This window comes from Pseudomonas fluorescens (genome assembly GCF_902498065.1).
In the GTDB taxonomy this organism is placed as follows: domain Bacteria; phylum Pseudomonadota; class Gammaproteobacteria; order Pseudomonadales; family Pseudomonadaceae; genus Aquipseudomonas; species Aquipseudomonas fluorescens_BJ.
The window spans coordinates 1,880,172-1,937,401 of sequence record NZ_CABVIR010000001.1 but is presented as its reverse complement, the minus strand read 5'-3'; the positions used below and the strand labels follow the sequence as shown (position 1 = coordinate 1,937,401).

Below are 57,230 nucleotides of genomic sequence, written 5' to 3'. Positions count from 1 at the left end.
CAAAGGCTTCGATACTTTTGGTCCGCTTGGCCCGTGGCTGGTAACCCGCGATGAAATCACCGATCCGCATTCGCTGGACCTGTGGCTCGATGTTGACGGACACCGCTACCAGCAAGGGAATACGCGGACGCTGATCTTTAACGTGCCGCAACTGATTGCTTACCTGAGTCGTTGCATGAGCCTGCAACCTGGCGATGTCATTTCAACCGGGACACCCCCTGGCGTGGGGTTGGGTATCAAGCCCCATCCGGTCTTCCTGCGCCCGGGCCAGACCATTCGCCTGGGAATCGCGGGCCTGGGTGAACAGCATCAGGTCACGGTGCAGGCAGACTGATCTGGTTATCATTGGCGTGCTACGGCCTGTGACTGGCTTGTATTTCTTGCCAGCGAGAGCCGCGTTCTGTCATTACCCATAGGGCTGACCTGATGGGCCGGATAGGAGTCTCGTTCCTCGCTCCAGATAACAAAAACGCCACTTTCTGAGTGGCGTTTTTGTTTGTGCATGATGGGTCGCATCGGTATGGCTACCATGGTCACCAGCAGTCACCGATAGATAACAGGCTCTTTGTCAGCTGATGAGGGATCTGGCGCAGAGCAAGTCAATCACATCCTGAAAGCATGGCGATGGTTTGGACTGGCATTCTTGTCGTTGTTTCGCCAAGTGCGATGCTTCTTTCTTAAAGTCTCTGACTCGCATCGTCTGAATCAGGCAAAGCAAAAATGTACTTTTTTCTGCCAAATAATCTGTTGCTGCAGCGATCCGCCCCTGCTTGTATCCTTGTTCAAGACGATGACGAGCGGCAACAGGGATTGAGTTGGCCCATTAGTCGCTGGAACGGAAAACCGGACTTTCCATAAGGTAGTAACGTGAAGCGTGATACCCGCCTTGTTGTGCTTTTGTTGTTGGTTATCAGTTGTTCCCTGGCGTCTCTGACGGTGTGGAAAGTGTTGGCTTCTCGAGATCGGGCACTGGAGGAGGTAGACGTTCACGGCTTGAACCTTACCCAGGCGCTTGCAACTTACTCTGAGGGTATCGTCCGCCAGAGTTCACTGCTTTTGCTCGGGCTCGTCGAACGCCTGGAAATCGAAGGGAGTGGCCCCGCACAGATTCAACGCCTGAGTGCGCTGATCAACCGCCAGGAACCGCTGATGCCACAGCTCAGTGGCATCGCTATCTACGATAATCAGGGTCGTTGGTTGATGTCTTCCAATCGGCCAATTCCAGCCGGGGCGAACAGCAGCGATCGTACCTATTTCATTCATCATCGTGACGATCCATCCCGTGAGACGTTTATTGGCCCGCCCATCCAGAGCCGCTCCAATCAGGAGTGGGTGATTACTGTCAGCCGACGTTTCAATGATGCTCGCGGCGAGTTTGCCGGCGTGGTGGCGGTCACCTTGGGTGTCGAAAACTTCCTGCGGCTGTTCGGGACGATCGACGTAGGACAGGAGGGTGCAATCGGCTTGTCCTATACCGATGGTACGTTGCTGGTTCGCTATCCGTTCCGCGAGCAGGACATGGGGCGCAACTTTTCCAAATCGCCGATCTATGCAAAGTATCTTGTCGATCGATCAGTTGGCACCGCGTCGTTTACCTCCAGTCTGGATGGTGTGGAGCGGCTCTACGCCTTCCGCAAGAGTGATCGGCTGCCCCTGATAACCACCGTCGCACTCGGTAAGCGCGAGGCCCTGGCGGCGTGGCGAATGGAGGCGCTGCTGTCGGCTGTGGTGGTGATGGGGTTGCTGGGGCTTACCGGCCTCATCGGCTGGTTCCTGATCCTGGATATCCGTCGGCGTACCAGGGCAGAAGATCAGTTGCGGGAAACCCAGCAGCAGTTGCTCACATCGAATCGGCAGCTTGAGCTGCTTGCGATGAAGGACGCTCTGACCGGTTTGGCAAATCGGCGCTGCTTTGATGAGAGTCTGGCCATGGAAGCACGGCGCGCACAACGTAACGGCACGACGTTGGCATTGCTGATGATTGATATCGACTACTTCAAGCGGTTCAACGACTCACTCGGACATGTAGCCGGAGATGCTTGCCTGCAGACAGTTGGCAGGATCCTGGAGGATTGTGTGCGGCGACCGTCGGACCTGTTGGCACGCTATGGGGGAGAAGAGTTGGGTGTAATCATGCCTGACACCGACAGTGACGGTGCCGCGGTGGTCGCGCAACTTATTCTCGACCGTTTGAAGCGAGAGAACATCCCGCACACATCCAGCCCGTTCGGACGGGTCAGTGTCAGCATCGGGATTGCTACGGCCAGGGGAACGGAACTGGGGAATTTGCAAAGATTGATCGAGGTGGCAGATCAAGCGCTGTATAACGCCAAGGCGTTGGGGCGTAACCAGTTTGTGAGAGGGTGACCGCGCTGAAGAGGGGCTTCACCGCCTCATCCTGCGGCATTCTAAAACAATCGATTATTCAACAGCGTCGGCCGGATTTTACCTGCCGCGAAGGGCTGTATCCGACCCGAAACGGACCACTTTAAGCTCCGTTGTTGATTAAGGATCGAGCCTGCTAGCATTGAGTGCAAGTGAGCCTATAAGAGCCCTGACGATGCAGATGATTAAAGTAGAAGCGAGCGGTTTGGATCAGCTCCGTGATTCGTTGAGTCAAGCCGGATTGCCCTTCGATGATGTGAGCGCGCCAGGGCGGCAGTTCTACCACTTCGACATAGACGGGAAACTGGTTGCTTATGGCGGGCTGGAGGGTACCGGTCACGATCTCCTGCTTCGCTCTCTGGTCGTTTGCGAGGAGCATCGTGGAGCGGGACTTGGTAAAACGGTATTGTCGAAACTGGAACAGTACGCGGTCTCCCAAGGCGCGGTCCGACTGCATTTGTTGACCCAAAGTGCTGTTGATTTCTTCGTGGCCAACGGGTACGAACTGCTTGATAGGGATAAGGCGCCTGTCGCAATTACCCACACAGCTCAGTTCAAGCATTTGTGCCCCTCATCAGCGAGCTACTTACGGAAAACGTTAAGTGCTCCCCTCTGTGCCGAGCGCCCCGTCGAAACGTGCTGAACACCTAATCGTTCATTTGTTCATCATGTTGCGATGATGTGCGTCGCTTTCCATCGATCTCCAGTAGAGACAGGGCGTCGAGCCGACACTGGCTCGTCAATCCAACAGGTGCTTTAGCGCAGCGACGCCAACAGGCGGCTCAGCTGTCCAGGGCACCACAATGACAGCATGGCGGGTTTGATCGGCTACTCGCGTCATCTGTTTTTGCTCGCTATCCAGGCGCGCTCGCAGCAGCGGGTCGGTGGTGTCTGTGGCCAATAGCGACTTATTGACCACCCATGCAAATGGTTCGATGCTGGCCCTGCGCAAGTCATCTTGCAGCGCTGCCGCCTGAGACACCGGTGTGGCTTCGGGCAGCGTCACGAGGAGGATTTTGGTGTAGTCAGCATCTTGCAGGCGCATTAATGGCGTGACGATGTGGTCCGAGGCTTGGCCTTTGAATTCCCTGACCATCTGACGGTGATAGGCGCCTGTGGCATCCATCAAAAGCAGCGAATGACCCGTGGGAGCGGTGTCCAGCACCACGAACGAGGTCCTGGCTTGAGAAACCACGCGTGAGAAAGCATGGAAGACGGCGACCTCTTCGGTGCAGGGCGAGCGCAGATCCTCAACGAGCAAGGCTATTTCATCTTCCGTCAGGGTCGAAGCGCGGGACGCTACGATCTTGTCGACGTATTTTTGGGTTTCGACCTTCGGGTCGATGCGGCCGACGCTGAGCCCTTGAACATCGGCGTTGAGGGTCATCGTCAGATGCGCCGCAGGATCCGTCGTGCTCAGATGAACGGACTTGCCGTGCTGCACCAGGCCAAGCGCGATAGCGGCGGCAATGGTTGTTTTGCCAACCCCCCCTTTGCCCATGACCAGGATCAACCCGCGTTCGTCATTCGCAAGCTCGGCAACCAGTTCCGAGAGTTTGTGATGTTCGAGGCGTGAGGGCTCGTGGGTGAAAGTGTTTGTTGGCCGAGTAAATTCCGGGGCAAGCAGCCCGCGTAGTGCCGGTAAGCCAACGGAATCCACAGCCTTGAGCGGAATGTAGTCGACTGCAAGCTGGCGCAGCGAAGCTGGCATCTCGTCAAGCGCCTGCTGGCCGATGGCTTCGATGGCTGCTGCGATCGGGTCATTCAAGTTGCTGCGTTTGAATACAGCGTTCACCACCAGACGTTGGTTTTCCAGACCCAATTCACGAAGCTCGTCAGAGGATCGCGCGGCCTCACCGAGCGCGCCTTTGTCCGGTCGAGCCACTAGCACGACGGTGGTCAGGGCTGGATTATTGAGCGCGGTCAACGCCTGATTGAAAAGCTGCTCCTGCATTTTCAAACCCGAGTGCGGCCCCAGACATGACGCACCACGATCGTTGCCTTTCAGAAACCCGCTCCACGCTTTTGGCAGGCTCAACAGCCTGAGCGTGTGTCCCGTGGGAGCGGTATCGAACACGACGTGGTCATAGTCCGCGCCGCCTTGAGACAGGAGATGGGAGAACTCATCGAAGGTTGCGATTTCGGTCGTGCATGCCCCCGAGAGTTGCTCGCGTACCAGAGCAATATCTTGATCGCTGGCCTGGGGGCCCATTTGCTCGACCACTCGGGATCGGTAGTCGATGGCTGCGGTCCCGGGGTCGATGTTGAGCACGAACATTCCAGGCACGTCCGGCACCGCTACAGGCTGATTGCTCAGCTCGACACCGAGCATCTCATCAAGGTTCGAGGCGGCGTCTGTGCTAACCAGCAGCACTTTCTTGCCTGCATCAGCCAAGGCGATTGATACCGCTGTGGAGACCGACGTTTTGCCAACCCCGCCCTTGCCAGTGAAGAACAAATATTTGGTGGGCTGATCGAGCAGTTTGATGGTGGACTGCATGGGACGCTAACCTCCTCGTGGAGCACAACTGAGGTTCAGAGTTTAGACCGATGTGCAGCACCCCCGACTTTATCTTATGAATCAAGCGGAAACTTTTAGCCATCGAGTGACCGACCTTGGCCGTTTGCAGTACCTCCCGAAAGGCCCAACTGCAAAACTCCTTTTTAGATATGCAGTTGCCGCCGGTGCCACAGCGTTGGTCGTCGCGGGTCAGTCTTCCGGCAGGTTATTGAATATTTTTTCCAGCGTTCCGTTCAGTTTGGTGATCTGGGCTTCAGTCAGACCTTTGAAACTGGTGCGGAAGATATCGCTGGTAGCGTGCTGGATTTCTTCAATGGTGTGGCGGCCGACATCGGTGAGTGAGACCTGAGTCACGCGTCCGTCGCTGGCGCTGGTGTTGGTTTCTACCAGGCCGTCGGCTTTCATGCGATAGACAATTTTGGTGATGGTCGAGAGCTTCGCGATCGCGTGGATGGAGATTTCCGAAATGCTCGACTCGCCATTTTCCTTGAGGATGAACAGAATCCGCCAGCGCGGTATGTCCATATCGATTTTTTTCAGCGCTTTCTCCATGGCCATGGAGTAGCGTCCGTGCAGGCGAGCCAGCCAGTAGAAGGGAAACTCTTCCTTCTTGAAGTCTTCGCTGGCGGGGTTGTATCGGCTCAGGCGCTTTTTCGGGGTGGTCATAAAGGTTGGCGTAGTCTTTCAGGTGAGCGGGTTTGATAGCGGGCGTCATTGTCGCGCCACCCGCGGCAAAAAACCAGCAGACACGCCGTAGCGTGCCTCCGGTAAGGACGTCAGGCCAGGCCTTCGTGTTTGAGGCTCTCACGGAAGTGACGGCACCCCTTGATCAGCAAGAGCAGGGTGAGCACGACGGCGAAGGCATTGAGCAGGGAAATCGATGAGCCGACCATGGCCGGATTGTGGAATAACCGGTCGGTGAGCAGCGCGACCAGCGTGGTACCAAGACCCAGGCCGATCAGATTGGAAATCAGCAGGAACAGCGCGCTGATCTGCGCTCGCATCTGATTCGGCGGCAGGATTTGCATGGCCGCGGTCGAGGCCGGCATTGGGAACGAAGCGAAGAACATCGCCGGTGCCAGCAACGCCACGGACATCCACAGTTCGCTGACCTGGGTGAACGCGATGGCGGGCACGGCCATGCCGATTGCCCCGATGACTCCCGCACGGATCGGCGCATCGCTGTAGCCTTTTTTCGCCAGCCAGTCGATCAGCCAACCGCCACAAAACACGCCACTGGTATTGGCCAGCAGCACCACGATCCCGAGCATGTAGCCGGTATCGCTGGGGGCGAGGCCGAATTTGCGCATATAGAAGGCCGGGGTCCAGCTAAGCATGCAGAACAGCGTCATCGCGTAGAACGAAAACCCCAGGTAGTGGCAGAAAAAGGTCTTGCGGTGCTCTGCCAGGAACTTGAATGCCTGCTTCATGCTGGGCGCATGGACCTTTCCCTCCGCATCCAGCTTCAAGCCCTTGCGAGCCGGGTCGCGAATGGTCAGGGCAATCAGCAGGGCAACGAGAATGCCCGGCAGTCCCACCAGAAAAAACGTCACTTGCCATGGCCGCATTTCGCCTAGCAGGGGTACAGCGACACTGTCGAGGTTCTTCAGCAAGTCGATGACGTAGCCGCCAATCAGAAAGGCCACGCCGCCACCGATGAATGAGCCGATCGAGTAGATCGCCACGGCGCGCCCAAGTTTTTCCCGGGGGAACATATCGCTGAGCATCGAATAGGTGGCCGGCGACAGCGCCGCTTCACCAATCCCGACGCCGATGCGCGCCATAAACATCTGCAGGAAGTTTTTGCTCACCCCGCACAGGGCTGTCGCCAGGCTCCAGAACGCAATGCCGATGGCGATGATTTTCGGGCGGGAAAATTTGTCCGCCAGCAGCGCGATGGGCATGCCCATGAAGGCATAGAACAGGGAAAAAGCCAGGCCGTGCAGCAGGCTGAACTGGGTGTCGGATAACTGCATGTCGTGTTTGATCGGTTCGATCATCAACGCCAGGATTTGACGATCAATGAACGAAAAAATATAGGCCAGCATGCAAACGGCAACGACATACCATTCGTAGGCATAGCTTTTACGGGTGACCTCGGTCGGTGTTTTGCTGGTCATGCTGTTTGGCCCCTTCAGGGTTGGCAATCAGTCAGTCGGCGGCAGCGGTTTGCAGTTGGGTGTATTGGTGACGCCGTCGTTACCCGAGCGCCTTGCCCTGGTGCGTTTATTGGTTTTGTTGTGCGGTTCCAGGTTGCCAATGGCTTGGCATGTGTGTGTTGCAGGACCTTTTTAAGCCCTTGTTTGCCTTGACTCTATGCACCATGCGCAGAGGCTGTTCCGGGCGCGCAGAAAGCGTTTGCGTGGCGTGAAAATTGCTTTCCATTTCCACTAAATTATCGATGTGCCTGCGGGCAACGGTGTCATTTTCTGGAGGTGCTTCAGCATGTTCGATCAACACTCTTCGCTCCGTCATCATTGCCTTCTGAGTTCCGGCGGGTTTGGCGAGGTCAAGGATCGGGTCAGCCACTATCTGTGGCCCCACCAGATGAAAATGCAGCAGGGCGGGGCCCTTCAATCGCAGCTGTACGGCGTGTTTTTCGGCAGCTCGGCGTTGTTCGATCTGCACTACGGTGCACCGGTGGAAATCGACGCTGGCGATATCAGTGACTACTACCTGATTCGGGTCACTCTGGAAGGCAGCGGTATGGTCAGCCTGGGCAAGCAGAGCGCAATTTTGCGCAAGGGCGGGCTGACCATTTCTTCGCCTTCCGAGCGCAGTTCCATCCGTATCGACAAGGACTGCCGCAACCTGATTTTGCGCGTCGATCGCCTAGCCCTCGAGCGTCAGCTGCAAGTGTTGCTCAACCGGCGTTTACGTCAGCCGTTGGTGTTCGACATTCAGGTCGACGCCGAGCATCAGGGCATGGCGACGGTAAGGACCACCCTGGATTACATCTGCCAGCTCTATGGCGACACCCGCCAGGCGCTGCTGATCTCGACCATGGGTGTGAGCCTGTCGGACTATCTGCTGTCGGTGCTGCTGACCCAGTTGCCGCACAATTATTCGGTCGATCTGTTGCAAGACCAGCGCCAACCAATGCCCCACCACGTCAAGAAGGCCCGTGACTACATCGAACAGCACCTGGCCGAACCGATTGCGCTGGCGAGCCTGGCGCAGTTCTGCGACGTGTCGATCCGCACCTTGCAAAATGGCTTCACGCGCTTTCTTCAGCAAACCCCAAGCGACTATGTCCGCACACGTCGGCTGGCGTTGGTTCACGTAGCCCTGCAGCAGGCCGGACCGACCGACAGCGTGACGGATATCCTCTTGCGTCACGGGGTTGCCAGTTTCGGTCATTTCGCCATGCAGTACCGCAAACAGTACGGCTGTCTGCCTTCCGAGACCCTGCGACGTCAGGCCTGATGCGGAGGATGAGTCGCTCAGCCCTGTAGAAAGCGCTGGGCCAGGTCGAGCTGGGAGTTGGCCAGTTGATGCAGCTCCTCGCCGATCTGGGTGCTGCGTCGGGACTGATCGCTGCTGGTTTGCGCCAGGTTCACGATCTGGGAAATCTGCCCATTGATCTCTTGCGCGACTTGACCTTGCTGTTCGATGGCCGAGGCCATTTGCAAACTCATGCCGGAGATCTGTCCGACTTCCTCGCAGATGCGCCGCAATGCGGTTTGGACTTGCGATACGTCTTCGCGTGATTCCCGCGCGGCCGATTCGCCGCGTTGCGCGGTGGCGAGGGCGAGGGCGCTGCCGTCACGCAACTGCTCGATCGAGCGCTGGATTTGCTCAGTGGATTCGCGGGTGCGGGTCGCGAGGCTGCGTACCTCATCGGCGACCACTGCGAAACCGCGTCCGGTCTCGCCGGCGCGGGCGGCTTCGATGGCCGCGTTCAGCGCCAGCAAATTGGTTTGCTCCGCGATGCTGCGAATCACATGCGCAACGCCGCTGATGGATTCGATCGATTCCGCGAGGCGGCTGACGGCCAGGCCAATTTCCTCGACCGAGGTGCACAGGCCGGTCATCGAACGCTGGCTTTGCCCGGACATCCGGTCACCATCGTGAGCCAGTCGGTCGACGGCTTGGGTGGCTTCGGCTGCGTGCTGCAGGTTGCGCGACAGTTCCTGGATCGTGGCACTCATTTGATGGACGGCCGCGGCGGACTGCTCGGCTTCTTCAAGTTGCCGTTGCAGGTGCCCGGATTGGGTCTGTACCAGTGTCGACGATTCCTGCGCGCGTTGACGCACGGTCTCGCCGTTGATCCGGATACGCGCCATGACCGTGCGCATCCGTGTGTTCTGGCTATTGAGGGCCATGTCAAAACGGCTGGCGAGGCTGGCGCTGCCCTCCTGAAGCGGGGCGAGCAAGGCGTCGCTGTAGACCTGATCGTGCCGGGCCATGATCCGGCGGACGTCCGCCTGTTGTCTGGCTCGCCATTGCCAGCTCGCGGCGAGGACTCCGCCGAGCACCAGCAGGCCCGGTGCCAGGTCGATCTGTCCAACAGCCATTGCGCCCGTGACGCCAAGTCCCACTAACCAGGCGATACCCTGGCTGCTGGCGTGTTCCTGCATGCGGCGGGCAAAAGTCAGCGGGCCGTGACCGTCATTCAAGCGTCGATAGAGTTTTTCCGCTCGCAGGCTTTGGGCGGTGTCCATCGGGTGATATGCCGTGCCCAGCGCATTCAGCTGACCGCCCTCCAGCAGTGGTACCACATAGAGATTGCACCAGAACGTCGTGCCCTGTTTATCGCGACCCATCATGGGCGCTGTCCAGGGCACACCACTGCGCAAGGTCTCCCACATACGATCAATGACTCGCTTGGGCATCAGCGGATGATTGATCAGTTCGTGCGGCTGGTTCAGCAGCTCCTCTCGGGCGTAACCGCTGAGCGCCACATAGGCATCGTTGCAGGCCATCAGATGGCCGCGAGTATCCAGGCGCGAGATCGGTATTTCCGGCTGCGCCGCCACGATGGCCGGCGGCGTGTATTCCTTTGACTTAGCCACTGAACGCTCCCGCGATTACCAGCATTGGCCGCGCTCGGCGCGCATTTTGCGAACCATGGCGTCGAAAAATTTCACAGCGAAGCCGCTGTCCCGAATGAGCATGGCCGTGAGTTCGGCACACTTCTGGCTGATCGCTTCAGGCAGCGGATTGTCCTCACCGCCGAGAGCGCCGGCCTGGCACTGGATTTCGGCGGCGCGCTGCACGGTCCACAGCAGGAAGAACGCCTTGGCAATGCTGCTTTCGCCGACGGCAATGCCGTGATTGCGCAGCACCAGGATGTGCTTGTCGCCAAGGCTGTCGATCATCCGTGCTTTTTCGTCATCGAACAGCGTGATGCCTTCGAAGGTGTGGTAACCGATCCGTCCGTAGAGTTGTGCGCCGTAAAAGTCGTTATGGGCAAAACCGGCCTTCTTCATGACGATGGCCGAAATCGGCGTGGTGTGCGTATGGATCAGGCACTGAATGTCCGAACGGGCGCCGTGCACCGCGCTGTGCAGGGCGAAACCGGCAGGGTTGCCGTCATAGGGCGAGTCCTCGAGCTTTTTGCCGTGCAGGTCGACCTTGAGCAGGTTTTGCGGTGTCACTTCGGTGTAATTGAGGCCGAACGGGTTGACCAGATAATGGTGCGCCGGGCCGGGCAGGCGTGCGGAAATATGGTTGAAGATCGTCTCGGTCCAGCCGAAGAAATCCACCAGGTGGTAGCAGTGCGCAAGTTGCACGCGCAGTGCCCATTCTTCGTCGCTGTACGCCTGCGGTTTTGTCATTGGGGTGTGGTCCATGTCGGAGTCCTTGTCGTAGTGATTCAGTGACGGGCCTGTTCGCCGCGAAAGCGTGCCAGGGCAATGAGGTGTCGAGTAACGGGCATCGGGATCGCCATGCCATCGGCCAACTCCAGCACGGCGTCGCCGATGGCGGCCAACTCCAGAGGGCGACCTTTCTCATAGTCCTGCAGCATCGACGTGCGCACGGCACCCATGCCGGTGCCGAGTTCGAGAAAGGTCCGTGGATCGATGCTCACGCGCGCGCCGTACGCGGCGGCCGTCAGCAAGGCTTCGTGCAGGCAACTGCTGACCAGGTCGCGTAACTCCGGCAGGCTGTAAAGCTGATCAAGCGTCGCACCGGTAATCACCGAGAGGGGGTTGGAGGTGAGGTTGGCGATGATCTTGGTCCACAGATTGTCGCGGATGCGGTCGGTGGCTCGTGCTTCGATACCGACACTTTCGATCAATGCGCGCACACGCTCCAGGCGGGGACTGAGGCGGTTGTCAGGCTCACCGAAAATCATCAGGTGCGGGGTGTTCGATTCAGCCACGGCATTTGCCGGGCAGTGCGCGGTGATGAACACCACGCAGCCGATCACGTGGCGCAGGTCCAAGGCTTGGTTGAGCGTCGACTGCGGATCAACCGCGTTCACCCGTTGCCCGTCGTAGCGTCCACCTTCACCGTGGAAGTACCACCACGGCACGCCGTTGATCACCGGGATCACCACCGTCTCGGCGCCGATCATCGGTTGCAGTTGCGGCAGCAGGCTGGCCAGCGCTTGTGCCTTGGTGCAGAGGAATATCAGGTCTTGCTCGCCAAGGCTCGCAGCGTCGTCGCTGGCCTCGACTTGCACATGATGATGACCGTCCAGATCGGACAAGTGGATGCCGTCACGGCGGATGGCGGTCAGGGTTTCACCTCGGGCCAGTACGTTGACCGTATGGCCGTTACCCGCGAGACGGGCTGCGAGGGTGCAGCCGATGGCACCGGCGCCGGCGATGCCGATGCGCAAGGGGGAAGCGTTCATCGTGACTCCGGATGTTCAGAAGAGCCTGGGAAGGCCGGCCCCGGTGCCGTTACGGACGTCGGGGCAGGGCGGTGGTCAGTTGGCGAGCATTTCCTGATGCTTGCTGGCCAGCCCGAGATAGGCTTCGATAACGCGGGGGTCATCAGCCAGTTGCTGCGCCGGGCCCTGCATGGCGATCTGGCCGGTTTCCAGCACATAGGCGTAATCGGCCACCCGCAGGGCGGCGCGCGCGTTTTGCTCGACCAGCAGGATCGATACCCCTTGCTCCCGCAGCGCCGTAATGATGCGGAAGATCTCCCGGGTAATCAGCGGCGCCAGGCCCAGGCTTGGCTCGTCGAGCATCAGCAGCTTGGGCTTGGCCATCAGCGCCCGGCCCACGGCGAGCATCTGCCGTTCACCGCCGGACAACGTCGCCGCCAATTGCTCGCGGCGTTCCCACAGGCGCGGGAACAGTTCGTAGATTTCGCCAAGCGTTTCGCTGTAGCGACGGTCGCCCCGGCGATGGCGTTGAAAAGCGCCGAGCAGTAAGTTGTCGGCCACGCTCATGCTGGTGAACAATTCGCGTTTTTCCGGCACCAGGCCCAGGCCCCGCGAGACCATCACTTCCACTTCCGGCAAGGTTTCCAGGCTGCCGTCGAAATGCACCTGACCCCGGGAGCCAAGCACGCCCATGATGGCCGAGAGCAGGGTGGTTTTGCCGGCGCCGTTGGGGCCGATCACCGTCACAATCTGACCCTTGCCGACGGTCAGGCTGGCGTCGCTCAGCGCTTCAACCTTGCCGTAGGCCACACTCAGGCCTTTGATCTCCAGCACGGCGTCGTCAACCTGGTTGCGCGGTGCGAGGTGCGGTTCCACTTGCATGTTCATCATTCAACTCCTCCCAGATAGGCTTCCAGCACGGCCGGATCCTTCTGTACATCTTCGGGCAGGCCCTGGGCGATCCGTTGACCGAACTCCATGACCACCACGCGATCGACCAGGCCCATGACGAAGTCCATGTCGTGCTCGACCAGCAGAATCGCCATGCCTTCGGAGCGCAGGCGGCTGAGCAGAATGCCAAGGGCTTCCTTTTCTTTCAGGCGCAGGCCAGCGGCGGGTTCGTCGAGCAGCAGCAGGCAAGGATCGGCGCACAAGGCGCGGGCGATTTCCAGAATCCGCTGTTGGCCGAGTGCCAGGCTCCCGGCCTCTTCATACAAGTAATCGCCCAGGCCAACGCGCTCCAGCTGACGCCGGGCTTCGCCGAGCAGTTCGGCTTCCTCGCGACGATCCAGGTGCAGAGCCGCCGACAGCACACCTTGCTGGCCACGCAAATGCGCGCCAATGGCGACGTTCTCCAACACACTCATGTTGCCCAGCAGTTTCACGTGCTGAAAGGTGCGGCTCATACCCATGCGCGCGACTTGCCGCGAGTTCAGCCCGTTGATCTTTTGACCCATGAACAGCACTTCGCCGCTGCTCGGTGTATCGACGCCGGAGAGCTGGTTGAACATGGTGCTTTTGCCGGCACCGTTGGGGCCGATCAGCGCGAGGATTTCACCTGAGCGGATTTCCAGGCTCATGTCGTTGTTGGCCACCAGTCCGCCGAAGCGCTTGGTCACATTGCGCGCTTCAAGGATCAGCTCGCCATGTTCGGGCAGTTGCCGACGGGGCAGGGGTGCCGCTTTGGCGTCGACATTCCGGACCTTGGCGCGGACCCTGAAGCGGACCGGTATCAGGCGCGTCAGCAAAGGCCAAAGACCACCCGGTGCACGCTGCATAAGCACCACGATCAGGATGCCGAATACGATGATTTCGTAGTTGCCGGTGTTACCCAGCAAGTGCGGCAACCAGTCCTGCAGCCATTGCTTGAGCAGGGTCAGGATGCCCGCGCCGAGCAGGGCGCCCCACACGCTGCCGACCCCGCCGATCAGGGCCATGAACAGGTAATCGATGCCCATGTTCAGGCCGAAGGGTGTCGGGTTGACGAAGCGTTGGGTGTGCGCATAAAGCCAGCCGGAAATGGCTGCGAACACCGCAGAGATGACGAAGATCACCATCTTCGAGCGGAAGGTGTTGACCCCCATCGACTCGGCCATGACCTGACCGCCCTTGAGTGCGCGAATGGCGCGGCCTTCGCGAGAATTCAGGAGATTCTGTGTGATGACGATCGCCAATAAAAGCAGGGCCCAGATCAGGTAGAAAATGTTTTCGCCCTTATCCAGTTTCAGGCCGAACAGCGAAATCGATGGCAAGCCGCCGACGCCGGTATGGCCGCCCAGGGATTCCAGCGTGCCGAACAGGTAGTACAGCGAAAGGCCCCAGGCAATCGTTCCCAGCGGCAGGTAATGCCCAGACAACTTGAGCGTCAGGGCACCGAGAATCAGTGCCACTGACGCAGTGAGCGCCACGCCCACCAGCAGCGTCAGCCACGGTGACGTCCCGGCCCACGCCAGCCAGGCTGGCAATTGCTCGGTGGTGGTCAGGTAGGCAGAAGTGTAGGCCCCCAGCCCGACGAACGCGGCCTGACCGAAACTGGTCATGCCGCCGACACCCGTGAGCAGCACCAGCCCCAAGACGACCATGGCGTACATGCCGATGTAATTGAGCAGGGTGACGTAGTACGGCGGCAACAGCAGCGGCGCAACGCCCACCACCAGCAACAGGGCAAGCAACAGATAGCGCGAATTCATTCTTCTTCCTCCACATGACGACTGGTGAACGAACGCCACAGCAGGAACGGAATAATCAGTGTGAACACGATGATCTCTTTGTAGGTACTGGCCCAGAACATCGAGAAGGCTTCGATCAAGCCCACCGCCAGGGCGCCGAGTGCGGCGACCGGATAGCTCACCAGTCCGCCGATGATCGCGCCGACAAAGCCTTTGAGGCTGATGACAAAACCAGAGTCGAAATACAGGGTGGTGATCGGGGCGATCAGGATCCCCGACAGCGTGCCGATCAGCGCTGCGAGCAGGAAGGTCGACTTGCCGGCGAGGGTCGGCGAGATGCCCATCAGCCTCGCCCCCATGCGGTTAACCGCGGTGGCACGCAGGGCTTTGCCATACAGCGTGCGCTCGAAGAACAGATACAGTCCGACGATCAGCCCCAGGGACACGGCCAGCACCCAGAGCGTCTGGCTGTTGAACGTGACCGGACCCAGCTCCAGGCCGGCTTCGGAGAATGGTTGCGTGCGTGCGCCTTCGGGACCGAACAGCAACAGGGCGATACCGACCATGCTCACGTGCACGGCGATCGACACAATCAGCAAGACCAGTGAGCTGGCCGAGGCGATCGGCTGGAACACCAGTCGGTAGATTTGCGGCCCCAGCGGAACCACCAGCGCCAGCGTCAACAAGGCCTGGACTGCCATCGGCAATTCGGCCAACGGCAAGGTGTTGATCAGCACTGCCAGCAGGCCGGCATAGCCCAGCTTGAAGAGAATGCGCACGGGGAACCGAAAGGCCTGGCTTGAACGTGCCGCGCCCCAGACATCGAGAGCGCAGTCGATCAGCGTCAGGCCGAGCAGCAGCCAGACCAGAGCAGTCGGGTGACCGCTCTGCAACGTGGCCATGGTCAAGGCGCCGTAGGTCACGAATTCACCCTGGGGGATCAACAGGATCCGGGTCACGGTGAACACCAGGAGGATCGACAAGGCCAACAGCGCATAGATCGCGCCGTTGGTCATGCCGTCCTGGCCCAGCAGCATGGCTATCTGGAAATTCATAATGAGAGCTCTTTTCTACAGATTGAATATCAGGCCCGCTTGCCGGCGCAGGTTGGCTCGCCGGCAAGCGGGCAGGACGCGCAGTGGTTGTGCGCCCGGGTTTCGATCAGTTGTCGTGCAACAACATCCAGTTGCCGTTCTTCACCACGATCAATTCGCGCCCGCGCTCGTCGAAGCCGCTGTGGTCCTGCGGCGTCATGTTGTAAACGCCTTGGGTGCCGGCCAGTTCGTGGCTTTGCTCAAGCGCATCACGCAGGGCCGCACGAAATTCAGGCGTGCCCGGTGCTGCTTTTTTGGCTGCAATCGGAATCGCCTGCTGCAGCAGCAGACCGGCATCGAAGGTGTTCCCGCCGAAGGTCGCCGGCTTGCTGCCGTTGAGCTTTTCGTAGGCCGTGGTGTAGTCGCTGGCGATTTTCTTCGAAGGATGGCTGTCGGGGATTTCATCCAGTACCAGCATCAGGCTGGCCGCCAGAATGGTGCCCTCGACCTTCTTGCCGCCCAGCTTGAGGAAGTCTTGCAGCGCCGCGCCGTGGGTCTGGTAGACCTGGCCGCGATAGCCTTGATCGAACAGGGTGGTCTGCGGCATCACCGCCGAACTGCCCGGCGCTGCGACCAGCACGGCATCGGGGCGGGTGGCGAGAATTTTCAGGCTCTGCCCGGTGACCGAGGTGTCCTGGCGCTGGAAGCGCTCGTTGGCCACGACCTTGATGTTCTGCTGCGCTGCCAGACCGGCCATGACTTTGGCCCAGTTCTCGCCATAAGGGTCGCCGGTGCCGATGAAGCCGAGGGTCTTCACGCCTTTCTTGGCCATGTGTTCGAACAGCGCCTTGGCGATCAGGTCATCGTTCTGCGTGGTCTTGAATACCCATTTCTTCTGTTCGGTCATCGGTAGTACCACCGCAGCGGTACCCACCGGTGCCAGCAATGGCACGCCTGCCTCGGCGACAAACTGGATCACGCCCATGGCGTTGGGCGAGCCGCTCGGGCCGATGATGGCATCGACATTTTCTTCGTCGATCAGCTTCTTCAGCGCCTTCACCGTAGCGGTCGGGTCGCTCGCATCATCCAGAGAAATGTACTTCACCACCTGGTCGCCGGCCTGGGTCGGCAGCAACGGCACGGTGTTTTTCTGTGGTAGCCCGACCAGTGCGATCGGCCCGGTGGAGGAGGTAATGACACCGACTTTCACATCCGCCTGCGCAGCGGCGGCGCAGGCGGCACTCAACAACAACGTGGACACGGCTTTTCTGAAAAGCATGACTTTCTCCGAAGAGTTGCAACGCTGCAAAAGGCTAATGGCCAGCCGCCCCGACCACGACGTGGTGCGAGTACGGCCCAAGGTACGGCCCTGTTTTAGTTATCGAACTGCGGCGGCACCCCAGGTCTGTTACCGAGCCATCAGGGTGCCGCTCGACCATGAGTGATCGGTCGAAGGCGAAGAGGGCAAAAGCAGATTGCATGCCAGAAATTTTTCAGTGCATGGCAGAAAGCCGTTACTGCGATGCCTGATGCGAACGCTTCGAGGCGGTCCGGCCAAGGTGATCCGAAGGACCGGCAGAGGGGCATTTGACGGGCGGGAAAAACCCGCAGCACGCCATATCAAACAAGGCTTTGATCTGGATCAAGGAAGCCCTCGAATGGCCAAAAACCAGCTGACAAAAAACTCAAAAAACAGTGATTTTTTAGACTGTTTTTAACTGCCGTTTTTCGGCTGATTTATTTTTTACTGATTGCCATTCCAGAGAGTCTCCCGCTCAACATTTTTCCAAATGTTTCGCTGCATTTTGTTTGTGATGAATTCATAAAATGTTGATTTATAAAGAAATAATATCAAATAACGGTGTTTTTTCGTTTTGGCGGCAGTGTTACCAAACTGCACGTCGTTGGTGCGGAAAAGGAAAATCTGCACCGAAAATACACACTCTTTTATTTGGTAAAATTCAATTGACATTTCACGTAAATATTACGATTTTAGATTTAAGCGTTTTCCACGGCCATGGTGCCGAGGTCATCCGTTCTGGTGACACATAACGAGCAGGTAAAGAGCATGTCGATCGTTGTTGAGGATTTAGCCTTGGGAGGGAATGGCCTTTCGGTCATGGTGAAAGACACCATCGACATCGCCGGCTATCCGACCCGCGCTTCAAGCAGCGCCCTGGCCGATGCGCCGGCGGCCGGCGAACATGCACACGTGGTTCAGTCTGTTCTGAAGGCGGGTTGCCAGATCACTGGTAAAACCAGCCTGCATGAATTGGCATTCGGCACCACCGGCCTCAACGCATGGACCGGCACGGCGTCCAATCCGCGTTATCCGGGCTATATACCGGGCGGCTCTTCCAGTGGTTCGGCAGCTGCGGTGGCGGCAGGCCTTTGCGACTTTGCGCTCGGCACCGATACCGGCGGTTCGGTACGGATTCCAGCGGCGTGCTGTGGTGTATTCGGTCTCAAGCCAACCTTCGGTCGTGTCAGCCGTCAGGGTGTGATGCCTGCGCGCAGTACCCTTGATTGCGTAGGTCCTCTGGCACTGGATATCGATCGCTTGATTGAAGCGATGCGCGTCATTGATCCCACGTTCACTTCCGTCCCGGTGCCTGAGCATCTTGCTATCGGCGTTGTCGCGGTAGAGGCCAACGAACAGATCCATTCGGTGGTGAACCAGGCGCTGGGTCGTTCGCGCTTCAAGCTGCTTGAGCAAACGCTGCCTGGCATGGCCGCCGCGTATGGCGCCGGCATGGTGATCATCAACGCCGAAACCTGGGCTGCGTGTGGTCATCTTCTGCAAACCGGTCGGGTTGGCAACGATGTCGCCGACCGTCTGCGCGCCGCCAGTCTGACCTCGGCCGAGTCCGTTGAAGAGGCCGAAATCATCCGCCGCGCGTTTATCGCAGAAGTGGACGCAGCCTTGGCCATCACCCCGATTCTGGCCATGCCGACCATGCCCGACTTTCCCTTGCTGGTCGCCGATGCGGCCGACACTCGCGCTGCCCTGGGCATGACATCCCTGGTGCGCGCTTTCAACCTTTCCGGTCATCCGGCTCTGAGCATTCCTCTGGAAAGTGCTTCGGGGCTTCCGGTCGGCCTTCAACTCATTGCCGCCCACGGCGCGGACGAACTGCTGTGCGCAGTCGCCCGCGAATTGGTCCGGCGCCTGGAAGAGTAATCGTGATGCTTACTATGGAGAAACCCATGACTGCGCCAAGCGAGCTGAATCACCAGCGCTGCGTGCCGATCACGGCGAATGAAGCGTTTCAGAAACTGCTGGTCGAGATTCGTGCGCGTGCTCGGAACGAAGAATTCGACCAACAAAAATTCATCTCGCAGGACGTTATCGAGCAGTTCCGCAAGCTCGGTGTCTATCGGGCGCTGGTGCCAAAACGCTTCGGCGGAGACGAGCGTTCGCCGGCCGAGTTTTGCCAGATGGTGGAAGATATCTCCATCGCGGACGGCTCCGCCGGTTGGGTCGCCAGCTTCGGCATGAGCCCGGTTTACCTGGCAGCGCTGCCACTGGAAACCATCAAGAAAATCTATGCCGATTCGCCTGACGTGGTGTTCGCCGGCGGGATCTTCCCTCCGCAGCCTGCGTCGTTTGTTGAAGGTGGCCTGGAGGTCAACGGGCGCTGGAAGTTTTCCAGCGGTTGCATGGGCGCGTCGCTGATCGGCGTCGGCATCAGCCCGAAAAACGGCGAGATGCTCGGCCTGCCACGGCTGGCGGTGATGCCTCGGGAAAAGGTCCGGATCGAGGAAACCTGGAACGTCGTCGGCCTGGTCGGCACTGGCAGCCATGACGTCGTCGTCGAAGGCGTGGTGGTGCCGGAGGAGTGGACCTTCGTTCGCGGCGGTCCATCGAATCTTGACGAGCCGTTCTTCCGCTATCCGTCACTGTCGTTCGCCACGCAGGTGTTGTCAGTGGTCGGCCTGGGCGTTGCCCGCGCGGCACTTGATGAGTTGAGCGGCATGGCCAGTGGCCGAATCTCCGTGACCGGTGCTCCATCGTTGTCCGATCGGCCGCTGGCCCAGGTCGAGATGGCCAAGGCCGAAGCGTCGCTGCGCGCTGCTCGTTCGTGGTTCTACCAGTCCATCGACGATGCCTGGACCAGCGTTCTGGCCGGCGACCCGGTGAGTGTCGAGCAGACCAATATGCTGCGCTTGTCCTCGACTCACGCCACGCGCGTCGCGGCCGATGTCGCTCGCACCGCGCAAATGCTGTCGGGCATGAGTGGGGTATACCGCACCAGTCCGCTGTCGCGTTTCGTCAACGACACCCAAGTCATTACCCAGCACGCCTTCATGGGCGATATGACCTACCAGAACGCCGGCGCGATCTTCTTCGGCAATAAGCCGCTGCCTGGCTACCTGTAATTTTTTCCTACTGATTGGTGAACCCCATGACCGATAAAAAAGCCCTGCGAGTTCTGTTCTGCATCGGCATCAACCAAAACTTTTTCGATGCTCCGCGTCCTGAAGCGCTGGAAGTCTGGGCCGCGTTCGGCGCCATGTGGAACGGCATCGCCGACCTGCCAGGCGTCACCGTGCTGGGCAACATGGACGACGATCAAAGCATGGTCGGCCCGTCCGCCGGCTGGCCCTGGACGACTTACCTGCTGGCCGATGTACCCGACATCGAAACCGTCCACGCCGCCTGCAATCTGTTTCGCACCACGGATGTCGGCAATGGCCCATACAAGCTCTGGAAGTATTGCAAGGTCGAGGCCCGTACCGGTCGCGAACTGATCATCCAGCGCTGAGTCGAGAGAAGTCGCCATGTCATCACAAGAGCATTTGCGCGCACTGGAACAGCGTATCGAGCAGCTGGAAAGCGAGAACGCGATCCGCGCCTGCATGAATCGCTACATGTTTTTGTGCGACGAGCTGGGCGTGGATTCCCCGCTCGAGGAACTGGCCGGGTTGTTCACCGAGCAGGCGGTCTGGGAAGGCAAGGGTGCCAAGTACCAGAACAGCTTTGGCGGTTACCAGGGGCGTGAGGCGATCAAAGCGATGTTCGCGACCTACATGGTTGAACCGGCGCACTTTTCGCTGAACGTGCACTTCCTGACGTCGGAACTGATCCGGGTCAGCGGTGAGACCGCAGATGCCAGTTGGGTGATGTTGCAGACTTCGACCTTTGCCTCGGGTGCCTCGCACCTCAACAGCGCCCGCCTGACCGTGCGGTTCGCCCAGGAACAAGGGCAGTGGCGCATGGCGCATTTTCAGACCGAGAACCTGTTCAGCCGACCGGTAGACACCTGGAACAGCGCCGCGCACCTGCCCGTACCCGGTCAGTCCGGCCAGTCCTGAAAGTAACACCCAGAATTCTTAGAGTCGGCGAACAATGCCGACGAGGAGTGATCGTGAGTAACCTGATAGACACCGTAACGCTCGACGCCAGTCCTTCCGACCTGGTCCTGCATGACCGCGTTCACACGTCGCTGTACACCGACGGCAAGATCTTCGATCAGGAGCTGGACAAGATTTTCTACAGCACCTGGATCTGGGTCGCTCACGCCAGTGAGATTCCGGAGTCCGGCAGCTACAAGAGCACCTATATCGGCAAGCAGCCGGTGATCGTCGTGCGCGACCGCAAGAAAGAAGTTCATGTGTTGCTCAACCGCTGCCGCCATCGTGGCGCGACGGTGTGCGAACACAAGAAAGGCAAGACCAACAGTTTTGTCTGCCCTTATCACGGCTGGAGCTACGCGCTGGATGGCAGCTTGCGCGGTGTGCCGCACCCGGAAAGCTACGCCGATTGCCTGGACAAGGGCGAACTGCCTTTGGTCAGCCTGCGTGTCGAGCAATACAACGGCATGATCTTCGCCACCTTCAAGGATGACATTGAGCCCCTCGCCGATTTCCTCGGCCCGGCCAAGAAGTGGATCGATCTGTTCATGAAGCAGGGCGCCGGTTACCCGGTCAAAGTGGGCGGCGAGCACCGCTTCCGCTTCCCTGGCAACTGGAAGATCCAGCTGGAAAACACCACCGACGCCTACCACTTCCCGCTGGTACACAAGTCGTTCCTGTCGTCCGTGGATGAGCAGACCCTGGAGCTGTTCGACTTCGTCGAAGGGCCGGGCTATGTCGAAGACCTCGGCAACGGTCACAGCGTGATGGTGATGATTCCTGACCTGGTCGACCTGGAAGCCAACCTCGACTTGCCGATCCCTGAGCGTTTCGAAGACCTGGCCGCGCAGTTGCGCGCCGAAGGCCAGGACGAAGCATCGGTCCGTCGCATCGTGCGCGCGGTCGGCGGTTCGGGCTTCAACCTCAACCTGTTCCCGAACATCGCCTGTTCCATGGCGTTCTTCCGGGTGCTGCAACCGATCGCGGTGAACGAAACCGAAATCCATCACGCCGTCATCACCATGGACGGTGGCCCGGCCGTGGCCAACCGTTATCGCCTGCGTCTGCATGAGCACTTCCAGGGGCCGATGGGTTTTGGTACTCCGGACGATTCCGAAGCCTGGGAGCGCGTACAGCGCGGCGCCAGTGCCGGCACCGATCTGTGGATCATGCTCAACCGCGGCTTGCCGGGTGAAAAGGAATCCGAAGACGGGCGGGTGAGCGATGTGAGCGCCGAGACCGGCATGCGCGCTGGTTACCAGCAGTGGAAAAAGATGATGTCGGCCTGAGTGACGGAGAACACCATGAACAACCTGCAATTGCTCAACCAAGTCAGCGCTTTCATCTGGCAGGAAGCGGACATGCTCGACCACGGCGATTTCGTCGAATGGCTCGATCTGTGGACCGAGAACGCGACCTACATCATCCCGATCGATCCGCTGGAAACCGACTTCGAGAACACCCTGAACTACGCCTATGACGACCACCACATGCGTCAGTTGCGTGTCACCCGATTGACCAGCGGCGAATCGATTTCGACCACCCCGCGAGCGCGCACTGTGCGCAGTCAGTCGCGCTTTCGCGTGCTGTCGGATGAAGACGGAATTGTCACCGTACGCTGTGCGCAGAATCTGCGTGAGTTCCGCAAGGATGTGCTCAAGCAGTACACCGCCGATGTCACGTTTGAACTGGTGCGTAGCGGTGACAGTTTCAAGATTCAGCGCAAGTTGATTCAGCTGATCAACTCCACCGATACCCTCGCCGGTATCGGCTACATCCTCTGAGGACGTTGCCATGACACAGGTTGCATTGGTCACCGGCGCGGCCCAGGGGCTGGGCAAAAGCATTGCCGAGCAATTGCTGAACGCCGGCTATCGGGTCGTGATCAGCGACCGTTCGCTGGAATCGGCACAGGCCACGGCCACTGAACTCGATGCCACAGGCGAACGGGTCCTGGCGCTCAAGCTCGATGTGTCGAGTAAGGCTGATTTCGAAGACGCGCTGGCGGCCGTCGTGGCGCATTGGGGTGAATTGCAGGTGGTGGTGAACAACGCTGCGATGACCATGACCACACCGGTGATGCAGATCAGCCCGGAAGAGTTCGACCGTGTTGTGAGCGTCAATCAGCGCGGCACTTTTGTCGGCTGCCAAGTGTTCGGCAGCTATCTGGCGGCCCGGGGGTACGGGAGGATCATCAACATGGCTTCCCTGGCCGGGCAGAACGGCGGCACCGCGACCGGCGCGCATTACGCCGCGTCCAAGGGCGCGATCATTACCTTGACCAAGATATTCGCCAAGGAGCTGGCGGCGTCCGGTGTCACGGTCAACGCCATCGCCCCGGGCCCTATCGAGTCGCCGGCGGTGCGCGCCGCCGTGCCGCCCGAGCGCCTGGAAAAACTGATCGAGGCGATCCCGGTCAAGCAATTGGGCAACGCCGCGTTCATCGGCAAGCTGATCGTGCAACTGGCCAGCGAAGACGCCTACTTCACCACCGGGGCGACCTGGGACGTGAACGGCGGGATCTTCATGCGCTGAGTCCACGGTTACACGGTTTGAAATAGCAGTCGGGGGTGCCCAGATGTGCCCCCTTACAACGAAATCGGGATGGTCCTGTATGAGCGATCAATTATTGAAAGTCGTCGTGCGCAAGCGCGAAGAACAGGGCGAAGGTGTTGTCGTACTGGATCTGAGTGATCCTGCGGGACAGCCTTTGCCCGCCTTCGAGGCGGGCGCGCATGTCGATATTCACCTCAAGACCGGTCTGGTCCGCCAGTATTCGCTGTGCGGTGATCCGGCCAACGCAGGTGCCTATCGCCTGGGCGTACTCAAGGATCCCGCCTCGCGTGGCGGTTCGGTGGCGGTGCATGAACTGCTGCAGGAAGGTCGCGAAATCGAGATCAGCCTGCCGCGCAATCACTTTCCGCTGGCCAGCGATGCCAGGCGTTCGATACTGATCGGCGGCGGTATCGGCATCACCCCGATGGTGGCCATGGCCTACGCGCTGAATGCCCGCGACAGCGATTTCGAACTGCATTATTGCGGTCGTTCGCGCAGCCGCAGCGCCTTTCTCGAGGAGCTGGGTAACGCTGCGTTTGCGTCGCGGTTGAACACCCACTTTGACGACGAAGCCGCCGAACAGAAACTCGACCTGCCAACAGTGCTGGGCACGCCACAAGCCGGCGTACACGTGTATGTCTGCGGGCCGGCAGGTTTCATGGACTGGGTCATTGCCCAGGCCCTGGAAGCGGGGTACGCCGACGATCATGTGCACCGCGAATACTTCCAGGTCGAAGTCGACGCTTCGGGTGTCGGTTTCGAAGTGGTCGCTCAGCGCAGCGGCAAGACCGTACAGGTTGCCGAAGGCCAGAGCATCGTCGATGCGCTGACTGCCGTGGGCATCAAGATTGAAGTGTCGTGTGAGCAAGGCGTTTGCGGCACGTGCTTGTGCGACGTCATCGAAGGCGAACCGGATCATCGCGACGTCTATCTCACGGATGACGAAAAATCTGCCAATGACCAGATTCTGGTGTGCTGTTCCCGGGCCAAGTCCAAGAAGCTGGTGCTGGATATCTGATAGACCGGAGGGTAAGACCATGGTCGATACAACTGGATTTCGTAACTCAATGGCAATGCTTGGTGGCGCGGTTTCGGTCATCACCACCGATGGTCCTGCGGGGCGTTTCGGGTTTACCGCTTCGGCGGTGTGCAGCGTGACCGACCAGCCACCGACGCTGTTGGTGTGCATGAATCGCTCGTCGTTTTCCAACGTGCATTTCAAGAGCAACGGTGTGCTGAGCGTCAACGTGCTGACCCCTGGTCATCAGGAGGTATCGGGGGCTTTTTCCAACCGCAATCTCGATACCGAACAGCGCTTTTCCTGCGCATCCTGGAGCACGCTGGAAAGCGGTGCGCCGCTGCTTGATGAGTCACTGGTCAGTTTCGACTGCCGCATCGCCCAGGCCCATGAAGTGGGATCGCACACGATTTTCTATTGCGAGGTGCTGGGTATTCGTAATGGCGACAGCCAGGAAGGCCTGGTGTATTTCAATCGTGCCTACCACCGTCTGGGGGATGCCTCTAAAGCAACTTCCTGATGTGGGTTTGCCCAAAAAAACGATAAGACTTTTCCTGATCGTTGAGTGTTTAAAATAAATATAAAGCGGTTTTCGCTGTTCTGGCGAACGGCTGCGTTACGACTTTTTTGCAGTAAGTGGTTATAAAAACAATACTGCGGATTGACTGCCAAAGTTGCACTTTTGCTGAATTGATCTGCTTCCACTAGTCGTGCCTATGTGCATGTAAAAAAGAAGGAAAGTTTGATGTTCCAGAAGAGCTGGGTAAACCGTGGCATCACCACCGCGGCCGTAATGGGGATCTTCACACCTATCGTTGCGCAAGCCGATTTCGTAGACGACAGCCAAGTCAGTCTGGGAATGCGCAACTTCTACATCGACCGCGATTTCAAACAGCATGATGCGCCGCAATCGCGGATCGGCAGTTGGACCCAAGGCTTCGATTTTCGCGCGATCTCGGGTTACACCGAAGGCACGCTGCAGTTTGGCCTGGACCTCTCGGCGCAGTACGCCTATCGCCTGGATGGCGGCGGTGGCCGGGGTCCGGACAGCATCATTCCGTACGACACCAGCAAGGGCGAACAAGTCCGGGACTATGGCCGTGCGGCGCTGACCGGGAAGGTTCGTTACAACAAAACCGAACTCAAGGTTGGTGAACTTCGCCCGACGTTGCCGGTGGCTTACATCGACGATTCGCGGCAATTAATCACCACCTATCACGGTGTGCAGCTTGAATCGAAGGAAGTGGATAACCTGACACTGACCGGTGGCCGTTTTACCGAAATAAGTTCCCGGGAATCTTCCAATACCGAGAAGATGTATTTGTTCAATGGGCCTAACGTTAAACGTCGCAGTGACGGTTTGAACTTTGGTGGCGCCACGTATGCGTTTACGCCGAACTTGTCCGGTACTTATTTCTTTGGTCAGCTGGAAGATATCTACAAACAACACTACCTGGGTTTGACTTATAACCACGATCTGGGGGGCGGTTACGGCGTGAAGACCGACCTCCGTTACTTCAATAACAGCGAGGACGGCAAGGCGTTATACGGCGACATCGACAACAAGTCCTACGGGATCATGACGACCCTGAAGAAGGGTGCCCATGCGTTCGGTGTCGGCTATCAGCGCATGCTTGGCGAGTCGACATTCCCGACGCTCAACGGCTATGCGCCGCAGCCGTACCTGGTGAACTGGTCGACAGTGGCGTTCGTCAAGCCGAACGAAAGCTCCTGGCAATTGCGGTATGACTACAACTTCGCGGGCATTGGTTTGCCGGGTCTGAAATTGATGACGCGTTACATGCGCGGCACGGGTGTCGACCGGGGCAACAATGCCCTCGACCAAAACGTCGAAAGCGAACGCAACATCGTGCTTGGCTATGTGGTGCAAAGCGGTCCGCTCAAAGATGTGGGTTTCGAATGGCGCCGCATTGATGTCAAGACGCGCTATGGCAATGGCAGTGCATCGGGTGCGGATTATCAGGAGAACCGCCTGATCACCACCTACACCTGGAAGTTCTGAAATCCTCCGGGAGCCGTTCGCGGCTTCCGGGTTGCCCGCGCATCGGGCAAAGGTTTTTCAACACTGGTTTTCCTTCGCCCGGATCGCTCCTTCCGGGCTTTTTTTCGCAGCGGTTTTTATCCGCCCTACGAGGATGACCTATGCGTCGTTTCTATACCGGTTCCGACTTGAATCGTGTGCACAGCATTGCCGAACTGGCCGACATGGCCCGGCGACGCGTGCCTTACTTCGTCTGGGAATACCTCAGCGGCGGGGCGGAAGCCGAACTGACGCTCAAGGACAATCTTGACGCGTTCAGTGCTTATGGCCTGCACGCCAGAGCCATGGTGCCCTGCCATGCGCCCGACACGTCTCGCGCGTTGTTCGGCAAGGTGCTGTCAATGCCGATGCTGATCGGGCCGACGGGCTACAACGGTCTGTTGCACCGCGATGCCGACATTCACTTGGCCAGGGCTGCAATGGCACGTGGTTTGCCGTTCAGCCTGAGCACCGCGTCCAACACTTCACTTGAAGCCCTCGTTGCGGCGGCGCCTGGTGTCGACCTGTGGTTTCAGCTGTACGCCATGCGCGATCCGGCGGTGCAAAAAAGCCTCTTGCAGCGCGCCGCCGCTGTCGGGTGCCGGACGCTGGTGTTGACCTGTGATGCGATGGTGCTAGGCAATCGCGAGTGGGACCGACGCAGTTTCGCCAGGCCGCGTCAGCTGACATGGCGCAACAAGTTTGACGTTGTCCGTCACCCGCGTTGGCTCAAGCAAGTGATGTGGCCATCGGGGCTGCCCGGCATGGGTAACCTTGAACCTTACTTGCCGCCAAGCGAGCGCAACCCCTTGGGATCAATGGCGTTCATCGGCAAGCAGATGGACACCTTGCTCGACTGGGACATGCTGGCGCGTTTGCGTGATCAATGGGGCGAGCGGCTGTTGCTCAAGGGCGTGTTGCATCCGGCCGATGTGGAACGCGCCGTCGTCCTCGGGCTCGACGGTGTGGTGGTGTCCAATCACGGCGGCCGCCAACTGGACGGCGCCCTCGGCAGCCTCGATGCACTGGCGGCCATCGCGCCCCAGGCGAAAGGCAAACTCAGCCTGCTGCTGGATGGCGGGATCCGGCGTGGCAGTGACATCGTCAAAGCGCTCGCGCTCGGGGCCGATGCCGTGCTGCTGGGGCGCTCCACCCTTTACGGCGTGGCGGTGGCAGGTGAAGACGGTGCTGGCCGGGCGCTGGACGTATTGACGGAAGAACTGACGCGGACCATGAACCTGATGGGCTGCACCCACCTGAACCACCTTGACGGCGACAGCGTGTTCGAGCGACGACGCGCCTGAGCAATTGTGGGAGTGAGCTTGCTCCCACACTGATTGTGGTCGCACTCGACCTGTTTATTGCGTTGCAGAATCGGAATGACGCTTGCGCGTTTCGGGCAGTGGCTCGCCGGGGCCGTTGTTAGGATCGAGGCTCTTCTACAGGAGTGCTTTCATGAATATCAGTGTTATCGGCGGTGGTCACGGTTGCTACGCGGCAGCCATAGAGTTGGCGGAGAAAGGCCATTCGGTGCGGTTGTGGCGCCGAGACAGTGCCGCGCTGGAAAAACTGCAAGGCCTGGGCCATCTGCTCGTGCGCGACTTTCGTGGCGAACGACGCTTGAGCCTGGGGCAGGTCGGGGATGCCTTGACCTTGACGGCCGATCTGACACAGGCCGTGGCCGATGCTCAGTTGTTGGTCATTGCCTTGCCGTCGACCTCCCACCAAGCACTTGCCAATGAACTGGCGCCCTTGTTGCGCGACGGGCAAGTGGTGTTCCTGCCGCCGGGGACGTTCGGCAGCCTGGTGTTCGCCCAGGCAATGGCAAAGGTGGGGAATCACAGCGAGGTGGCGTTTGCGGAGACCGGCACCTTGCCCTATCTGGCGCGCAAGCATGGCGATAACCAGGTGGTGATCAGCGGCTACGCGACCCGTCTGCCGACCGGGGTTTTTCCGAGTCGTTTGAGCGAGTCGGCGTTCGCCGTATTGCGCGAGGCTTACCCCAGCGTCGAGCCGATCGAAGATGCACTCAGCGGCGCGCTGATGAACGCCGGCCCGATCATTCATCCGCCGTTGATCCTGATGAACGCGGGTCCACTTGAGCATTTCGAGACCTGGGACATCCACAACGAAGGGACCGTGCCTTCGATTCGTCGCGTGACCAATGCCCTCGACGCCGAGCGTATCGCCATTCGTGAAGTGCTGGGCTATGGCGCACCGCATTTCCCGCTGGCCGATCATTACGCCGCCGACGGCGATGAGTGGATGTACGGTCGCGGCGCTCACGGCAAGCTGACCGATAGCGGCGATTGGCGTGAAGACATCGACTTGCAAAAGCACCGCTACATGCTTGAAGACACACGACTGGGCTTGTCGTTTCTGGTGTCGGTCGGACGCTGGGCCGGCGTGCCGACGCCGGTCGCCCAGGGCCTGTTGAGCCTGGCCACGGTGGTCAGTGGCATCGACCTGTACGCCGAGGGTCGAACCCTGGAAAACCTCGGGCTGGCTCAACTGAGCCGCAGCGAAATGGCGCAGTGCCTGAACCAGGGAGTGCAGGCATGAGCGCCGATCCGCAACGCATCTGTATCGTCGGTGCTGGGCGCATGGGCGAGGGCATTGCCTTGGCGTTCATGTTCGCCGGACTGCCGGTGACCCTGATCGATATCAAGCAACGCGAGCCCGTGGCGCAGGACCGCTACTTGCGCCAGATCGAGGGCCACTTGCGCGGCGAACTGGCGACGCTTGCATGTCTGGGAACACTCGATCCGGCACAAGTCGAACAGGTGATGAGCCGTTTACGCTTGAGTGATCGCGAGGGCAGTGGCGACGATTTGCACAATGCCGCTGTCGTGTTCGAAGCCGTGCCTGAAGTGCTTGAGCTCAAGGCGCTGACGTTCGCTTGGCTGAGTGAGATCTGTGGCGATGAAACAGTGATTGCATCGACGACGTCGACCTTTCTGGTGACGCAGTTGGCGGCACTGGTTGCGCACCCGCAACGCTTCGTCAATGCCCATTGGCTGAACCCGGCGTTTCTGATGCCGCTGGTCGAAGTCAGCCGCAGCGAGGCCACCAGCCCGCAGGTGGTGCAACGCCTGATGGCATTGCTCAAGCGAATTGGCAAAGTACCCGTGCAATGCTCCCCGGCTGCCGGTTACATCGTGCCGAGAATCCAGGCATTGGCAATGAATGAAGCGGCGCGAATGGTCGAGGAGGGAGTGGCCAGCGCCGAGGACATCGACACCGCGATTCGCGTCGGTTTCGGTCTGCGTTTCTCCGTGCTGGGGATGCTTGAGTTTATCGACTGGGGCGGCGGCGACATTCTGTTCTATGCCTCCCATTACCTGGCTGAAGCCATCGATCCGCGTTTCCTGCCACCCAATGTCATTGCCGAGAACATGGCGCAAGGGCGCAACGGGCTGCGTGAAGGTCAGGGTTTTTATGATTACCAGGACGTTGATCTGGAGGCCTACAAACTGCAGAGGCTGGGTGAGTTCACCCGCAAGCTTGAGTTGATGGGGCTGTCACCGGTGTTCAACGGTGGCGTGGCAACGTCCTGAGCGCGGAGCTGACGTGTGATCGCGACAGCTTCACGACCTGGTTGCACAACCGGCGCGCCGTTATGGCGGCGTCGGTTTTTTCGTGGTGGATGCAGGTCATCCACGCATTTGTCGGGTCCTGAATCGAGGTTGTCATGAAGCTGTACGAATTGATCACGTTCACCGTGCGGGTGCGCACTGTCGCCACTGCCATTGATTGTCTGGAGCAGCGCCTGGCCGTCGATGACGCCGCCGTGAAACTGATCGGCTGCTGGGCGTCGGAAATCGGCCCGCTGAATCAGATCGCGGTGTTGCGTGGTTTTGCCGATGAGGCGGCTCGCCAGGCTGAGCGCGAACGTTATCTATTGTGTGGCGACGCGTTTGGCATCGAGGCGTATCTGACGGACATGCGCGTGGAAAACTACACCTTGTTTCCCTTTATCCAGCCGCTGCCTGCCGGGCCCCACGGGCCGTTCTACGAACTTCGCGTATACGACCTCGTGCCGTCGGGCCTGGCGCCCACGCTCAAGGGCTGGGAAAAAGCGGTAGGGCCGCGAACCGGCGCGCACTACTCCCCGGTCTATGCAGCCTTCTACGCCACCGACGGTCAGCTGCCGCGATACCTGCATATCTGGCCTTACGACTCGCTCGAACAGCGCCTGGACGTGCGCACCCGAGCGGTGCGCGACGGCGTCTGGCCTCCGGAGAACTCCGCGCCACAGCTGCGCGATATGCATTCGACGGTGTACCTTCCGGCGGCGTTTTCACCTCTGCATTAAACCGTTTCTCGGGCTGGCGAGATTGTCCAAGTTCTTGTCAGCGCCAGGCAAGTATCGCGGGCTGCCACGCGCTTTAATTGAAGGCATCAAGGCCCGCGCCCATGTAGCGCGGGCTACCCTGCGAACCATACCGACCGGGAGCCTGAAATGAGCGAAGCATTCGACTATATCGTGGTGGGGGCCGGCTCTGCTGGCTGCGTGGTGGCGGCGCGGCTGATCCAGGCCAAGGCCGGCAAAGTCCTGTTGCTGGAAGCCGGGACCAAGGACAACAGCCCTTTCCACAGCATGCCGGCGACAGTGGTCAAGGTCTTCCAGCAGAAGTCCTGGCCGTACATGACAGTGCCCCAGGTGCACTGCAACAACCGCGAGATGATTATCGCCCAAGGCAAAGTGCTCGGCGGTGGCAGCTCGGTCAATGGCATGATCTACATTCATGGCCAGCACCAGGACTACGACGACTGGGCCAATCAGTGGGGTTGCGTTGGCTGGTCCTATGACGACGTGCTGCCGTTCTTCAAGAAGGCCGAGGCTAACGAAAGCCTTGGCGACCAGTACCACGGCCAGGACGGGCCGCTGCCTGTCAGCGAAAACCGCTACCGTCACCCGCTGACCATGGCCTTCGTGCGCGCCGGCCAGGAGCTTGGCGTACCCTATGTAAACGATTTCAACGGAGCCCGCCAGGACGGTATAGGTTTCTACCAGACCACCACCCGCAATGGCGCGCGTGCCAGCACCGCGCGTACTTACCTCAAGGCGGTAAAAGGTGACGGCCATCTCACCGTGGTTACCGATGCCTTGGTGCACAAGGTGCTCATCGACCAAGGTGTGGCTGTGGGTGTGGAATACAGCGGCACCGACGGCAGGACAGTGCGCGCCACTGCCCGCCGCGAAGTGGTGGTCAGTGCTGGAACCATCGGCAGCCCGAAAGTGCTGATGCTATCGGGCGTCGGCCCCCGGGAGCACCTGGAGGTTATGGGCATCGAGTGCCTGGTTGACGCTCCGGTCGGCAAGAATTTTCACGATCACTTGCACATGTCGGTGAATGCCACTATCCATGGCGACAACAGCTTTTTCGGAGAAGACAAGGGGCTCAGGGCGCTCAAGCACGTCGCGCAGTGGCTGACAACGCGCACCGGGCTGATGACCTCGAACATCCTCGAGGGCGGCGCCTTTGTCGACACCTGTGAAGGCGGTCGTCCGGATATCCAGCTGCACTTCCTGCCGGTGCTCGATAACTTTGACAACACTCCAGGTGAAAAGGCCGCTGCGGGCGCACACGGCTTGACCATCAAAGTCGGCCACTTGCAACCCAAATCCCGTGGACAGGTGCTGCTCAGCAGCCGCGATCCACAAGCGCCGATCCGCATCGATGCCAATTTCATGGCCGACCCGCATGACGTGGCCGGCCAGATCCGTGCCGTGCAATTGGGCCTCAAGATGCTCCAGCAGCCAGCGCTCGCCAAGCTGGTGAAAGAGGTAATCGAACCGAATAACGTGCGCTGGGATGACACCGCGGCCATCGAGAAATGGATGCGCCAAAACATCAAGACTGTCTATCACCCTGCCGGCACCTGCCGCATCGGAACCGATCCAGCCACCTCAGTAACCGACCTGCAATTGCGCGTTCATGGCGTTGAACGCCTGCGTGTGGTCGATTGCTCGATCTGCCCGCAGGTACCGAGCGGCAACACCAATGCGCCGTCGATCATGATCGGTGAGCGCGGAGCCCACTTCATCCTCAACCCTTGACCGTCCTTCGTAACGATCCCGCCGATGGGCGGCGGGACGGCCTCCTGTCGTCTGCAAAAAGGTATTCGCATGTACAAGAAACTGGCTGTAATAGGGTTGGGGCTAGCCCTGTCGAACCTGGCCTGGGGCACTGAAGGCGGGGGTGGCGCGTACGCCAACGGTAGCGAGGGCTTCCTTACCGGCTACATGCCGCCGGCGGGAACCTACCTGGTCAATTACAACATGTTCTACAGCGCCGACTCGTTCAAGAACAAGTCGCCGGTGTTCGATGATTTCGAGGTCGCCACTTTCGCCAGCATCGCGCGGCTGATCCATGTCACCGATAAGAAAATCCTCGGCGGCGACTGGGCCATGCACGCGTTCCTGGTGTACGCCGATGTCAACGTCAAGAACCTCAACGGCGCGCGTCAGCGGCAGGGCGGTATCGGCGATTTGATCTTCGACCCGATCGCACTCGGTTGGCATTTTGGTAATTGGCACGTCATTACCGGGGTGGACCTGTACCTGCCTACCGGCAACTACGACAAGAACGATCTGGCCAACCTCGGACGCAACTATATGACGATCGAGCCACTGGTGGACTTCACCTATCTGAACCCTGCCGGCTACGAGTTCTCGATGAAGACCATGTTCGATTACAACTTCGAGAACCACGCCACCGATTATCGTTCAGGTAACGAACTGCATGCCGATTTCGTTGCGGCCAAGCATGTCGGCCAATGGGCCTTCGGTGTCGGCGGCTACGCCTACAAGCAGCTCACGGGTGACAGCGGTGACGGCGCGGTGTTGGGCGACTTCAAGGGCCGCGCCTTCGCACTGGGTCCGCAGGTGGCCTACACGGCGAAGAACGGCATCAACGTCGCCGTTCGGGTGCAGCACGAGTTCGATGTGCAGAACCGCCCCGAGGGCGACAAGCTCTGGCTGAACATCGCTCTGCCTCTCTAAACCTTTCAAGGAAACGGCATCATGACCGACATTCAATTGCTGCCTGCAGTGCAGGCATTTCTCGCTCGCGAGCATGGGCATTTCATCGACGGCCAATACCAGGTCGACTCACTGACACCCGCCTTCGCGGTGGTGGACCCATCTACCGCGCTAACGGTGGCCAGCGTCCATGAGGCGTCGGCAGCCGAGGTCGAGAGTGCCGTCGCGGGCGCCGCTAAAGCCTTCAAGGGCAGCTGGGCGCAGACTTTGCCCTATGTCAAAGGCGTGCTATTGAACAAACTGGCCGACCTTATCGAAGCCAACGGTGACGAACTCGCGCAGCTTGAAACTGTGTGCTCGGGCAAGTCAATCAACCTGGCGCGCGGTCTGGAGATCGCTCAAAGCGTAGTGTTCCTGCGTTATTTTGCCGGCTGGGCGACCAAGATCACGGGCGAGACAATGACGCCGTCACTACCGTCCTTTGCCGGCGAGCAGTACACCGCGTTTACTCGTCGTGAGCCGGTGGGGGTCGTAGCCGGTATTGTCCCGTGGAATTTTTCTGTAATGATCGGCATCTGGAAGATCGCCTCGGCACTGGTCACAGGCTGCACCGTCGTGATCAAACCCAGCGAATTCACGCCCCTGACCCTGCTGCGTATCGCGGAGCTGGCTATCGAAGCGGGCATTCCTGCGGGTGTGTTCAACGTGCTCAACGGTCGCGGCTCGATTGGCCAGCAGTTGATCGAACATCCCCTGGTGCGCAAAGTCGCCTTTACTGGTTCAGTGCCGACCGGCCTGGCGGTGGGCAGGGCGGCGATGGCAGCCAACCTGACCCGCGCAACGCTGGAACTGGGTGGCAAGAACGCCGCGGCGTTTCTTGCCGATGCCAACGTCGATGGTGCGGTGGCGGGCATTGTGCAGACGGCCTTTGTCCATCAGGGGCAAGTGTGCGCGGCGCCGGAGCGCTTGTACGTGCACCGCTCGCTGGTCGCCGAGTTGACCGAGAAACTGGGCAAGGCGCTGGGGCAATTGCGCATCGGTAACGCGCTGGACGCCGAAACGCAGTTTGGACCGCTAGCCAACAGTGTTCACTTTGAAAAAATTATCGGCTTCTTCCGGCGTGCTCATGCGAGCAACCACGTGGTATGCGGCGGCCGTGCTGTGGAGCGTGCAGGATACTTCGTCGAACCGACGGTGGTCATGGCCAATGGCGCGGACGATCCGTTGCTGCACGAAGAGACGTTTGGCCCGATTGTCTGTGTGCTGCCGTTTGATGATGAGCAGCAATTGGTGGAGTGGATGAACGACTCGCCTTATGGTCTCACGGCGAGTCTCTGGACCAACGACTTGAGCAAGGCGTTGCGCCTGATTCCGCAGATCGAGGCGGGCACGGTATGGGTCAATATGCACACCTTCCTCGACCCTTCGGTACCTTTCGGCGGAAGCAAGGCGTCGGGTGTCGGACGAGAGTTCGGCAGTGCATTTATCGAGGATTACACTGAGTTGAAATCGGTGATGATTCGTTATTGAACGATCGGCCATCCCTGTTTTGGCGCGTTGTATGCATAGCGTATTGAAACGGGAATAAATCTCCTAAATCACGTGAAAGGTGCATTAAATATACACGCCGCACCGCAGGATGGCCTCATGATTGAGCACGCAGCTACCGACCTACACCACTGGAACCTCAACGTCGAGGAGGTCTGCGGTCGGTTCGCCACGCGTTATGCCCATAGCCAGTCCTTGTTCATCGGCGAAATCGAGCGGCGTAACTTGGGTGGCACGGAGGTCGCCCATATCCGTAGCAACGCCGGCTCCATCAGCCGCCGCAAAGGCAGCACGGATCGCGCCGACGATCGCTTTTGCTTTCTGGTGCTGCAACAGCAGGGGGCTATGGAAATTCTCCTGGAAAGCCATACCTTGCAACTGCAGGAAGGCGAACTGGCATTGCTGGATTCGGCACGGGCAATCGAGATGCTGCCTCGCGGACTGTTTAGACATGTGTCGATCCACCTTCCTCGGCATAAACTTGATGCCCTGCGCGGTCAGGCTTGTCGTTACGGCAAGCTGTCGACCGTGGGTATGAGCGGCCAATTGCTGCGCACCATGGTTCGCCAGGTCGCTTCCGGCGAGCTGGACCACTGGGCCAATGCCGAAGAGGGCGGGGCGCTTGAGAACGCACTGATCTCGCTGCTGCAACCGATGATGCAATACGACCTGCGTAACGTGCCGGTGGACTCCCTGCGCCTGCAGGCAGAGCGCTTGATTCGCGAGCAACTGGGCAGCGCGCAATTGAGCCCGGCAAGTATTGCCGAACAGATGCGCATGTCGGTACGGCAGTTGTACCGGTTGTTCGAAAGCGACAACGAATCGGTGTGCCGCTACATTCAACGCAAGCGCCTGGAGCAGGCGGCGTTGTCTTTGCTGGAGCCGGCGCTGGCGCACCGTTCGATCACCGACATTGCATTCGCCTGGGGGTATCAGGATGCCGCGCATTTTTCACGGGTGTTCAGGAGCCTGCATGCCTGTTCCCCGCGTGAGTACCGGCAAAGGAAGGCATTGGATGAAACCGGTCAACGTGATGTGACGGCGTCTATCGGAACGGTATGAGGCTTCCAGGTCCAGGGTATAACGGACGTCCTTTTTGCTAGGACTTCATACCCGTACAACCGCCCCATACGCGGCGGCCGGCTGCTTGTGGCCCAGAGTGTGTAAAAACGCCTTCGCGATCGTTGGGTTAGCCAAATCAAACTCACCTGTCGAGATACCGAGCTGCTCGAAGTAAGCGGCGAGCTCCAGGTAACCATCGAGCAAGCCGCCAGCGAGGAACGGCGTGCCGGATTCATCGAGTGCCTTCTCTCGTAGAACGCCAGGCTTCGGCTCACGCCAGAGGAAGCAGTTGGCGGCCACTAAGAATGGCCCGTAATTTTTGACTCATCAAACACGACGAGGCTCGCCCTCGACAATTTCGCGCATCAGACTCAGGTAACGACTCGCTCCCAGCCCCAGAGGTCGGTTCTTCACCCAGATGATATCGACCCATAACCGCATCTGACTCGGCATGTTGTCAAACACCACCTCCGTCAATACGCCCGAAGTGATTAGAGGTTGTACCAGCGGTTGTGGAAGATAAGCCCAGCCCAATCCTTGCTGCACCAGATCCAGCGTTGCCAGATAACTGTCGCTGAGCCAAATCCGCCGCGACAGCACAACACGTGGGTCAGAGTCTGTAGGTCCTCCAGTAGCAACGATGATCTGCCGAACGTTGACCAGTTGCTCTTCACCTAAGGGGCTTTTCTTGCCGGCGGCCGCCGGATGATCTGGAGAGGCAACTGCTACTAACAATTGGCTCCCCGCTTCAAGAAACGTCTCCCGCTCGTCAAGCCCTGGTCGTTCAAATCCAAGTGCCAATTGCACACGCCCTTCATGGAGCATGCGCATCGCCTCCGGATGGGACGCGGAGCGAATCTCGATTTCAAGCGTAGGAAACTCTCTGGCGATAATTGACAGCGGGCGATTCCATACGCCTGTTTGCAGCTCCGGCGCCATCGCAAGGATCAAGCGCCCCTCCAACCCCTGATGAAGCTGGAGGGCATGCGCGTCCAGCAGGTTTAACTGGCTCGCGACCTGTCTTGCTTGGGGCTCAAGTGCTTTGGCGGCTGCTGTAGGAATGGCTTTGCGGGTTGATCGGTCAAAAAGCAAGAGATCCAGCTCTGCTTCAAGCTGTGACACCGCCATGTTGATAGCGGAGGGAACCCGGCCTAATTTTCGTGCGGCGGCGGAAAAGGAGCCGCTGTCCACGACCGAGAGGAAAACTTTAAGTGACTCGCTGGTAAACGCCATTATGGTTGTCAAATTTTCTGATAATGATCGTCTTTATTTATCAGATTTATTAGCCTAATTTCCACTCCTATTACAAATTCAGTACGGGGGGAGCACCATGTTTAATACCGATTTTAGAGGGCATGTGGCACTTGTCAGTGGTGCCGGAAGTGAAGCAGGTATTGGTATGGCGATCGCTCGCAGGCTAGGTGCATCTGGGGCGAAATTGATCGTCACCGCCAGCAGCAACCGCATCGCGGATCGGGTTAAAGAGCTACGCCTCGAAGGGTTTGAAGTTGAAGGTCGGCCAATTGACCTCACGGATGAAAGTCAGGTGCGTGAATTCAGCCTATGGGCAGAGTCAGTCTGGGGGCGGGTCGATATTCTGGTGAATAATGCGGGAATGGCCATGCAAGGAAGCCCCGAGATTTTCTCGGAGTTGGCAGCGATGGAACTGCATGAATGGAATCTGTCACTGGCAAGAAACTTAACGACAGCTTTTCTTCTAACTCGGGCCGTTTTGCCCGGTATGAGGGCGCGAAATTACGGGCGTATTGTCAATATCAGTTCCACCACGGGCACCAGGTGCAGCAATCCGGGCGAAGCCGCTTATAGCGCCGCTAAGGCCGCAATGGTTGGCATGAGCATGGGGCTTGCACTTGAAGTAGCCAAGCAGGGGATCACTGTAAACAGCGTTGCTCCCGGCTGGATCACGACGGGGTCATCCTCCCCCGTTGAAGCAGAGGCGGGGCGCTTCACCCCAATAGGGCGGGCAGGCAGTCCTCGCGAAGTGGCGGCGGCGGTTGCATTTCTGGCGTCTCCTGAATCCAGTTACATCACCGGTGAAGTCATCGTGGTGGATGGCGGGAACTGTCTGGTCGAGAACAAAGCCCCTCAAGCCTGAGATCAGGACACGGACGGTTTATTCTCTTTTGGCCGAAAGTAAAACCGAGCATTTGATCTACTCAAGCCGGCTATTAAGTTTGAATACTCTCCAGCGCGATCAACGAATGATCCTGGGTGGGGCGGCGGCTATCACCGCGATATATTAAATCGCGATATATCACAGAACTTGTAAGTTCACTGTACGGTATTCACCGGTCATTTAGGAACTGATAGGAGAATGAATGCAGCGATGGGTTGTTTTCCTATCTGAACGGCAACGGCTTTTAATTAATTTGATAATTAACATAGGGTTTTGATCATGTCGAAAAGTGGAATTAGTGAACCAGCGATTGCTGCGTTTACCGCCTCCGAGCGTGCCCGTTTTATAGAAAGCAACCCAACGTCAATGGCGTTGGCCAAGCGTGCCAAGGCGAATCTGTTCAACGGTGTTCCCATGCACTGGATGAGCGATTGGTCGATGCCTTCTCCGCTCTTCGTCCAGCGTGCCAAAGGGGCACGCTTCACCGATGTTGACGGTCATGACTACATAGACTTTTGCCTGGGCGACACAGGCACTATGTTTGGCCATTCACCTGATCCTATCGCCCGCGCCATCGCAGAGCAGGCCAATAATGGCCTGACAACGATGCTGCCTGGCGAAGACGCGGTGGTCTGCGCAGAGTTGCTGGCTCAGCGCTTTGAGCTGCCTTATTGGCAGGTGACCGCCAATGCGACTGACGCCAATCGTTACGTTCTGCGCTGGGCGCGCGCTATCACCAAACGCAACGTTTTGCTGGTGTTCGACGGCTGCTATCACGGCACCGTGGATGACGTGATGGTGCGCTACCGCGACGGCAAAACGGTGCACCGTGCAGGTCTTGTGGGCCAAGCCTACGACTTGACCCAATACAGTCGATCCATCCCCTTCAACGATGTCGGCGCGCTGGAGGCTGCTTTAGCCCAGGGCGATGTGTGCGCGCTGATGTGCGAGCCGGCGATGACAAACATAGGCATGGTCCTGCCCGATCCGGGATTCATGCAAAAGTGCCGCGAATTGACCCTTAAATATGGCAGCCTGTTGGTCATTGATGAGACCCACACTATTTCTACCGGCATCGGTGGATGCACTCGCCAATGGGATTTGAAACCCGACTTTTTTGTGGTGGGTAAACCCATCGCAGGGGGCGTGCCTTGCGCTGTGTTTGGCGTGACCGAGCAAGTTGCCTTGGCAATGAAAGCCGCTCAGAAGACCATCAGCGAAGAGAGTGGCGGGCATGGCCACAGCGGCATGGGAACGACGCTGTCCGCCAATGCACTGGCGATGCGTTGCATGCGAGTCAGCCTCGAAGAGGTCATGACAGCGTCTGCCTACCAACACATGCTGCCCCTGGCCTCAAGACTGGCCCAGGGATTTCGAGGGTTGTTCAAGCGGCACCGACTGAACTGGTCTGTCACCGAGTTGGGGGCTCGTTGTGAGTTTCAATTCTGTGCCTCCCCGCCCAGAACGGGTGCGCAAGCCGAGGCGGCTTTTCATGACAGCCTTCAAATGGCGCTGCACCTGTATCTGATCAATCGCGGAATCCTGATCACGCCTTTTCACAACATGACCCTGTGCTGTCCACAGACAAGTGATGCGGATGTCGACAGGCTGATCGGTGAACTGGATAGCGCGCTGACCACGCTGCTTGCCCTACCTGGCGCTCGGGTCATCCCTTCATGAGTGGACGTTTGACGCCCCCACTTTTCTCAAATACTGCCAAGTCGCTTGAATGAGCGCTAAGAGGTTTGACATGCAATTTGCTGATAAAAAAGAGGCCGTAGATTATCTGGCCGCCCACCCTGAAGTGCGGAGCATCGAGTTGTTCCTTATCGACGCCAATGGTGTTCCACGGGGCAAACTGCTGCATCGCGATGAACTGCTGGCGATCTACGAAAATGGTCGGCCGCTGCCAAGTTCCATTCTTGCCTTGACTGTACAGGGGGAAGACGTAGACGACACAGGCCTGGTCTGGGATGTCGCTGACGCTGATTGCTGGACCTACCCCTTGCCGGGAAGCCTGACCTTGCAACCCTGGCGCACTAACCCAACAGGCCAAGTGCAGGTGAGCATGCACCCGACCCAAGGTGTTCCCGCCGCACCGGCCGACCCGCGCCACGTACTGGTGCATACCATCGAGCGGCTTCAAGCCGATGGATTCCATCCGGTAATGGCCGTTGAGTTGGAGTTTTACCTGCTGGACCGGCAACGCGATGTTAACGGTCGGCCGCAGCCGGCGTTGCAAACCAATGGGGTACGCCCTGCTGCTCCGCAGGTTTATGGCGTATACGAACTGGAGCAGCTTCAACCGTTTCTTGATGACCTCTACGCTGCTTGTGCGCTACAGGGGCTGCCAGTACGCACGGCCATTTCCGAGTACGCGCCTGGCCAGGTCGAGCTGACGCTGGAGCATCGTTTCGACGCACTCCAGGCCATTGATGAAGGCGTACGTTACAAACGCTTGGTCAAAGGGGTGGCCAACAAACATGGACTGCAAGCGTGCTTCATGGCCAAGCCGTTCAGCGACCAGGCCGGTAGTGGCATGCATTTGCACGTCAGTCTGGCCGACGAGGAGGGTAACAACCTCTATGCGAGCGAAGACCCACAGGGTACGCCACTGTTGCGTCACTCAATTGGCGGGATGATGGAGACCTTGTTTGACTCGCTGGCGATATTTTGCCCCCATGCCAATTCATATCGCCGGTTCCAGACCGGTAGCTACGCGCCGCTGGCCAAAAGTTGGGGCGTCAACAATCGTACGGTGTCGTTCCGCGTGCCCGGCGGCCCCGCGATAAGTCGGCACATCGAACACCGCATTTGCGGAGCCGATGCCAACCCGTATCTTGCCGCTGCCGCATTACTTGCGGGCATTCACCATGGCATCACTCATCAAAGCGATCCTGGCGCGGCGATTGAGGGTAATGGCTATGAGCAGGCTACCGAATTTCTACCTACCGACTGGCTGACAGCGTTGCAGGCATTGCAACATTCAACGTGGGCACGTGAGGCGCTGGGCGCTGAATTCCTAAAGGTATTTTTGGCGATCAAGTGGCGCGAGTTCCGTCAATTCAATGCTGAAGTCGGAGAGCAGGACTGGCGCTGGTACCTCACTCACGCATGAGTGTTGGCTCGTCAACATGCCTTGCAATGGACCGCTGAAGCTATCGGCGTCTGCGCCCTGATCACGCCGTGGAACTGGCCGCTGAACCAGATCGTCTGCAAGGTCGCGGCCCCTACCGGAATTATCTTTGCCGAAATACTGCCATGCGGGCGGATTTTTCAACTCAAAGTTTCTGTCAGCCATGAGGGCTTCCGTTTACTGGGACAGCGGATTAAGGCACTGGGGATTCCATGTGTGGTGGTTCAGGAGGGTGGCTATGACATCGCCACGCTGGATGAAAATGCCTGGCGATTCTTCGTCGGCATGACCGCTTGACGTAAGAAACGGATTACCCCGGGTCGTATCGCGGATGATCGTGAGCTGTCCGGGGACTTTTGCCCAGTACCACCAAAGTGGTGCTTAAGGTTGTGGGCTTGTTTATTGTCGATGAGGTTCAGTCAGGAATTGGTTGCTGCGGCACGCATTTATGGGGGGGCGCGTCGCTATAGATGCGCGTCATGGAAGCGGCCAAGGACGCGCCTGATCTGGCCTCGGCGGTGAACATCGGTGCCTTCAATCTCGGCAACGCATTGGGTGTGGCGCTGGGTGGAGCAGTGTTGGCGCTGAGCGCGGCGAAAAGTTAACCAAGCAAAATGTTTTATTGACTAAAAAATAATATCGGGTAATTATTTCCCTGCATCTGCTCGCACGCAGAGTCATTTTCAGGGTCAACCCGATGAGTCAGAACACCGTGCCTTCACTGGCCAGTCTTTACATCGAGACTAATGGATCGTCATTCGACGCGCGCCAGGCGCCTTTGCTTATGCAGGGCTTCCCGGCAGAGCCGCAACGCCGCGTCACCTGGAACAATTGGATGCGCCCGCCGTTTAGCCAGTGGGGTTTCCGTAATCTGGCGCGCCTGCGTCCCTCCATTGATGTGCAGGCAGGTTCCGGACCGGTCAGTACGTTGCAAGAATTTCCACAAGCGTTGGATGAGCTGCACTTCGACAGTGAGTGTGGTCTGGGAATCAGCGTTATCGATCACCTGGTGGCCAGCCAGACCGATGCCTTTTTGGTGATGCAGGGCGACACTGTGCTGTTCGAGCGCTACTTCAACGGTCAGCGGCCCCGAGACCGGCACATCATGTTCTCGGTGACCAAGTCACTGATCGGCACCCTCGGTGAGCAACTGGTCTGTGACGGTTCACTCAACCCAACGTTGCCTGCAGCGTATTACGTGCCTGAGTTGGTGGGCAGCGCGTTTGGTGATGCCACCGTACGCCAGCTGTTCGACATGGCTGTGGGCATTGAGTACAGCGAAGTTTATGACGACCCCAACTCGGAGAGTTCGCAATACGGCTATGCCTGCGGTTTTCAGCCTGCACCTGCGCAATACACCCAGTTCGAGTCGTTGTACCAATACCTGCCGTCGCTAAAAAAACGCGGCACCCACGGTGGCTTTTTCCATTACGTGACCGCCACTACCGAAGCCTTGGCCTGGGTCATGGAGCGCGCCTCGGGCAAGGCCTGTGATCAGTTACTGCAAGAAATCTGGAGCCAATTGGGGTGTGAGCGTGACGGCTACTTTATGGCCGACCCGTGGGGGCGCAGTGTCGCCGGGGCCGGTTTCAGCGCCACTTTGCGTGACATGGCGCGTTTTGGCCGCCTGCTGGCCAACGATGGTCGCCAGGGTGGAGTGCAATTGTTGTCGACCGAGACGGTCGCACGTCTCTTCGCCGGTGCCGACCCAGCGATCTATGCCAAAGAGCCCGACTTCTCCAGCTGGACCCCCGGCGCTTCCTACCGCAGCCAGTGGTACGCCTTCAACGATCACAGCCAGGCGATTATGGCCGGTGGTATTCATGGCCAATACCTGTTTGTCGACAAACCGTCCGGTGTGGTGATCGTCAAGCAGTCATCGCTGACCGACGCCGTCAGCCAATTCGATGCTGACAGTGTGCGCATGCTGCGTGCCATTGCTGCGCACCTTAGCGACTGAAACGCCCCATAAATACAAGAAGTTTGCGTCCTATTCACCTGGCTCGGCCAGGTGTTGGCGGCGTACTGCGCCGCCATTTCACTGCCCTGTAACAACAATAATCACACAGGAGCTTCATATGGTTTCGATGACGCGTTTCTCTCGAGCGCTCTTAGCGTTCGGCTTACCCCTAACGACCCACGTTGCGTTGGCTGGCTACAGCTTCGAGGACGGCAACCTCAAAGGTGAGTTCAATCTCAGCGCCGGGGGGGCGACCCTTTCCACTCGAAACGTCAACTTTGGCAGTGGCCGCGTCGATATGCGCGGCGGCAAAAATGGCGGCACGAAAATCGACTGGCAGGAGTTCTACGTCAAGCCAGGCATCAAGCTGGACTATTCGCTGCAGCCTGACTTCAGCCTGCTGGCCGGTGGCTCGCTGGTGGCGGCGACCACCTTTGGCGATGGCGATGCCGGTGGCTTTACGCGCAGCTCTGATGGTGATGTGGCCGCTGAAGAACTCTACGGCGGTTTCCGCGCCGGGGAATGGACGCTGACTGCCGGGCGCCAGAACTACATGATCGGTACAGGCTTCATCGTCATGGACGGCAACCTTGACCAACTCGATGACGGCGCCTATTGGCTTGGCCCAAGAACCGCCTTCAAGGATTCGGCGATCCTGGCCTGGGATCATGGCGCGTTGAAGGCCCAGGCTTTTAGCTTGCGAACCGACGACGATCTGGGTGACTTCCGCATGACGGGCGCCAACCTGGATTACAACCTCGACGACCAGGTGACGCTGGGCGCCATGGCGATGAAGGTCAATGCGCTGGGCCCCAAGGGCAGCACGGCCCCTCGATTCAGGGACGGGATGCAGGTGTACAACGTCAGGGCACTCAACGCCAAGGTGCCGGGCGTATCCGCCTTGACGCTCAACGCCGAATACGCGCTGGAGAAAGGCAGCGGCGAGGGCGTCGATTACGATGCCAAGGCTTGGTATGGTCAGGCCGATTACGCGTTCAATAGCTTGCCCCTGACGCCGGTCATCGGCTATCGCTACGCCAGTTTTTCCGGCGATGACAACCTCACCGATAATCGCCAGAAAGCCTGGGACCCTCTGAGCAAAGGCTTCGTCGACTGGAGCACCTGGCTGGTGGGGGATGTTGTTGGTAACTACTTGTTGTTCAACAGCAACGAAAACGTTCAGCAGTTCTCACTTAAAACTCACCTGAACCCAACGCTGACCCTCGGTGCGATTCACTATCAGTTTTGGCTGGACGAAAAAAATTACATGGGCGCACCGGTCAGTGATCGGCGCTTTGCCGATGAGAGCGTCGTTTTCCTCGACTGGACTCCGACTCCATCTTTTTATACGTCGCTGTCCTACAACTGGGTCAAGCCCCTCGCCGCTGCCAAGCAGGTATTCGGCGATGATAAAAAATTCAGTGCGCTGGAACTGTACTTCACCTACCGCTATTAAGTGTCGCGAGCCGCCGCGGCCGCTTAGGAGTGTTTGACCATGAACAAGAAAGTACGCAATGCCCTGTTGTGTGTCGCTCTGTCGTTGTTGACGGTAGGAATGTCTCAGGCTGAAGAGCGCACGGTGCGCATCTATAACTGGATCGAATACTTGCCACCGGAGATCCTCAAGAGCTTTCAGGAGGAAACCGGGATCCGTCCGATCTATGACGTGTTCGACAGCGTCGAGACGCTGGAGTCCAAGCTGCTAACCGGCAACTCTGGCTATGATGTGGTCTACCCCGGTAGCGCCAACCTGAGTCACTTGATCGCGGCGGGTGCTGTCCAGCCTCTGGACCGTAGCCAACTGCCGAACTGGCAGCATCTGGCCCCGGAGTTCATGAAATCCCTGGAGGCGGTGGGTGACACGGGCAATCGCTACGCTGCGCCCTACCTGTGGGGCACCACGCTGATCGGCTACAACGTCGACAAGGTCCAGCAGATTCTGGGTGCCAGTGTGCAGATGAACACCTGGGACATGATCTTCAAGGAAGAGAACCTCAGCAAGCTGGCCAGTTGTGGCGTCGGTTTCCTCGATGCAGCCAACGAGATCTTGCCCATCGCTTTGCACTACAAGGGCCTCGATCCCAACAGCCAGAAACGCGAGGACTACCCGCAGGCTCAGGCGGCGATGATGAAGATTCGCCCTTACGTCACCTACTTCAACTCGTCGCGCTACGGCATGGACCTGGCCAACGGTGACATTTGCGTCGCCGTTGGCTGGTCGGGCGGCGTGGCGCTGGCCAAACAGCTGGCCGATGCTGCGGGCAAGGGTGTGAGGGTGGAAATGGCGTTACCCAAGGAAGGCGCGCCGATGTGGTCGGACGTGATGATGGTGCCGGTTAACGCCCCCCACACCAAGGAGGCCCACGAGTTCATCAATTACATCCTGCGCCCGGATGTGATCGCCCGGATCAGCAACAAGATCGGATACCCCAACCCGAACAAGGATGCCACCGCGCTGGTGAATGCGGACATCCGTAATAACCCCAACATGTATGTGCCGGACGAAGCGCGCAAAACCCTGTTCGCTTTACAGCCCATGCCGCCAGCCATGGAGCGGATCCGCACTCGCACCTGGACCAGCATCAAGACCAATCGCTGATCATCGTGGCCCGGTGCTTTTGTGCCGGGCCACACAGGAGTGTTTGCCATGGCTGAACCATTGGAGTTGAGGGGCGCCGCCCCCAGCTTGTATCGGGTGCTGGCCCTGCGCGTCGATATCGGCCCTGGGCTGTTGTTGGGGGAGAGCGTAGATGGAACGCGTTGCAACTACCCAATTCTCGGGGGGGATTTCGAAGGGCTGGACTTCAAAGGTCAGGTGCTGGCCGGGGGCGAGGATTTTTTCCTGCTGCGCCCTGACGGCGTCGGTCAACTGGACGCACGCTACAGCTTGCGTACCGACCAGGGGGAGTTGATCAACATCCGTAACATCGGCTTGCTGAACATGACCGAATACGGTCGCCAGCTGGAGCGACAAGGCCAGTGGCCGATTCCCGAAACGGAGTACCACTGCACCTGCACGCCGGTGTTTCAAGTGCCTAAGGGGCGCCTGGACTGGCTCACCCGTGCAAGCTTTATCGGCCATGTGCATTACCCCAACGCAAGTCAGGTAGTGATTCACTGCTACCGCTTCTATTGATGCCCGAGATTCACCTCTGCTGTTAAGTACGGCCTCTGTTAACCCTTGTCGCTGGCGCGCATCGCCGGTCGGACGGGTGTGGATGACAGGCAGTGCAACAGGGGGGCACGGGCACTTCCTCTGATCGGCGACAGGCATGTCGCCATTTTTTTGTGTGGCCACTCGGCACAGGAGACTCGCCATGTTTGTCACTTTACGAGCCCGAATTATTCTACTGGTCGGGCTATGCCTGACACTGTTGGCCTTGGCCCTGATCAGCACCGCAATCAAGGAAATGAGTGGCTTGAGTCAGCGCGCCGAAGGGCTGACTTCTGCCAGCATGACCCAGGCTATCGAGGAACGTGTGGTTGAGTCCGTTCGTTTCCAGTCCTCTGGTGTCCAGGTGTTTTTCCGCGATGCCCTGCGCGTCGGTGAGGCCTCATCAGCGGAGGTCATGCGAATCATGTCGCTTAGCGGTAGTGGGGCGCTGACACCAGAGCACGCTAGGGCCTACATCACCGGGCAGTTGCAGGCCAGCTTGCAAGCCAATCCGACGTTTATCAGCACTTATGTCGTCTTCGAGCCCAACGCTTTCGACGGGCAGGACGCGCACTTTTCCGGACAGAGCGAACTGGGTAGCAATGAGTTGGGGCGTTTTGCGCCGGTCTGGTTTCGCCAGAGCGGCGGGAAGATGGAGCAAGTCACTGTGCAAGAAAAGAGCATTGTCGACGACAAGCCCATGGCTGACGGCAAGGCATCCCGCACCTGGTATGACTGCCCGCTACGAACGACGCAGCCTTGTCTGCTGAATCCCTATCTCGATGATGCCTCTGGCAGTCCGATTCTCATGACCTCGCTGACCCTGCCAGTGATCGATCACGGTCGTGTGGTAGCGGTGCTGGGTATCGACATTCAGTTAAGCCAGATTCAAGTCGTAGCCTTGGCTGCCAAGGCAGGCTTGCCGGGGCAGGCTGGGGATGTGTGGATTGTCAGCGCCTCTGGACGGGTTGCTGGCAGTACGCTGGACAAGGATGCATTGGGCGGTCACTTCAAGGAACCTGGCGTGGAGTACTCCGCATTATTGCCGGGACAATCACGACCGCTGCAGGATTTGCTCGTCAGTCGGACGTTCTCACCCATTCCTGGGGCCGAACCTTGGCGCATTGTGGTCAAGGTACCCTCGGAGCAGATGTTCGCACCGCTGCTTAAGTTGCACGAAGCGATGAATGAGCACCTGCTCGCGGCAGTGCAAAAGGAGGTGCTGATGGGCTTGGCGCTGACGGTTTTTGGACTGGTGGTGATCTGGCTCGCGTCCCGGAGCATCGTACGACCACTGCGGGCAATGTCGCTGATGGCCGACGATTTGGCCCGGGGCGAAGGCGATCTGGTCAAGCGCCTTAACTACGCCCGTGCCGACGAATTGGGCGGCGTGGCCAGTGGACTAAATGCTTTTCTTGATGTGTTGCAGCCTATTGTCACCCGCCTCAAGGGCTCTATGACCGAGTTGCGGGCGGCGGCGGCCAGATCTGCCCGAGGCAGCACCGCTAATTTGCAAACCATGGAGCACCAACGCCAGGACATCGATCAGGTTGCAACGGCTATGTACCAGATGAACCTTTCGGCGCAGGAGATTGCTCGCAATACCGCGTCGGCGTCGCAAGCAACGGGGACTGTATTGCAGACCATTGACGACGGCACCGAGCTGATCGAAAGAACCACCCGGATAGTTGCCCGTCAGGGCGAGGACTTGGCCAACGCCAACCGCCAGGTCAACCAGCTGTCCGTCAAGAGTGAAAAGATCGGCAGCGTCCTCGATATCATCCGCGACATCGCCGAACAGACCAACCTGCTGGCGCTCAATGCAGCCATCGAGGCGGCACGGGCGGGTGAATATGGGAGAGGGTTCGCCGTGGTGGCTGATGAGGTACGCAACCTGTCCAGCCGCATTCAGGATTCGATCCAGGAAACGCGCTCGATCATCGAAGACCTGCAGCAAGATACCGTCGTGGTCGTGCATTCGATGACGTTGAATCAGAATCTCGGCCAGGAACTGGCGGCGCTGTTTGGTGCGTTAGTCGAGTCGCTGTACGGCGTTGGTGAAGGCATAGGTCAGGTGGCTCAGATGAACGTCCAGATTGCCAGCGCTGCCGAAGAACAGAGCGCGGTGTCGGAGCAGATCAATAGTTCGGTCGGTCGCATCCGCCGGCTCAGCGAGGACCTGACGGCCAGCGCACGTGAGTCGGCGCAGGAGATCGCCGATGTGAGTGGGCAGGCCACTGAGCAAGGACGTTTGCTGGAGCGTTTCAAGACCTGAACTGAGTGGGCTTCGTTTTTTTGTGGCTGGTCATGCCAGCCACATGCCTGGGCTCTTGCTTACAGACAGTCTCAAAGGAGGCTGGCCAGGTCCAGTCGTTCAAGGGTTTGCGCATCCAGCCCCAGTTGCGTCGAACGCGCCAGGCTATTGAGTTGCTCCAGGTTGGTGGCACTCGCAATGGCAGAGGTTACACCGGGTTGGTGCATGACCCAGGCCAAGGCGATTTCCGCAGGTGGGACCTGCTGTTCCTGCGCCACCTGATGCAGAACGTGCAAAATGCGTATGCCGCGCTCATCGAAATACTTTTCCAGGTCCTCGCGGCGAGCACTGTGCGTCAGGTCATTCAGGCCTTTGTATTTGCCACTGAGGAAACCCGAGGCCAGGCTGAAGTAAGTCAGGACCTCGCAGCCCTCGGCCAGGGCAAAAGTACGCAACTGCTGTTCGAAGTCATGGCGATCATAGAGGTTGTACTCCACCTGAAGGCAGGTGTAGTGGGGCAGGGCGTGGCGATCGGCAGAGGATTTGGCCGCCTGCAGATCTTCCAGGGTGTAGTTGGATGCGCCGATCGAGCGAACCTTGCCGCAGGCGATCAACGCGCTGTAAGTCTCCAGGGTTTCCTCGTGTGCTGTCGAGGCATCCGGGTAGTGGGAGAAGTACAAATCGATGTAATCGGTTCGCAGTCGACGCAGCGAATCATCCACGGCTTGCAGGATTCTGCCTTTCGAGAGCCCGTGCTGATCGGGCGAGAGTTCGGCCCCGACCTTGGTGATAATCTTCACTTCACTGCGTCGGTGGCTGTTCTGACTCAGCCATTTGCCAATGATGGCTTCCGACTCGCCGCCGCGATTACCACTGGCCCAGATGGAATAGGCGTCTGCGGTATCAAAGGTGTTGATGCCGAGTTCAAACGCTGCGTCGAGTAGCTTCAGCGAATCTTGTTCGTTGACGGTCCAGCCAAAGACATTGCCGCCCAGCACCAGGCGTGAACTCTCCATCGTTGAACTGCCCAAATAGTCTTTTTTCATACCGGTCCGCCGTTTGAGTTAATCGTCAGTCCTCTGGTTTTTGGCGTTCAGCCAAACACCCTGCGAAGTGATTGCATCTGTGTATTTTCTCAGGCCCGCATGCCGTAAAAGAGCAACTCGGTGATGTGCCTTACCTGAGCGGAGTGGGACTCGACATCCGGCTGCTCCTGGTTGACCAGTCTGAACAACTGCAAGTGTGAATAGTCGTTCAACAGGAAAGAGGCCAGGTCGACGTCGAGGTCGGCGCGAAGTTTGCCGGCCTGCTGCAACTCTCTGAGCAACCCACTGATTTCAGTCCTGAGTGCATCGTTCATGGCGCGATAGCCTTGGGGCAGCCCGTTGTCGCCGCCAAACAATATCAGTGGCAGCAGTTCACGCCAGAGGCTGGGGTGCATGACCTCCAGTGCGTAGCCGGTCAACCGCCGCTCCAGGTAACACATGGCATCGACCGGGTCCTCAATGTCAGGCATCTGGCTGCGAGCGTCCTTGATGGCACGCTGGTCGGCGTCGTGCAGGATTTCCAGAATGATTTCCTGTTTGTTACCGAAGTACTTGAACACCGTGGGCGCTGACACCCCAGCCTGGTTGGCAATTTGTTCGATGGTGGTGTTCTGGAAACCCTGGCGCTCAAACAGTTCGATGGCTGCCTTGCTGATGGCTTGGCGTCGTTCGACTTTCTGACGTTCACGTAGTCCGCTCACGGGTGATCCTTGTCGCTATGAATAAGGGGGGCGGCTGTCGCCCAATCATCCATTCAAAATACTTAATCGGATAAAATATTTAAAGCGATAATTTCTGTAGTGCACTCTCTCGCGGGAGCAAAAGACCTCGAAGGTTGGCGAAATGATTTGTTACCTGGATACCGTTATTCACCTATTTGGGGCGCGCTGGGCCATTTCGTAGCACACGGTGACTATCGCGCCGATCTAAAGAACATCAGGTTTTGAGTAATAACTTCTTTTTAATTAATAACTTGAGGAATTTATAAGCAGGGTGGCACGGTTTCTGCTGATTTGAATCAATGGATAATTGGATACAAAACTGCAAAAGGTGACTTTATGCAATTCGCTCCCACCTACGTTGAACGTCAGCCCCTGACCGCTGAGGAGGAGGCTTACAACTTTCTGCTGGAAGCGATCTGTGGCGGTCGTTACCGCAAAGGCGACCGTCTGATCGCGGAGGACATTGCCAGCGAAGTCGGGATGAGCCGGATGCCGGTGCGCGAAGCCTTTCGCCGTCTCGATGCTCAAGGCCTGGTAACCCTGCGACCTAATCGCGGGGCCATTGTCAGTGGTTTGGATTTCGACGAATTGCACGAAGTCTTCGAAATGCGCAGTGCCCTTGAGGGCCTGGCCATCCGCGTGGCCGTGGCCAAGATAGGCGAGCGGCAGTTGGCGGCTTTGGAGCGCATGCTGGATGAGATGGATGACTACCGCGACGAAAGCGCCGAGTGGGTCAGACTTCATCGTTCCTTCCATGAATACCTGTGCAGCCTCAGCGGCCGCCCTCGGCTGATGAAGCAGATCTCGGCGCTGTATTCGCTGATTGAGGCGCCAATGCGCCTGTGGCTGCAACACAGCGAAAAACCCTTGAGCGCTCGCCAGGAACACGCGGTGATCCTTGATGCCATTCGCTCAGGCGATGTCGACCGGGCCGAGGCAATTGTGCGCGAGCACATCGAGGGCACGGTGCCGGCGCTGATCCAGTTTCTGCAATCGGAAAAATAGAATCGGGCTCAAACCCGACAGTGTTTTGACTTTGAGTACTGCCCCGTTATTAAACAACTGGAGTGTCTCGTCATGCATAAACGCCATATGTTACTTGCCGCTGTATCCCTCGGGCTCTGTGCACAGTGGGCGGTTGCCGCGCCCCAGGTGCCGGAGCGACTGCAAAAGGCCGACAAACTCACCTATTGCTCGGGCATGGACTCACCGCCCTTGGTGTCGTTCGATGAGGCACAAAAACCCAGGGGGCTGACGGTCGATCTGGGGCTGGAAATCGCCAAGCGGCTGGGAGACAAACCGGTGCAATGGCGGGTCATTCCTTTCTCCGGGTTGCTACCGGCATTGCTCGCCCAGCAGTGCGACATGATCGTTGATCAGCTGTTCGACAAGCCCGAACGGCGGGAGGTGATCGACATCGTCAACTATATGTATTCCAGCCAGTCAGTGGTTGTTCCAAAAGGCAATCCCAAGGGCATCAGAACCCTGGATGGACTGTCTGGGCACAAGGTGGCGGTGCTCAATGGCTCCACGATCAAAACCTTGCTCGACGCCGAAAACGAAAAGCTGACCAAGGCTGGCAAGACGCCGATGAAACTGGTGGTTTACAACACTGACACCGACGCCTTTCAGGCGCTGCGTATCAGTCAGGTAGATGCTTACGGCACCACAGTGGAAACCGCCGGGTACTACGCCGCAAAGGCGCCTGATCTTTTCGAGGAGGGCGTTCCAGCCTTCAGCCGGATTCTCACCGGCTTGGGAGTTCGCAAGGATGATCCGCAGCTCACCGCAGCGGTACAACAGATCATCAGTGACATGCGCAGCGACGGCAGCTACGTACAGTTGCTGAGCAAATGGCATGTTTCCAGCGACACACTCGACTGAGGCGAACGCTCGATGAACTTCAATTGGGATGTGTTCTGGCAATACCTTTTACAGCCCAGCAGCGTGTACCTCACTGGACTCTGGCTGACCTGCCTGATCAGTGTGCTGGCGATGGCGTTGGGCTGTGTGTTGGGGCTGGGGGCGGCGCTGATGCGTCTGTCGCGCAATCCGTTGCTCAACCTGCCAGTACGGTTTTACGTATGGCTGATGCGCGGCACGCCGCTGTTGGTACAAATCGTCTTTCTGTACACCGCATTGGCGGCCGGCGGGATCTTCCGATTTGAGGACGTGCAACTGTTCGGTTTGGTCGTGCCGGGCAACATCCAGGCAGCGATTATCGCCCTGGGTCTGAACGAAGGCGCTTACATGGCCGAGATCATCCGTGCCGGGATTGGCGCCGTGGACAAAGGACAGTACGAGGCTGGGCGTTCGCTGGGCATGACTTTCGCCAAACTGATGCGGCGCATTGTTCTGCCTCAGGCGTTCCGGGTCATCGTTCCGCCATTGGGCAACGAGTTCAACGTGATGCTCAAGAATACGACGCTGGTCAGTGTGATTGGCGTGCAGGAGTTGCTGCTGAGCACACAAATGGTCACGTCGGCGACATTCCGGGTATTTGAACTGTACCTGGTGGTGGCGATTTATTTCCTGCTGCTGACCACTCTTTGGGGCTTCTTCCAGCGTTGGTTGGAAGCGCGTTTCGGACAGTCCGATCGACCCGCACCGCCTGCGGCTGGTAGTCGTATGTTCGGCCGCGGCACGCTGAAATTGCTGAGAGGGCGTTAAGCATGGCGCACAAAAGTGAAGAACTGATCATCGAGGCCCTGGACATTCATAAGTCTTTCGGCGATCTGGAGATTCTCAAGGGGATTTCCTTGCAGGTGCGGCGCGGTGAAGTGGTGGTGTTGATCGGTGCCTCGGGTTCGGGAAAGACCACCTTTATTCGCTGCATCAATCTGCTGGAAGACATTCAGGGTGGGCGAATTCGCGTCAACGGCCGAGCGATGGGTTACCGCGAGCGCGCCGACGGCAGCCTGGTACGCGACTCAGAGCGCAACATTGCTCGACAGCGTCGGGACATCGGCATGGTCTTCCAACGTTTCAATCTGTTCCCCCACATGACCGCGCTGGAAAACATCATGGAGGCACCGATTCAGGTGCTTGGCGTGCCACGCTCCGAAGCGTTGGAACAGGCCCGGGCGTTGCTCGCCCGGGTCGGTCTGGCGGACAAGGCGATGCATTACCCCTCGATGCTGTCCGGTGGACAGCAGCAGCGCGTGGCGATTGCTCGGGCGCTGGCGATGAAGCCACAGGCCATGCTGTTTGACGAGCCTACCAGCGCCCTGGATCCCGAAACCGTGGGCGAGGTCCTGCAGGTGATGAAGCAGTTGGCCGATGACGGCATGACCATGGTGGTGGTCACCCATGAAATGGGTTTTGCCCGGGAAGTCGCTGACCGCGTGGTGGTCCTCGATCAGGGTGAACTGATCGAACAGGGGCCGCCGGAGCAGATCTTCAGTCGACCGACTCACCCGCGGACCCAGGCCTTTCTCAGCCGCGTGCTGTGATCTTTTCAGTCAGGTCTTTTATCTCCCGGTAGTGGAACCGGATCACCTCCGGCCAGTGAATCTTTGTTTGGAAGAACTTTTGCCATGTTGAAATTTTCTGCCCACGAATATCCCTATGCGTCGCAACGTCAGAGTGTGTTTGCCCGCCGTGGCATGGTCGCGGCTTCCCAGCCGCTGGCTGCCGAGGCCGGCATCGAGATCATGCGCAAGGGCGGCAATGCGATTGATGCCGCGATTGCCACGGCAGCAGCGCTTACGGTGGTTGAACCCACCGGTTGCGGCTTGGGCGGGGACGCCTTTGCCTTGGTCTGGAGCAAAGGCCAATTGCACGGACTCAACGGCAACGGCCACGCGCCGGCAGCGCTAACTATCGATGCAGTCAAGGCGTGTGGTCACGAGCAGATGCCGCTTTATGGCTGGACGCCGGTCACGGTGCCCGGTTGCCCTTCGGCCTGGGCGGAGCTGTCCAAACGTTTCGGCAAGCTGCCCTTTGCCGAGTTGCTGCAGCCCGCCATCAGTCTGGCCAGGGATGGCTTTCCGCTGTCCCCGGTGGTCGCCCGGCAATGGCAGACGGCTCTGGATGAATTCAGCCCCCATCGAGACTCAGTGCTCGACGCCTGGTTCGACACGTTCCTGATTGATGGCCGTGCGCCAAAGGCCGGTGAACTATTCCGCAACCCGGCGCAAGCCCGAACGCTGGAAGAGCTGGCGGACAGTGCTTGCGAAAGCCTCTATCGCGGTGATCTGGCTCAGCGTCTGGATGCCCATTCCCGTGCCACCGGCGGCTACCTGCGAGCGAGCGACCTGCAAGACTATCGCGCACAGTGGGTGGAGCCGATCAGCATCAGTTATCGCGGCTACGATGTGTGGGAAATCCCCCCAAGCGGGCAAGGACTGGTGGCCCTGATGACCCTGAAAATCCTTCAAGGCTTCGACTTCGATCACCGAGACAGCCAGCAGACCTGGCACCGTCAGTTGGAAGCCATGAAGCTCGCCTACAGTGACGGCCTGCATTACATCACCGATCCGCTGCACATGCGTGTGGCGGTGGCTGACCTTCTCAGCGATGCCTACAGTAGCCAGCGCCGTGAACAGATCGTTGATCAAGCTCAGACTCCTAAGCCCGGCACCCCCCACTCCAGTGGTACGGTGTATCTGGCCACGGCGGATGCGGAGGGCAATATGGTCTCCTTTATCCAGAGCAACTACCACGGCTTCGGTTCCGGTGTGGTGCTGCCCGACAGCGGCATCGCCTTGCAGAACCGCGGGCAGGAATTCAGTCTCGATCCCGAGCACGCCAACTGCCTGGCTCCGGGCAAAAAAACCTTTCACACGATCATTCCCGGTTTCATCAGTAAAGGCGACGCACCGGTGGGACCGTTCGGCGTTATGGGGGGGTACATGCAGCCCCAAGGCCATGTGCAGATGGTCATGAATCTGGTTGATTTCGGTCTCAACCCCCAAGCCGCGCTGGACGCTCCGCGGTGGCAATGGCTGGGGGAAATGAAGGTCGGCATCGAACAGGGGGCATCTCGGGACCTGGCGGCTTCGCTGGCACGGCGCGGACACCAGATTCAGGTTGATTGCGACCTGATCAACTATGGCCGAGGGCAGATCATCATCCGTGACCCGGACACTGGTGTACTGTGCGGCGGCACCGAGCCGCGAGCCGATTCCCATATTGCCGTGTGGTAGCGGGCCGCTGAAAACAAGAAAAGAGACCTCGGTCTCTTTTCTTGTTTCTGTCGCAGGGGGCGCAGTCAGGGTTTGTCCGCGACCGGGTTCGCCGTCCTCAGCTCGGGCGCAGTTTGCGGGTCCGATCGGACAATCACACTGATAATGGTCAGTGCTGCAATCACCAACCCCGGTGAAGTCGCCAGTAACACCCCAGTGGTGCCGGCCCCGGCCGCCAGAATCTGCCCCGCGGCCAGGGGACCTGCCACCGACCCCAGACGACCGATGGCTACCGCTGCGCCGACGCCGGTGGCACGCACCGAAGTCGGGTACGAAGGTGGTGCCAGGGCGTAAAGCACCAACTGCGCGGCCATCACAAACAACCCTGCGCAAAACCCGGCGATGGCCATGGGGACGATGCCCACCGACAGACCGACACCGGTCAGCGCTGCCAGCAATCCGGCGTATACGGACAGCACCACCTTGACGCCGTTACAGCGATCCAGCAGCACCCCGCCAAGTAATGAGCCGAGGGCGCCGCCGATGTTGAACAGCATCTGCACCAGGCCAGCTTCGGCTTTGCTGAACCCTTGTTCCAGCAGCAGTGATGGCAGCCAGTTGAGTAACATGTACATCACAGTCAGGGTGAAGAAGTAGCTGAGCCACAACGCCAGGGTGACGCGAGCCCGGTCTTCGCCGAATAACGCCTGGACGGTTGAAGCGCGGGCCACGGTGACGGTGCCTTGTTGCTGGCGAAAGGCGCTTGACTCGGGCAGCAGCAGGATCATCAGCGGCACCACCAGCAAGGGCGCGAGCCCGCCGATGATGAAGGTCGTCTGCCAATGCTCGGTGAAGAGCATCGCGACCAACGCCGCCAATGCGCCGCCCAACGGCACGCCGGCATACATGATGCTGATCGCGGTACCGCGACGCTGCTCACCCACGGCCTCGGCACACAGGGCGATCAGGTTGGGCAGGGCGGCGCCCAAGCCCAGACCCGTCATGAAGCGCGCCAGTAGCAGGCCGGAGAAACTGCTGACGTAGGCGGTGCTGAGGGAGAACACGCCGAACAGCAGCACCGCTGCGATGAGGATTTTCTTGCGGCCGATTCGATCGGCAATCCAGCCGCCGAAAAAGGCGCCCGGCAGTAAACCGACAATTCCGGCACTGAACACCCAGCCCATCATTTTCGGGTCCAGGGCAAAGGTCTGGCGCAAGCCCGCAGCGGCAGTGCCGGCAGCTTGCAGATCGAAACCTTCGATCAGTGCAACGATAAAACACAGGGCTATGGTCAGCGTCGTACGACGTGATGGGGTGTCCATGGCGAACCTCATTATTGTTTTTGTTGGTGTGCTGACGGATGAACGCGAGCCTGTTCTCGCGAGGCGATGACAGGGCTGAAATAAGATTAACAAATATAACTAAAAAATGAATACCAAAGATTTTTCGCTAAAAAACACCATTAAAGTCAATTAAATCAAGTATATGGCGTGGCGATAGAGAGTTGCTCACAAAATAGATAATTATATTAATGTTCGTTTATCGGTCACTCGCGATTGACGCCACGCCAGGCTGTTTCCATTCTCTGGCTGCAGATCTCCGGGATAACCCCAACAATCCCGTTCAAAAAACAACAACAATAAGTGGACATCGAACATGCCAAACCTTCCTTGGGACGCCCTTGTGGCGGATTCAACCTTACCTGTTCGCGCACGCCACCTGGCCTTGCTGGGC

At 58.8% G+C, this 57,230-nt stretch carries 53 protein-coding genes and 3 pseudogenes (2 of these 56 cut by a window edge); 40 read left to right on the top strand and 16 right to left on the bottom strand.

What is annotated here, in order from left to right; genetic code table 11:
• The 3 genes from F8N43_RS09095 to arsN2 form a co-directional block, all read left to right on the top strand.
• Positions 1-334 carry the 3' portion of an ureidoglycolate lyase gene (locus tag F8N43_RS09095; RefSeq protein ID WP_150632653.1) on the top strand. 515 nt of this gene lie to the left of the window's left edge, so the window shows 334 of its 849 coding nt (coding positions 516-849); its start codon lies off the left edge, out of view; it ends in the stop codon at positions 332-334.
• 533 nt (positions 335-867) lie between these two features.
• Positions 868-2,367 carry a sensor domain-containing diguanylate cyclase gene (locus tag F8N43_RS09090; RefSeq protein ID WP_150653647.1) on the top strand — a complete coding sequence of 500 codons (1,500 nt, stop codon included), beginning with the start codon at positions 868-870 and terminating at the stop codon, positions 2,365-2,367.
• A 193-nt stretch (positions 2,368-2,560) separates the two neighbouring features.
• On the top strand, positions 2,561-3,028 hold the full coding sequence (arsN2, locus tag F8N43_RS09085; protein WP_150653646.1) for an arsenic resistance N-acetyltransferase ArsN2: 468 nt from the start codon (positions 2,561-2,563) through the stop codon (positions 3,026-3,028).
• Positions 3,029-3,124: 96 nt separating this feature from the next.
• Here arsN2 and arsA read toward each other — a convergent pair whose 3' ends face one another.
• From arsA to F8N43_RS09065, 4 genes are all read right to left on the bottom strand, one after another.
• On the bottom strand, positions 3,125-4,885 hold the full coding sequence (arsA, locus tag F8N43_RS09080) for an arsenical pump-driving ATPase (RefSeq protein ID WP_150653645.1): 1,761 nt from the start codon (positions 4,883-4,885) through the stop codon (positions 3,125-3,127).
• Positions 4,886-5,095: 210 nt separating this feature from the next.
• The gene (locus F8N43_RS09075) at positions 5,096-5,572 is read right to left on the bottom strand and encodes a MarR family winged helix-turn-helix transcriptional regulator (RefSeq protein ID WP_150632649.1); all 477 of its coding nucleotides are present in this window, start codon (positions 5,570-5,572) and stop codon (positions 5,096-5,098) included.
• 110 nt (positions 5,573-5,682) lie between these two features.
• Positions 5,683-7,026 carry a spinster family MFS transporter gene (locus F8N43_RS09070; RefSeq protein ID WP_224787805.1) on the bottom strand — a complete coding sequence of 448 codons (1,344 nt, stop codon included), beginning with the start codon at positions 7,024-7,026 and terminating at the stop codon, positions 5,683-5,685.
• Between the two features lie 106 nt (positions 7,027-7,132).
• Positions 7,133-7,366: a hypothetical protein gene (locus tag F8N43_RS09065; RefSeq protein ID WP_150639524.1), complete on the bottom strand. Its 234-nt coding sequence runs from the start codon at positions 7,364-7,366 to the stop codon at positions 7,133-7,135.
• Between F8N43_RS09065 and F8N43_RS09060 the strand changes: the two genes are divergently transcribed.
• A complete protein-coding gene (locus F8N43_RS09060; RefSeq protein WP_150632647.1) occupies positions 7,352-8,332 on the top strand; it encodes a helix-turn-helix domain-containing protein in 981 nt (326 codons plus the stop codon). The two genes, F8N43_RS09065 and F8N43_RS09060, sit on opposite strands and share 15 nt — an antisense overlap.
• Before the next feature lie 17 nt (positions 8,333-8,349).
• Here the strand turns inward: F8N43_RS09060 and F8N43_RS09055 are convergent, their stop codons facing one another.
• The 7 genes from F8N43_RS09055 to F8N43_RS09025 form a co-directional block, all read right to left on the bottom strand.
• On the bottom strand, positions 8,350-9,888 hold the full coding sequence (locus F8N43_RS09055; protein ID WP_412071777.1) for a methyl-accepting chemotaxis protein: 1,539 nt from the start codon (positions 9,886-9,888) through the stop codon (positions 8,350-8,352).
• Positions 9,889-9,936: 48 nt separating this feature from the next.
• Positions 9,937-10,701 carry a class II aldolase/adducin family protein gene (locus tag F8N43_RS09050; protein WP_150632646.1) on the bottom strand — a complete coding sequence of 255 codons (765 nt, stop codon included), beginning with the start codon at positions 10,699-10,701 and terminating at the stop codon, positions 9,937-9,939.
• A 23-nt stretch (positions 10,702-10,724) separates the two neighbouring features.
• Positions 10,725-11,711: a ketopantoate reductase family protein gene (locus F8N43_RS09045; protein WP_150653644.1), complete on the bottom strand. Its 987-nt coding sequence runs from the start codon at positions 11,709-11,711 to the stop codon at positions 10,725-10,727.
• Positions 11,712-11,786: 75 nt separating this feature from the next.
• Positions 11,787-12,581, bottom strand: a complete 795-nt coding sequence (locus F8N43_RS09040; RefSeq protein WP_178082315.1) for an ABC transporter ATP-binding protein — start codon at positions 12,579-12,581, stop codon at positions 11,787-11,789.
• Positions 12,578-14,380 carry an ABC transporter permease subunit gene (locus F8N43_RS09035; RefSeq protein ID WP_150632644.1) on the bottom strand — a complete coding sequence of 601 codons (1,803 nt, stop codon included), beginning with the start codon at positions 14,378-14,380 and terminating at the stop codon, positions 12,578-12,580. Before F8N43_RS09035 ends, F8N43_RS09040 begins: the two co-directional genes overlap by 4 nt.
• The gene (locus F8N43_RS09030; protein WP_150632643.1) at positions 14,377-15,414 is read right to left on the bottom strand and encodes a branched-chain amino acid ABC transporter permease; all 1,038 of its coding nucleotides are present in this window, start codon (positions 15,412-15,414) and stop codon (positions 14,377-14,379) included. Before F8N43_RS09030 ends, F8N43_RS09035 begins: the two co-directional genes overlap by 4 nt.
• Positions 15,415-15,520: 106 nt before the next feature.
• Positions 15,521-16,672 (bottom strand): ABC transporter substrate-binding protein, encoded by a 1,152-nt coding sequence (locus tag F8N43_RS09025; protein ID WP_150632642.1) that lies wholly within the window; start codon positions 16,670-16,672, stop codon positions 15,521-15,523.
• A 789-nt stretch (positions 16,673-17,461) separates the two neighbouring features.
• Between F8N43_RS09025 and F8N43_RS09020 the strand changes: the two genes are divergently transcribed.
• The 18 genes from F8N43_RS09020 to feaR all read left to right on the top strand — a co-directional run bounded on the left by F8N43_RS09020 (position 17,462) and on the right by feaR (position 35,961).
• Positions 17,462-18,574, top strand: coding sequence for an amidase (locus F8N43_RS09020; RefSeq protein WP_150632641.1), 1,113 nt, complete (start codon positions 17,462-17,464; stop codon positions 18,572-18,574).
• A 26-nt stretch (positions 18,575-18,600) separates the two neighbouring features.
• Entirely contained in the window at positions 18,601-19,773 is a 1,173-nt protein-coding gene (locus tag F8N43_RS09015) for an acyl-CoA dehydrogenase family protein (protein WP_150632640.1), read from the top strand.
• Between the two features lie 26 nt (positions 19,774-19,799).
• On the top strand, positions 19,800-20,159 hold the full coding sequence (locus tag F8N43_RS09010) for an IacB protein (protein ID WP_084317862.1): 360 nt from the start codon (positions 19,800-19,802) through the stop codon (positions 20,157-20,159).
• A 16-nt stretch (positions 20,160-20,175) separates the two neighbouring features.
• Positions 20,176-20,709, top strand: a complete 534-nt coding sequence (locus F8N43_RS09005; RefSeq protein WP_150653643.1) for a nuclear transport factor 2 family protein — start codon at positions 20,176-20,178, stop codon at positions 20,707-20,709.
• A 53-nt stretch (positions 20,710-20,762) separates the two neighbouring features.
• Positions 20,763-22,037, top strand: coding sequence for an aromatic ring-hydroxylating oxygenase subunit alpha (locus tag F8N43_RS09000; protein ID WP_150632638.1), 1,275 nt, complete (start codon positions 20,763-20,765; stop codon positions 22,035-22,037).
• 15 nt (positions 22,038-22,052) lie between these two features.
• Positions 22,053-22,532, top strand: a complete 480-nt coding sequence (locus F8N43_RS08995) for an aromatic-ring-hydroxylating dioxygenase subunit beta (protein WP_150632637.1) — start codon at positions 22,053-22,055, stop codon at positions 22,530-22,532.
• 10 nt (positions 22,533-22,542) lie between these two features.
• Positions 22,543-23,283 carry an SDR family NAD(P)-dependent oxidoreductase gene (locus tag F8N43_RS08990; RefSeq protein WP_150639518.1) on the top strand — a complete coding sequence of 247 codons (741 nt, stop codon included), beginning with the start codon at positions 22,543-22,545 and terminating at the stop codon, positions 23,281-23,283.
• Between the two features lie 79 nt (positions 23,284-23,362).
• A complete protein-coding gene (locus F8N43_RS08985; protein ID WP_150653642.1) occupies positions 23,363-24,322 on the top strand; it encodes a PDR/VanB family oxidoreductase in 960 nt (319 codons plus the stop codon).
• 19 nt (positions 24,323-24,341) lie between these two features.
• Positions 24,342-24,842, top strand: a complete 501-nt coding sequence (locus tag F8N43_RS08980; RefSeq protein ID WP_150632634.1) for a flavin reductase — start codon at positions 24,342-24,344, stop codon at positions 24,840-24,842.
• Positions 24,843-25,067: 225 nt separating this feature from the next.
• On the top strand, positions 25,068-26,345 hold the full coding sequence (locus F8N43_RS08975) for an OprD family porin (protein ID WP_150632633.1): 1,278 nt from the start codon (positions 25,068-25,070) through the stop codon (positions 26,343-26,345).
• A 140-nt stretch (positions 26,346-26,485) separates the two neighbouring features.
• On the top strand, positions 26,486-27,667 hold the full coding sequence (locus F8N43_RS08970; protein WP_150653641.1) for an alpha-hydroxy acid oxidase: 1,182 nt from the start codon (positions 26,486-26,488) through the stop codon (positions 27,665-27,667).
• Positions 27,668-27,818: 151 nt separating this feature from the next.
• Positions 27,819-28,925, top strand: coding sequence for an NAD/NADP-dependent octopine/nopaline dehydrogenase family protein (locus F8N43_RS08965; RefSeq protein WP_150653640.1), 1,107 nt, complete (start codon positions 27,819-27,821; stop codon positions 28,923-28,925).
• Complete coding sequence (locus F8N43_RS08960; protein ID WP_150632630.1) at positions 28,922-29,920, top strand: 3-hydroxybutyryl-CoA dehydrogenase; 999 nt, start codon at positions 28,922-28,924, stop codon at positions 29,918-29,920. Before F8N43_RS08965 ends, F8N43_RS08960 begins: the two co-directional genes overlap by 4 nt.
• Before the next feature lie 134 nt (positions 29,921-30,054).
• Positions 30,055-30,678 carry an NIPSNAP family protein gene (locus F8N43_RS08955; protein ID WP_150653639.1) on the top strand — a complete coding sequence of 208 codons (624 nt, stop codon included), beginning with the start codon at positions 30,055-30,057 and terminating at the stop codon, positions 30,676-30,678.
• 147 nt (positions 30,679-30,825) lie between these two features.
• A complete protein-coding gene (locus F8N43_RS08950) occupies positions 30,826-32,427 on the top strand; it encodes a GMC family oxidoreductase (protein WP_150653638.1) in 1,602 nt (533 codons plus the stop codon).
• A 69-nt stretch (positions 32,428-32,496) separates the two neighbouring features.
• The gene (locus tag F8N43_RS08945) at positions 32,497-33,372 is read left to right on the top strand and encodes a transporter (RefSeq protein WP_150639514.1); all 876 of its coding nucleotides are present in this window, start codon (positions 32,497-32,499) and stop codon (positions 33,370-33,372) included.
• Between the two features lie 21 nt (positions 33,373-33,393).
• Complete coding sequence (locus F8N43_RS08940) at positions 33,394-34,881, top strand: aldehyde dehydrogenase family protein (protein WP_150653637.1); 1,488 nt, start codon at positions 33,394-33,396, stop codon at positions 34,879-34,881.
• Between the two features lie 117 nt (positions 34,882-34,998).
• Positions 34,999-35,961 (top strand): transcriptional regulator FeaR, encoded by a 963-nt coding sequence (gene feaR, locus F8N43_RS08935; RefSeq protein WP_150639512.1) that lies wholly within the window; start codon positions 34,999-35,001, stop codon positions 35,959-35,961.
• A 45-nt stretch (positions 35,962-36,006) separates the two neighbouring features.
• Here the strand turns inward: feaR and F8N43_RS08930 are convergent, their stop codons facing one another.
• Both F8N43_RS08930 and F8N43_RS08925 read right to left on the bottom strand, forming a co-directional pair.
• Positions 36,007-36,261 carry a hypothetical protein gene (locus F8N43_RS08930; protein ID WP_150639511.1) on the bottom strand — a complete coding sequence of 85 codons (255 nt, stop codon included), beginning with the start codon at positions 36,259-36,261 and terminating at the stop codon, positions 36,007-36,009.
• Between the two features lie 27 nt (positions 36,262-36,288).
• Entirely contained in the window at positions 36,289-37,194 is a 906-nt protein-coding gene (locus F8N43_RS08925; RefSeq protein WP_150632626.1) for a LysR family transcriptional regulator, read from the bottom strand.
• A gap of 97 nt (positions 37,195-37,291) precedes the next feature.
• On the opposite strand from F8N43_RS08925, the gene F8N43_RS08920 reads away from it, so the two are divergent.
• The 12 genes and pseudogenes from F8N43_RS08920 (at position 37,292) to F8N43_RS29860 (ending at position 48,623) form a co-directional block, all read left to right on the top strand.
• Positions 37,292-38,077, top strand: coding sequence for an SDR family NAD(P)-dependent oxidoreductase (locus tag F8N43_RS08920; RefSeq protein WP_150639510.1), 786 nt, complete (start codon positions 37,292-37,294; stop codon positions 38,075-38,077).
• A gap of 300 nt (positions 38,078-38,377) precedes the next feature.
• A complete protein-coding gene (locus F8N43_RS08915; protein ID WP_150653636.1) occupies positions 38,378-39,778 on the top strand; it encodes an aspartate aminotransferase family protein in 1,401 nt (466 codons plus the stop codon).
• Between the two features lie 70 nt (positions 39,779-39,848).
• On the top strand, positions 39,849-41,216 hold the full coding sequence (locus F8N43_RS08910) for a glutamine synthetase family protein (RefSeq protein ID WP_150653635.1): 1,368 nt from the start codon (positions 39,849-39,851) through the stop codon (positions 41,214-41,216).
• 36 nt (positions 41,217-41,252) lie between these two features.
• Positions 41,253-41,324: pseudogene (locus F8N43_RS29505) on the top strand (aldehyde dehydrogenase family protein); the annotation flags it as partial.
• Positions 41,325-41,375: 51 nt separating this feature from the next.
• Positions 41,376-41,531 (top strand): annotated as a pseudogene (locus tag F8N43_RS08905) (histone deacetylase family protein); the annotation flags it as partial.
• A gap of 182 nt (positions 41,532-41,713) precedes the next feature.
• On the top strand, positions 41,714-41,839 hold the full coding sequence (locus F8N43_RS08900) for a hypothetical protein (RefSeq protein WP_412072592.1): 126 nt from the start codon (positions 41,714-41,716) through the stop codon (positions 41,837-41,839).
• 92 nt (positions 41,840-41,931) lie between these two features.
• Positions 41,932-43,194 carry a serine hydrolase domain-containing protein gene (locus F8N43_RS08895; RefSeq protein WP_150653634.1) on the top strand — a complete coding sequence of 421 codons (1,263 nt, stop codon included), beginning with the start codon at positions 41,932-41,934 and terminating at the stop codon, positions 43,192-43,194.
• 118 nt (positions 43,195-43,312) lie between these two features.
• Positions 43,313-44,650 carry an alginate export family protein gene (locus F8N43_RS08890; RefSeq protein ID WP_150632621.1) on the top strand — a complete coding sequence of 446 codons (1,338 nt, stop codon included), beginning with the start codon at positions 43,313-43,315 and terminating at the stop codon, positions 44,648-44,650.
• Between the two features lie 39 nt (positions 44,651-44,689).
• On the top strand, positions 44,690-45,793 hold the full coding sequence (locus F8N43_RS08885; protein ID WP_150653633.1) for a polyamine ABC transporter substrate-binding protein: 1,104 nt from the start codon (positions 44,690-44,692) through the stop codon (positions 45,791-45,793).
• A gap of 48 nt (positions 45,794-45,841) precedes the next feature.
• Positions 45,842-46,330 carry a DUF3237 domain-containing protein gene (locus F8N43_RS08880; RefSeq protein WP_150639506.1) on the top strand — a complete coding sequence of 163 codons (489 nt, stop codon included), beginning with the start codon at positions 45,842-45,844 and terminating at the stop codon, positions 46,328-46,330.
• A gap of 136 nt (positions 46,331-46,466) precedes the next feature.
• Positions 46,467-47,765, top strand: a pseudogene (locus tag F8N43_RS29865) (HAMP domain-containing protein); the annotation flags it as partial.
• Positions 47,766-47,804: 39 nt separating this feature from the next.
• Complete coding sequence (locus tag F8N43_RS29860) at positions 47,805-48,623, top strand: methyl-accepting chemotaxis protein (protein WP_412071776.1); 819 nt, start codon at positions 47,805-47,807, stop codon at positions 48,621-48,623.
• A 71-nt stretch (positions 48,624-48,694) separates the two neighbouring features.
• On the opposite strand, the gene F8N43_RS08870 is transcribed toward F8N43_RS29860, so the two are convergent.
• Entirely contained in the window at positions 48,695-49,648 is a 954-nt protein-coding gene (locus tag F8N43_RS08870) for an aldo/keto reductase (RefSeq protein ID WP_150653631.1), read from the bottom strand.
• Positions 49,649-49,737: 89 nt separating this feature from the next.
• Positions 49,738-50,349, bottom strand: a complete 612-nt coding sequence (locus F8N43_RS08865) for a TetR/AcrR family transcriptional regulator (protein WP_150639503.1) — start codon at positions 50,347-50,349, stop codon at positions 49,738-49,740.
• 357 nt (positions 50,350-50,706) lie between these two features.
• On the opposite strand from F8N43_RS08865, the gene F8N43_RS08860 reads away from it, so the two are divergent.
• The 5 genes from F8N43_RS08860 to F8N43_RS08840 all read left to right on the top strand — a co-directional run bounded on the left by F8N43_RS08860 (position 50,707) and on the right by F8N43_RS08840 (position 55,517).
• Positions 50,707-51,375 carry a GntR family transcriptional regulator gene (locus tag F8N43_RS08860; RefSeq protein WP_150632616.1) on the top strand — a complete coding sequence of 223 codons (669 nt, stop codon included), beginning with the start codon at positions 50,707-50,709 and terminating at the stop codon, positions 51,373-51,375.
• A 72-nt stretch (positions 51,376-51,447) separates the two neighbouring features.
• Complete coding sequence (locus F8N43_RS08855) at positions 51,448-52,254, top strand: ABC transporter substrate-binding protein (protein WP_150653630.1); 807 nt, start codon at positions 51,448-51,450, stop codon at positions 52,252-52,254.
• A gap of 12 nt (positions 52,255-52,266) precedes the next feature.
• Entirely contained in the window at positions 52,267-53,040 is a 774-nt protein-coding gene (locus tag F8N43_RS08850) for an amino acid ABC transporter permease (protein ID WP_150653629.1), read from the top strand.
• A 2-nt stretch (positions 53,041-53,042) separates the two neighbouring features.
• Positions 53,043-53,822 carry an amino acid ABC transporter ATP-binding protein gene (locus F8N43_RS08845; RefSeq protein ID WP_150632613.1) on the top strand — a complete coding sequence of 260 codons (780 nt, stop codon included), beginning with the start codon at positions 53,043-53,045 and terminating at the stop codon, positions 53,820-53,822.
• 84 nt (positions 53,823-53,906) lie between these two features.
• Positions 53,907-55,517, top strand: a complete 1,611-nt coding sequence (locus F8N43_RS08840; RefSeq protein WP_150653628.1) for a gamma-glutamyltransferase family protein — start codon at positions 53,907-53,909, stop codon at positions 55,515-55,517.
• 65 nt (positions 55,518-55,582) lie between these two features.
• Here F8N43_RS08840 and mhpT read toward each other — a convergent pair whose 3' ends face one another.
• On the bottom strand, positions 55,583-56,818 hold the full coding sequence (gene mhpT / locus F8N43_RS08835) for a 3-(3-hydroxy-phenyl)propionate transporter MhpT (protein WP_150639499.1): 1,236 nt from the start codon (positions 56,816-56,818) through the stop codon (positions 55,583-55,585).
• Between the two features lie 334 nt (positions 56,819-57,152).
• On the opposite strand from mhpT, the gene F8N43_RS08830 reads away from it, so the two are divergent.
• Positions 57,153-57,230, top strand: the 5' end (the start) of a protein-coding gene (locus F8N43_RS08830) for an OprD family porin (protein WP_150632610.1). The gene runs 1,233 nt beyond the window's last position; only the first 78 of its 1,311 coding nucleotides appear in the window; the start codon lies at positions 57,153-57,155; its stop codon lies beyond the right edge, outside the window.

Excerpts from the sequence above, each read along its gene's own strand:
- F8N43_RS08910 (WP_150653635.1), top strand. The coding sequence starts at position 39,849 with ATGCAATTTGCTGATAAAAAAGAGGCCGTAGATTATCTGGCCGCCCAC.
- F8N43_RS08990 (WP_150639518.1), top strand. The coding sequence starts at position 22,543 with ATGACACAGGTTGCATTGGTCACCGGCGCGGCCCAGGGGCTGGGCAAA.
- mhpT (WP_150639499.1), bottom strand. The coding sequence starts at position 56,818 with ATGGACACCCCATCACGTCGTACGACGCTGACCATAGCCCTGTGTTTT.
- F8N43_RS08890 (WP_150632621.1), top strand. The coding sequence starts at position 43,313 with ATGGTTTCGATGACGCGTTTCTCTCGAGCGCTCTTAGCGTTCGGCTTA.
- F8N43_RS09040 (WP_178082315.1), bottom strand. The coding sequence starts at position 12,581 with ATGATGAACATGCAAGTGGAACCGCACCTCGCACCGCGCAACCAGGTT.
- F8N43_RS08850 (WP_150653629.1), top strand. The coding sequence starts at position 52,267 with ATGAACTTCAATTGGGATGTGTTCTGGCAATACCTTTTACAGCCCAGC.
- F8N43_RS08855 (WP_150653630.1), top strand. The coding sequence starts at position 51,448 with ATGCATAAACGCCATATGTTACTTGCCGCTGTATCCCTCGGGCTCTGT.
- F8N43_RS08920 (WP_150639510.1), top strand. The coding sequence starts at position 37,292 with ATGTTTAATACCGATTTTAGAGGGCATGTGGCACTTGTCAGTGGTGCC.
- F8N43_RS08955 (WP_150653639.1), top strand. The coding sequence starts at position 30,055 with ATGAAGCTGTACGAATTGATCACGTTCACCGTGCGGGTGCGCACTGTC.
- F8N43_RS08965 (WP_150653640.1), top strand. The coding sequence starts at position 27,819 with ATGAATATCAGTGTTATCGGCGGTGGTCACGGTTGCTACGCGGCAGCC.
- feaR (WP_150639512.1), top strand. The coding sequence starts at position 34,999 with ATGATTGAGCACGCAGCTACCGACCTACACCACTGGAACCTCAACGTC.
- F8N43_RS08985 (WP_150653642.1), top strand. The coding sequence starts at position 23,363 with ATGAGCGATCAATTATTGAAAGTCGTCGTGCGCAAGCGCGAAGAACAG.
- F8N43_RS09060 (WP_150632647.1), top strand. The coding sequence starts at position 7,352 with ATGTTCGATCAACACTCTTCGCTCCGTCATCATTGCCTTCTGAGTTCC.
- F8N43_RS08895 (WP_150653634.1), top strand. The coding sequence starts at position 41,932 with ATGAGTCAGAACACCGTGCCTTCACTGGCCAGTCTTTACATCGAGACT.
- F8N43_RS08845 (WP_150632613.1), top strand. The coding sequence starts at position 53,043 with ATGGCGCACAAAAGTGAAGAACTGATCATCGAGGCCCTGGACATTCAT.
- F8N43_RS08960 (WP_150632630.1), top strand. The coding sequence starts at position 28,922 with ATGAGCGCCGATCCGCAACGCATCTGTATCGTCGGTGCTGGGCGCATG.
- arsN2 (WP_150653646.1), top strand. The coding sequence starts at position 2,561 with ATGCAGATGATTAAAGTAGAAGCGAGCGGTTTGGATCAGCTCCGTGAT.
- F8N43_RS09010 (WP_084317862.1), top strand. The coding sequence starts at position 19,800 with ATGACCGATAAAAAAGCCCTGCGAGTTCTGTTCTGCATCGGCATCAAC.
- F8N43_RS09075 (WP_150632649.1), bottom strand. The coding sequence starts at position 5,572 with ATGACCACCCCGAAAAAGCGCCTGAGCCGATACAACCCCGCCAGCGAA.
- arsA (WP_150653645.1), bottom strand. The coding sequence starts at position 4,885 with ATGCAGTCCACCATCAAACTGCTCGATCAGCCCACCAAATATTTGTTC.
- F8N43_RS08885 (WP_150653633.1), top strand. The coding sequence starts at position 44,690 with ATGAACAAGAAAGTACGCAATGCCCTGTTGTGTGTCGCTCTGTCGTTG.
- F8N43_RS29860 (WP_412071776.1), top strand. The coding sequence starts at position 47,805 with ATGACCGAGTTGCGGGCGGCGGCGGCCAGATCTGCCCGAGGCAGCACC.
- F8N43_RS08980 (WP_150632634.1), top strand. The coding sequence starts at position 24,342 with ATGGTCGATACAACTGGATTTCGTAACTCAATGGCAATGCTTGGTGGC.
- F8N43_RS09015 (WP_150632640.1), top strand. The coding sequence starts at position 18,601 with ATGACTGCGCCAAGCGAGCTGAATCACCAGCGCTGCGTGCCGATCACG.
- F8N43_RS08915 (WP_150653636.1), top strand. The coding sequence starts at position 38,378 with ATGTCGAAAAGTGGAATTAGTGAACCAGCGATTGCTGCGTTTACCGCC.
- F8N43_RS09035 (WP_150632644.1), bottom strand. The coding sequence starts at position 14,380 with ATGAATTCGCGCTATCTGTTGCTTGCCCTGTTGCTGGTGGTGGGCGTT.
- F8N43_RS09030 (WP_150632643.1), bottom strand. The coding sequence starts at position 15,414 with ATGAATTTCCAGATAGCCATGCTGCTGGGCCAGGACGGCATGACCAAC.
- F8N43_RS08970 (WP_150653641.1), top strand. The coding sequence starts at position 26,486 with ATGCGTCGTTTCTATACCGGTTCCGACTTGAATCGTGTGCACAGCATT.
- F8N43_RS08975 (WP_150632633.1), top strand. The coding sequence starts at position 25,068 with ATGTTCCAGAAGAGCTGGGTAAACCGTGGCATCACCACCGCGGCCGTA.
- F8N43_RS09020 (WP_150632641.1), top strand. The coding sequence starts at position 17,462 with ATGTCGATCGTTGTTGAGGATTTAGCCTTGGGAGGGAATGGCCTTTCG.
- F8N43_RS08860 (WP_150632616.1), top strand. The coding sequence starts at position 50,707 with ATGCAATTCGCTCCCACCTACGTTGAACGTCAGCCCCTGACCGCTGAG.
- F8N43_RS08925 (WP_150632626.1), bottom strand. The coding sequence starts at position 37,194 with ATGGCGTTTACCAGCGAGTCACTTAAAGTTTTCCTCTCGGTCGTGGAC.
- F8N43_RS08940 (WP_150653637.1), top strand. The coding sequence starts at position 33,394 with ATGACCGACATTCAATTGCTGCCTGCAGTGCAGGCATTTCTCGCTCGC.
- F8N43_RS08870 (WP_150653631.1), bottom strand. The coding sequence starts at position 49,648 with ATGAAAAAAGACTATTTGGGCAGTTCAACGATGGAGAGTTCACGCCTG.
- F8N43_RS08840 (WP_150653628.1), top strand. The coding sequence starts at position 53,907 with ATGTTGAAATTTTCTGCCCACGAATATCCCTATGCGTCGCAACGTCAG.
- F8N43_RS09070 (WP_224787805.1), bottom strand. The coding sequence starts at position 7,026 with ATGACCAGCAAAACACCGACCGAGGTCACCCGTAAAAGCTATGCCTAC.
- F8N43_RS08995 (WP_150632637.1), top strand. The coding sequence starts at position 22,053 with ATGAACAACCTGCAATTGCTCAACCAAGTCAGCGCTTTCATCTGGCAG.
- F8N43_RS08880 (WP_150639506.1), top strand. The coding sequence starts at position 45,842 with ATGGCTGAACCATTGGAGTTGAGGGGCGCCGCCCCCAGCTTGTATCGG.
- F8N43_RS08950 (WP_150653638.1), top strand. The coding sequence starts at position 30,826 with ATGAGCGAAGCATTCGACTATATCGTGGTGGGGGCCGGCTCTGCTGGC.
- F8N43_RS08945 (WP_150639514.1), top strand. The coding sequence starts at position 32,497 with ATGTACAAGAAACTGGCTGTAATAGGGTTGGGGCTAGCCCTGTCGAAC.
- F8N43_RS09045 (WP_150653644.1), bottom strand. The coding sequence starts at position 11,711 with ATGAACGCTTCCCCCTTGCGCATCGGCATCGCCGGCGCCGGTGCCATC.
- F8N43_RS09025 (WP_150632642.1), bottom strand. The coding sequence starts at position 16,672 with ATGCTTTTCAGAAAAGCCGTGTCCACGTTGTTGTTGAGTGCCGCCTGC.
- F8N43_RS09050 (WP_150632646.1), bottom strand. The coding sequence starts at position 10,701 with ATGGACCACACCCCAATGACAAAACCGCAGGCGTACAGCGACGAAGAA.
- F8N43_RS09005 (WP_150653643.1), top strand. The coding sequence starts at position 20,176 with ATGTCATCACAAGAGCATTTGCGCGCACTGGAACAGCGTATCGAGCAG.
- F8N43_RS08900 (WP_412072592.1), top strand. The coding sequence starts at position 41,714 with ATGGAAGCGGCCAAGGACGCGCCTGATCTGGCCTCGGCGGTGAACATC.